General features: G+C 53.5%; 57 protein-coding genes (1 of these 57 only partly in view). 27 read left to right on the forward strand and 30 right to left on the reverse strand.

The window, feature by feature from the left end; translation table 11 throughout:
- Both paaG and paaF read right to left on the reverse strand, forming a co-directional pair.
- Positions 1-414: the 5' portion of a 2-(1,2-epoxy-1,2-dihydrophenyl)acetyl-CoA isomerase PaaG gene (gene paaG / locus Q8W22_RS08655; RefSeq protein WP_305452132.1), read on the reverse strand. Its footprint begins 378 nt before the window's first position; the window shows 414 of its 792 coding nt (coding positions 1-414); it begins with the start codon at positions 412-414; its stop codon lies beyond the left edge, outside the window.
- A 39-nt stretch (positions 415-453) separates the two neighbouring features.
- Positions 454-1,236, reverse strand: a complete 783-nt coding sequence (paaF, locus tag Q8W22_RS08660; RefSeq protein ID WP_305452096.1) for a 2,3-dehydroadipyl-CoA hydratase PaaF — start codon at positions 1,234-1,236, stop codon at positions 454-456.
- 446 nt (positions 1,237-1,682) lie between these two features.
- On the opposite strand from paaF, the gene paaN reads away from it, so the two are divergent.
- From paaN to Q8W22_RS08680, 4 genes are all read left to right on the forward strand, one after another.
- Positions 1,683-3,395: a phenylacetic acid degradation protein PaaN gene (gene paaN / locus Q8W22_RS08665; protein ID WP_305452097.1), complete on the forward strand. Its 1,713-nt coding sequence runs from the start codon at positions 1,683-1,685 to the stop codon at positions 3,393-3,395.
- A 15-nt stretch (positions 3,396-3,410) separates the two neighbouring features.
- On the forward strand, positions 3,411-3,998 hold the full coding sequence (locus Q8W22_RS08670; protein WP_305452098.1) for a phenylacetic acid degradation protein PaaY: 588 nt from the start codon (positions 3,411-3,413) through the stop codon (positions 3,996-3,998).
- A gap of 283 nt (positions 3,999-4,281) precedes the next feature.
- Positions 4,282-5,235, forward strand: coding sequence for a phenylacetic acid degradation operon negative regulatory protein PaaX (paaX, locus tag Q8W22_RS08675; RefSeq protein ID WP_305452100.1), 954 nt, complete (start codon positions 4,282-4,284; stop codon positions 5,233-5,235).
- Between the two features lie 126 nt (positions 5,236-5,361).
- A complete protein-coding gene (locus Q8W22_RS08680) occupies positions 5,362-6,870 on the forward strand; it encodes an aldehyde dehydrogenase (protein ID WP_305452101.1) in 1,509 nt (502 codons plus the stop codon).
- A gap of 122 nt (positions 6,871-6,992) precedes the next feature.
- Here the strand turns inward: Q8W22_RS08680 and Q8W22_RS08685 are convergent, their stop codons facing one another.
- From Q8W22_RS08685 to Q8W22_RS08695, 3 genes are all read right to left on the reverse strand, one after another.
- On the reverse strand, positions 6,993-7,874 hold the full coding sequence (locus tag Q8W22_RS08685; protein WP_303433613.1) for an amidohydrolase family protein: 882 nt from the start codon (positions 7,872-7,874) through the stop codon (positions 6,993-6,995).
- Between the two features lie 235 nt (positions 7,875-8,109).
- Entirely contained in the window at positions 8,110-8,574 is a 465-nt protein-coding gene (locus tag Q8W22_RS08690) for a hypothetical protein (RefSeq protein ID WP_305452102.1), read from the reverse strand.
- A gap of 7 nt (positions 8,575-8,581) precedes the next feature.
- The gene (locus tag Q8W22_RS08695) at positions 8,582-8,995 is read right to left on the reverse strand and encodes a cytochrome c (protein WP_305415661.1); all 414 of its coding nucleotides are present in this window, start codon (positions 8,993-8,995) and stop codon (positions 8,582-8,584) included.
- Positions 8,996-9,101: 106 nt separating this feature from the next.
- Here Q8W22_RS08695 and Q8W22_RS08700 point away from each other — a divergent pair, with 106 nt between their 5' ends.
- Complete coding sequence (locus Q8W22_RS08700; RefSeq protein WP_305452103.1) at positions 9,102-9,725, forward strand: cytochrome b/b6 domain-containing protein; 624 nt, start codon at positions 9,102-9,104, stop codon at positions 9,723-9,725.
- Positions 9,722-10,165, forward strand: coding sequence for a MarR family winged helix-turn-helix transcriptional regulator (locus Q8W22_RS08705; RefSeq protein WP_305452105.1), 444 nt, complete (start codon positions 9,722-9,724; stop codon positions 10,163-10,165). The genes Q8W22_RS08700 and Q8W22_RS08705 overlap by 4 nt, the downstream gene beginning before the upstream one ends.
- A gap of 141 nt (positions 10,166-10,306) precedes the next feature.
- Here Q8W22_RS08705 and Q8W22_RS08710 read toward each other — a convergent pair whose 3' ends face one another.
- From Q8W22_RS08710 to Q8W22_RS08750, 9 genes are all read right to left on the reverse strand, one after another.
- Positions 10,307-12,481 (reverse strand): glutamine synthetase III, encoded by a 2,175-nt coding sequence (locus Q8W22_RS08710; RefSeq protein ID WP_303433604.1) that lies wholly within the window; start codon positions 12,479-12,481, stop codon positions 10,307-10,309.
- Between the two features lie 626 nt (positions 12,482-13,107).
- Positions 13,108-13,656, reverse strand: coding sequence for a glutathione peroxidase (locus tag Q8W22_RS08715; RefSeq protein WP_305414554.1), 549 nt, complete (start codon positions 13,654-13,656; stop codon positions 13,108-13,110).
- A gap of 526 nt (positions 13,657-14,182) precedes the next feature.
- Entirely contained in the window at positions 14,183-14,941 is a 759-nt protein-coding gene (locus Q8W22_RS08720; RefSeq protein WP_303433601.1) for a type 1 glutamine amidotransferase, read from the reverse strand.
- A gap of 55 nt (positions 14,942-14,996) precedes the next feature.
- On the reverse strand, positions 14,997-15,803 hold the full coding sequence (locus Q8W22_RS08725) for an ABC transporter permease subunit (protein WP_303433599.1): 807 nt from the start codon (positions 15,801-15,803) through the stop codon (positions 14,997-14,999).
- Positions 15,803-16,744 carry an ABC transporter permease subunit gene (locus Q8W22_RS08730; RefSeq protein ID WP_303433597.1) on the reverse strand — a complete coding sequence of 314 codons (942 nt, stop codon included), beginning with the start codon at positions 16,742-16,744 and terminating at the stop codon, positions 15,803-15,805. Before Q8W22_RS08730 ends, Q8W22_RS08725 begins: the two co-directional genes overlap by 1 nt.
- Before the next feature lie 15 nt (positions 16,745-16,759).
- On the reverse strand, positions 16,760-17,926 hold the full coding sequence (locus Q8W22_RS08735; protein ID WP_303433595.1) for an ABC transporter ATP-binding protein: 1,167 nt from the start codon (positions 17,924-17,926) through the stop codon (positions 16,760-16,762).
- An 88-nt stretch (positions 17,927-18,014) separates the two neighbouring features.
- Positions 18,015-19,109, reverse strand: a complete 1,095-nt coding sequence (locus Q8W22_RS08740; RefSeq protein WP_305414572.1) for a polyamine ABC transporter substrate-binding protein — start codon at positions 19,107-19,109, stop codon at positions 18,015-18,017.
- A gap of 454 nt (positions 19,110-19,563) precedes the next feature.
- Positions 19,564-20,646, reverse strand: a complete 1,083-nt coding sequence (locus Q8W22_RS08745; RefSeq protein WP_303433591.1) for a polyamine ABC transporter substrate-binding protein — start codon at positions 20,644-20,646, stop codon at positions 19,564-19,566.
- Between the two features lie 315 nt (positions 20,647-20,961).
- The gene (locus Q8W22_RS08750; protein ID WP_303433589.1) at positions 20,962-22,287 is read right to left on the reverse strand and encodes a glutamine synthetase family protein; all 1,326 of its coding nucleotides are present in this window, start codon (positions 22,285-22,287) and stop codon (positions 20,962-20,964) included.
- A 157-nt stretch (positions 22,288-22,444) separates the two neighbouring features.
- Between Q8W22_RS08750 and Q8W22_RS08755 the strand changes: the two genes are divergently transcribed.
- The 3 genes from Q8W22_RS08755 (at position 22,445) to Q8W22_RS08765 (ending at position 25,544) form a co-directional block, all read left to right on the forward strand.
- Positions 22,445-23,140 (forward strand): GntR family transcriptional regulator, encoded by a 696-nt coding sequence (locus Q8W22_RS08755; protein ID WP_303433587.1) that lies wholly within the window; start codon positions 22,445-22,447, stop codon positions 23,138-23,140.
- A gap of 203 nt (positions 23,141-23,343) precedes the next feature.
- The gene (locus tag Q8W22_RS08760) at positions 23,344-24,741 is read left to right on the forward strand and encodes an aspartate aminotransferase family protein (RefSeq protein WP_305452106.1); all 1,398 of its coding nucleotides are present in this window, start codon (positions 23,344-23,346) and stop codon (positions 24,739-24,741) included.
- Positions 24,741-25,544, forward strand: a complete 804-nt coding sequence (locus Q8W22_RS08765; protein ID WP_303433583.1) for a helix-turn-helix transcriptional regulator — start codon at positions 24,741-24,743, stop codon at positions 25,542-25,544. The genes Q8W22_RS08760 and Q8W22_RS08765 overlap by 1 nt, the downstream gene beginning before the upstream one ends.
- 117 nt (positions 25,545-25,661) lie before the next feature.
- On the opposite strand, the gene Q8W22_RS08770 is transcribed toward Q8W22_RS08765, so the two are convergent.
- Positions 25,662-26,195, reverse strand: a complete 534-nt coding sequence (locus Q8W22_RS08770; RefSeq protein ID WP_303433582.1) for an NADPH-dependent FMN reductase — start codon at positions 26,193-26,195, stop codon at positions 25,662-25,664.
- A 180-nt stretch (positions 26,196-26,375) separates the two neighbouring features.
- On the opposite strand from Q8W22_RS08770, the gene Q8W22_RS08775 reads away from it, so the two are divergent.
- The 9 genes from Q8W22_RS08775 to Q8W22_RS08815 all read left to right on the forward strand — a co-directional run bounded on the left by Q8W22_RS08775 (position 26,376) and on the right by Q8W22_RS08815 (position 33,708).
- Complete coding sequence (locus Q8W22_RS08775) at positions 26,376-27,290, forward strand: LysR family transcriptional regulator (RefSeq protein WP_305452107.1); 915 nt, start codon at positions 26,376-26,378, stop codon at positions 27,288-27,290.
- 160 nt (positions 27,291-27,450) lie between these two features.
- Positions 27,451-27,867, forward strand: a complete 417-nt coding sequence (locus Q8W22_RS08780) for a hypothetical protein (RefSeq protein WP_305452108.1) — start codon at positions 27,451-27,453, stop codon at positions 27,865-27,867.
- Positions 27,864-29,159, forward strand: a complete 1,296-nt coding sequence (locus tag Q8W22_RS08785) for a KGGVGR-motif variant AAA ATPase (protein ID WP_305452109.1) — start codon at positions 27,864-27,866, stop codon at positions 29,157-29,159. Before Q8W22_RS08780 ends, Q8W22_RS08785 begins: the two co-directional genes overlap by 4 nt.
- The gene (locus Q8W22_RS08790; RefSeq protein WP_305452110.1) at positions 29,152-30,555 is read left to right on the forward strand and encodes a hypothetical protein; all 1,404 of its coding nucleotides are present in this window, start codon (positions 29,152-29,154) and stop codon (positions 30,553-30,555) included. Before Q8W22_RS08785 ends, Q8W22_RS08790 begins: the two co-directional genes overlap by 8 nt.
- Positions 30,556-30,887: 332 nt before the next feature.
- Positions 30,888-31,151 carry a hypothetical protein gene (locus Q8W22_RS08795; RefSeq protein WP_305452111.1) on the forward strand — a complete coding sequence of 88 codons (264 nt, stop codon included), beginning with the start codon at positions 30,888-30,890 and terminating at the stop codon, positions 31,149-31,151.
- Between the two features lie 129 nt (positions 31,152-31,280).
- The gene (locus tag Q8W22_RS08800; RefSeq protein ID WP_303605914.1) at positions 31,281-31,406 is read left to right on the forward strand and encodes a hypothetical protein; all 126 of its coding nucleotides are present in this window, start codon (positions 31,281-31,283) and stop codon (positions 31,404-31,406) included.
- A 112-nt stretch (positions 31,407-31,518) separates the two neighbouring features.
- The gene (locus tag Q8W22_RS08805; RefSeq protein WP_305452113.1) at positions 31,519-32,703 is read left to right on the forward strand and encodes an AAA family ATPase; all 1,185 of its coding nucleotides are present in this window, start codon (positions 31,519-31,521) and stop codon (positions 32,701-32,703) included.
- 1 nt (position 32,704) lies between these two features.
- A complete protein-coding gene (locus Q8W22_RS08810; protein WP_305452114.1) occupies positions 32,705-33,298 on the forward strand; it encodes a DUF4276 family protein in 594 nt (197 codons plus the stop codon).
- Entirely contained in the window at positions 33,295-33,708 is a 414-nt protein-coding gene (locus tag Q8W22_RS08815) for a nucleotidyltransferase domain-containing protein (RefSeq protein ID WP_305452115.1), read from the forward strand. Before Q8W22_RS08810 ends, Q8W22_RS08815 begins: the two co-directional genes overlap by 4 nt.
- A gap of 141 nt (positions 33,709-33,849) precedes the next feature.
- Here the strand turns inward: Q8W22_RS08815 and Q8W22_RS08820 are convergent, their stop codons facing one another.
- Positions 33,850-34,788: a LysR family transcriptional regulator gene (locus Q8W22_RS08820; protein ID WP_305452116.1), complete on the reverse strand. Its 939-nt coding sequence runs from the start codon at positions 34,786-34,788 to the stop codon at positions 33,850-33,852.
- A 160-nt stretch (positions 34,789-34,948) separates the two neighbouring features.
- Here Q8W22_RS08820 and Q8W22_RS08825 point away from each other — a divergent pair, with 160 nt between their 5' ends.
- Entirely contained in the window at positions 34,949-36,883 is a 1,935-nt protein-coding gene (locus Q8W22_RS08825) for an FAD-dependent monooxygenase (RefSeq protein ID WP_305452117.1), read from the forward strand.
- 54 nt (positions 36,884-36,937) lie between these two features.
- Here the strand turns inward: Q8W22_RS08825 and Q8W22_RS08830 are convergent, their stop codons facing one another.
- The 5 genes from Q8W22_RS08830 to Q8W22_RS08850 form a co-directional block, all read right to left on the reverse strand.
- The gene (locus tag Q8W22_RS08830) at positions 36,938-38,107 is read right to left on the reverse strand and encodes a benzoate/H(+) symporter BenE family transporter (protein WP_303433575.1); all 1,170 of its coding nucleotides are present in this window, start codon (positions 38,105-38,107) and stop codon (positions 36,938-36,940) included.
- Between the two features lie 19 nt (positions 38,108-38,126).
- Complete coding sequence (locus tag Q8W22_RS08835; protein ID WP_305452118.1) at positions 38,127-38,525, reverse strand: RidA family protein; 399 nt, start codon at positions 38,523-38,525, stop codon at positions 38,127-38,129.
- 167 nt (positions 38,526-38,692) lie between these two features.
- A complete protein-coding gene (locus Q8W22_RS08840; protein WP_305414588.1) occupies positions 38,693-40,327 on the reverse strand; it encodes an amino acid ABC transporter ATP-binding/permease protein in 1,635 nt (544 codons plus the stop codon).
- Entirely contained in the window at positions 40,324-42,081 is a 1,758-nt protein-coding gene (cydD, locus tag Q8W22_RS08845) for a thiol reductant ABC exporter subunit CydD (protein WP_305414589.1), read from the reverse strand. The genes Q8W22_RS08840 and cydD overlap by 4 nt, the downstream gene beginning before the upstream one ends.
- A 160-nt stretch (positions 42,082-42,241) precedes the next feature.
- On the reverse strand, positions 42,242-43,165 hold the full coding sequence (locus Q8W22_RS08850) for a LysR family transcriptional regulator (RefSeq protein ID WP_303433568.1): 924 nt from the start codon (positions 43,163-43,165) through the stop codon (positions 42,242-42,244).
- Positions 43,166-43,327: 162 nt separating this feature from the next.
- Between Q8W22_RS08850 and speB the strand changes: the two genes are divergently transcribed.
- Positions 43,328-44,302, forward strand: coding sequence for an agmatinase (speB, locus tag Q8W22_RS08855; protein ID WP_305452119.1), 975 nt, complete (start codon positions 43,328-43,330; stop codon positions 44,300-44,302).
- 572 nt (positions 44,303-44,874) lie between these two features.
- Here the strand turns inward: speB and Q8W22_RS08860 are convergent.
- The 6 genes from Q8W22_RS08860 to Q8W22_RS16675 form a co-directional block, all read right to left on the reverse strand.
- Entirely contained in the window at positions 44,875-45,594 is a 720-nt protein-coding gene (locus tag Q8W22_RS08860; RefSeq protein ID WP_305452120.1) for a hypothetical protein, read from the reverse strand.
- Positions 45,595-45,699: 105 nt separating this feature from the next.
- On the reverse strand, positions 45,700-46,053 hold the full coding sequence (locus Q8W22_RS08865; protein ID WP_305452121.1) for a hypothetical protein: 354 nt from the start codon (positions 46,051-46,053) through the stop codon (positions 45,700-45,702).
- Between the two features lie 83 nt (positions 46,054-46,136).
- The gene (locus Q8W22_RS08870) at positions 46,137-46,295 is read right to left on the reverse strand and encodes a hypothetical protein (RefSeq protein ID WP_305452122.1); all 159 of its coding nucleotides are present in this window, start codon (positions 46,293-46,295) and stop codon (positions 46,137-46,139) included.
- Positions 46,296-46,385: 90 nt separating this feature from the next.
- Positions 46,386-47,273 carry a Kiwa anti-phage protein KwaB-like domain-containing protein gene (locus Q8W22_RS08875; protein ID WP_305452123.1) on the reverse strand — a complete coding sequence of 296 codons (888 nt, stop codon included), beginning with the start codon at positions 47,271-47,273 and terminating at the stop codon, positions 46,386-46,388.
- 1 nt (position 47,274) lies between these two features.
- Positions 47,275-47,793, reverse strand: coding sequence for a hypothetical protein (locus Q8W22_RS08880; RefSeq protein WP_305452126.1), 519 nt, complete (start codon positions 47,791-47,793; stop codon positions 47,275-47,277).
- 336 nt (positions 47,794-48,129) lie between these two features.
- Positions 48,130-48,357, reverse strand: coding sequence for a transposase (locus Q8W22_RS16675; protein ID WP_370694168.1), 228 nt, complete (start codon positions 48,355-48,357; stop codon positions 48,130-48,132).
- A gap of 300 nt (positions 48,358-48,657) precedes the next feature.
- Between Q8W22_RS16675 and benA the strand changes: the two genes are divergently transcribed.
- From benA to Q8W22_RS08915, 7 genes are all read left to right on the forward strand, one after another.
- Positions 48,658-50,013, forward strand: coding sequence for a benzoate 1,2-dioxygenase large subunit (gene benA / locus Q8W22_RS08885; protein ID WP_303433559.1), 1,356 nt, complete (start codon positions 48,658-48,660; stop codon positions 50,011-50,013).
- Positions 50,014-50,024: 11 nt separating this feature from the next.
- Positions 50,025-50,516 carry a benzoate 1,2-dioxygenase small subunit gene (gene benB / locus Q8W22_RS08890; RefSeq protein ID WP_303433558.1) on the forward strand — a complete coding sequence of 164 codons (492 nt, stop codon included), beginning with the start codon at positions 50,025-50,027 and terminating at the stop codon, positions 50,514-50,516.
- 63 nt (positions 50,517-50,579) lie between these two features.
- Positions 50,580-51,590 carry a benzoate 1,2-dioxygenase electron transfer component BenC gene (gene benC / locus Q8W22_RS08895; protein ID WP_305452127.1) on the forward strand — a complete coding sequence of 337 codons (1,011 nt, stop codon included), beginning with the start codon at positions 50,580-50,582 and terminating at the stop codon, positions 51,588-51,590.
- 60 nt (positions 51,591-51,650) lie between these two features.
- The gene (locus tag Q8W22_RS08900) at positions 51,651-52,436 is read left to right on the forward strand and encodes a 1,6-dihydroxycyclohexa-2,4-diene-1-carboxylate dehydrogenase (protein ID WP_303433555.1); all 786 of its coding nucleotides are present in this window, start codon (positions 51,651-51,653) and stop codon (positions 52,434-52,436) included.
- 154 nt (positions 52,437-52,590) lie between these two features.
- A complete protein-coding gene (locus tag Q8W22_RS08905; RefSeq protein ID WP_303433553.1) occupies positions 52,591-52,890 on the forward strand; it encodes a hypothetical protein in 300 nt (99 codons plus the stop codon).
- 115 nt (positions 52,891-53,005) lie between these two features.
- Positions 53,006-53,569, forward strand: a complete 564-nt coding sequence (locus Q8W22_RS08910; RefSeq protein WP_305414601.1) for a CBS domain-containing protein — start codon at positions 53,006-53,008, stop codon at positions 53,567-53,569.
- A gap of 617 nt (positions 53,570-54,186) precedes the next feature.
- Positions 54,187-55,377, forward strand: a complete 1,191-nt coding sequence (locus Q8W22_RS08915; protein WP_303433550.1) for a multidrug effflux MFS transporter — start codon at positions 54,187-54,189, stop codon at positions 55,375-55,377.
- A 76-nt stretch (positions 55,378-55,453) separates the two neighbouring features.
- Here Q8W22_RS08915 and Q8W22_RS08920 read toward each other — a convergent pair whose 3' ends face one another.
- The 3 genes from Q8W22_RS08920 to Q8W22_RS08930 form a co-directional block, all read right to left on the reverse strand.
- Positions 55,454-56,377 carry a carbon-nitrogen hydrolase family protein gene (locus Q8W22_RS08920; RefSeq protein WP_303433548.1) on the reverse strand — a complete coding sequence of 308 codons (924 nt, stop codon included), beginning with the start codon at positions 56,375-56,377 and terminating at the stop codon, positions 55,454-55,456.
- Positions 56,374-56,979 carry a GNAT family N-acetyltransferase gene (locus tag Q8W22_RS08925; protein ID WP_305452129.1) on the reverse strand — a complete coding sequence of 202 codons (606 nt, stop codon included), beginning with the start codon at positions 56,977-56,979 and terminating at the stop codon, positions 56,374-56,376. Before Q8W22_RS08925 ends, Q8W22_RS08920 begins: the two co-directional genes overlap by 4 nt.
- Positions 56,980-57,168: 189 nt before the next feature.
- Positions 57,169-57,639, reverse strand: coding sequence for a MarR family winged helix-turn-helix transcriptional regulator (locus Q8W22_RS08930; RefSeq protein WP_303433545.1), 471 nt, complete (start codon positions 57,637-57,639; stop codon positions 57,169-57,171).
- Positions 57,640-57,671 lie beyond the last annotated feature (32 nt).

Here is a 57,671-nt window from a genome sequence, read left to right on the forward strand (position 1 = left end):
GCAGAACGCCTGAATAAACTTGGCGGAGCGGGCCGCCAGTACCAGGTCACACGCCAAAGGAATATTCGCACCAGCACCGGCTGCGACGCCGTTGACAGCACAGATCACAGGCATCGGCAAGTCTTGCAGGGTCTTGATCAATGGGTTGTAAAAGCGTTCGATCGACAACCCCAGATCCGGTGAATCAGCATTAGGGTCAACATTGCGGTCAGATAAATCCTGGCCGGCACAAAAACCGCGGCCCTCTGCCGTCAACAGCAAGGCGCGGACCTCCGGATTGCCGACAGTCGCTTTCAGGGCCTCTTTGACTTCAAGGTGCATGGCTTCGTTAAAGCTATTCAACGCTTTGGGACGGTTCAAACTGAGGATGGCAACGCCGTCCTCAACGGAATACAGAATATGCTCGAAATTCATAGGCATATTGCTCCTGGAGATCAGAATGGGTTGCCAGCACTACTGGCCGTTAAATTCCGGTTTGCGCTTTTCCTGGAAGGCGGCAATACCCTCATTGCGGTCGGCGGTGCCAGCCAGCACAGTAAAAGCATGGCGCTCGAAACGGAGGCCTGAGGCGAGATCGGTATCCATACCTTTGAGCACCGACTCTTTGGCCAGGCGCACTGCCAGTGGTGCCTTACAGGCAATACTGGCAGCAACAGCCAATGCCCGCTCAACCGTCAATTCAGGTTGGGTAATCTCACTGACCAGACCGGATTGCTGGGCTTGTCGGGCGGTGATCGGCGAACCAGTCAGTATCATCTGCATCGCCATCGACTTGCCCACCGCCCGCAACAATCGCTGCGTACCCCCGGCACCAGGCATAATGCCAAGGTTGATTTCCGGTTGTCCGAAGCGCGCGTCTGTGCCGGCAAGAATAATATCGGCGTGCATCGCCAACTCGCAGCCACCGCCCAAACAAAAGCCATTCACGGCGGCAACCAGCGGCTTGGGGAAACGGCTAATCCGCTGCCAGTGCTGCTGGCGAGGGTCATTCAGAATACCGACCAAATCCCGCTCGGCCATTTCCTTGATATCGGCTCCGGCCGCAAAGGCCTTGCGGTTACCGGTGAGAACCAGCACTCGAATGTCGTCCGTGATTTCTGCCAGATCCATGACCGCTGACAACTCACCCAGCATGGCGGTGGTCAGGGAATTGAGTGCCTCAGGGCGATTCAGCTCAATCAGCTGAACTCCTGCACTGACCTTATGCACGACCAGTGTCGCGTAGCGTTTTGTCATCTGAGTAACCTGTCCGATTTTGTTTTTATAGCGTTTCGGCAATGACTTAAGGAGCAGACGTTTTCGTTCCAATTCGCTCCAGAACCCTGACAGCGTCAGCCTTGAAGCAAGGAGCGGATTTGTTTGGCCTGCATCAATACCTATCAATGCTGCCCAAAATTAAGATACAAAACAATTTTTTATTTTTTATTTTATGTATCGAATTTAGATTTTACATGGAAAAACCCTCTGAAAAATCAATAGACGCGAGCATTTTTCGATTAAAAACCAATATTTTTCAAATAGATAGAAAATAAAATGGATTCAAATACATCATTTCAAGACAATCCAAACAACACCAACAGATGCCGTTTCAATCAACAACGACCTATGATTTGATACAGTAAATAACAAATAATAGATATTTTAGTGTCTTTAAAACAAAAATACTCATTAATGGAGTTGTTATGTCGCCTGATGCCATGACGAACTGCCAGACCACGCTCTGGTTTTCCCGCTACTCGCCCCTGCTGGATCAGGCCATCAAGGCGATTCATCAGCGCGGTTACTGGGCTCCTTTCCCGGAACATCCCAAAGCGTACCCGGCGGAATCACTGGCCAGCGCGGCAGCAGAATTCCAGACCTTGCTCGGACAGCCGTTCAAGCTGCAAGGAGTAGAGGAGATTGGACGAGCGGGCCAGGAGCAATCCCCCTACGGCTTCGCCCTTGGTATCCACTATCCGCAGTACGACCCAGATACGTTACTGGCAACCCAGCAATCACTGATTGGTGGCTGGCGCGATGCCGGGCCACACGCCAGGGTGGCGGTCGCTATGGAAGCCATTCACCGGTTAAATACACTCAGTCCGCTAATGGCTCAGGCGGTACAACACACCACTGGACAATCCGCCAATATGGCATTCCAGGCCGGTGGCCCCCACGCCCAGGACAGGGCTGTAGAAGCCGTTGCCTATAGCTGGGATGCCATGATGGAGATACCACAATCCGTCTTATGGCAAAAACCCATGGGCAAACGTGGTCAACTCTCATTGACTAAACATTGGCATATCGTGCCTCGGGGAATATCACTCAGCATCGCCTGTTGCACCTTCCCGACCTGGAATACCTACCCCGGATTGTTTGCCAGTCTGGTGACGGGCAATCCGGTAGTCATAAAACCCCACCCGGATTCGATTCTGCCGCTGGCACTGACCGTCAGAGTACTGCAAGAGGTGCTTACCGAAGCCGGATACGATCCGCGCCTGGTAATGCTCGCGGTCGACACTCGAGCAGCCCCACTGGCGGCCCGACTGGCAACCGATCCACGGGTGCGGCTGATTGATTTCACCGGCTCAAGCCACTTTGGCAACTGGCTGGAACAGCATGCTCACCAGGCGGAAGTGTTTACCGAAAAAGCCGGGCTCAACACCGTGATTATTGACAGCATGACGGACATCACTGCAGTTGCTGGCAATCTCGGTTTCTCACTCAGTCTCTACTCTGGGCAAATGTGCACCTCTCCCCAAGTCATTTATATTCCTGCCAGCGGCGTGACGGCAGAAGACGAATGCTGGTCATTTGAGCAGGTAGCGGATGCATTGGTCAGCAGTATTACCCAATGGATCGCCGATCCGGCACAGGCGTGCGGCTTCCTCGGCGCAATTCAAAGTGAAGACACCTTGGTCAGAATTCAGCAATGCCGGGAAGCGATCACAGGACGGGGCAGCGTATTACTCGATAGCAAAAGCCTGATTCATCCAGATTTTCCCGCAGCTCGCGTACAAACGCCACTGCTGCTCGCTCTGGCAAGCCAGGATCAGGACCTGTATGGCAAAGAACAGTTTGGCCCGATTGCGTATCTGGTTCGTACCCGCGACACCGCAGAATCCCTGTCACTGGCACGCCAGACCTTGTCAGCTCAAGGCGCGATTGCACTGGCTATCTACACCACCCGCGACGATGTGCTGGCGCAGGCAGAAAATCTGGCTCAGGACGTCGCAGTCTCGTTATCCATCAACCTGGATGGCAGTTTTTATATGAACCAGTCCGCCACATTCAGTGATTTTCATGGCTCTGGTGGCAACCCGGCAGCCAACACTTCTCTCACCGACAGAGGGTTTGTCAGTCGTCGCTTTGTCGTGATACAAAGCCGTCGTCCAGCGACCGCCGCCACTGACTGATCAGGAGAACTTTATATGCCTTGTTACAAAATCGATGGCGTGACACCAGTGGTTCATCCCAGTGCCTATGTCCACCCAACTGCCGTACTGATTGGCGATGTGATCATCGGAGCACAATGCTACATTGGCCCGGCCGCCAGTCTGCGTGGTGATTTCGGCCGCATCGTTATGGAAGACGGTGCCAACATCCAGGATACCTGTGTGGTACATGGTTTCCCGCAAAGCAGCACGATTATTCGCCGCCATGGCCATATCGGTCACGGCGCAGTGCTTCACGGTTGCATTATCGGTGAAGATACCCTGATTGGCATGAATGCCGTCGTGATGGATGGTGCCGATATCGGTGCCGAATCAATCGTCTCAGCCTCCTCCTTCATCAAAAACCGTTTTACCTGCCCTCCGCGTTCCATGGTGATGGGCACGCCTGGGGTTATCAAACGTCAAGTCACGGATGATGAATTACACTGGAAACAGCTCGGCACGCAACAATATATCGAGCTGTCACGCCGCTGTTTGGAAAGCCTGGTAGAGTGCTCGCCACTCAATGCCGAAGAGCCAGGTCGCCAAGGGGTCGTTGATACCGGCCACCGGCCAAAAATATAACCCTGCCCATTCGCTACTGTTCAGTTGGATAATAGATGCCAACCTTCCGGGCTGGTAATCTTGACTGCTGTCGCGCTACTACCATGAAGTCAGTCACTGCAAAACCCAGACAGGCTATGTAGAATTTTCCAGATGCCAAGCTGTAAACATGACTCCAGGATACCAGCTCATAGACCGTTCTCAATTATTGTCTCCTCATACCCGCTGCTACTCGGAAACACCTTTTCAGACCCTGTTAAACTGCCAATTGGTGCCCTCGATCTTCGACCGGAATTTCTTGAATATGAAGTCATTGAACACACTGGATGCGGTGATAAAGCGCTTCCAGAGCCAAACACCTATGCGTGCAACCTCACTGGTAATCACGATTTATGGCGATGCGATTGAACCACACGGAGGGACGGTCTGGCTGGGTAGCCTGATCAAACTGCTAGAGCCTATCGGGATCAACGAACGCCTGATGCGTACCACTATTTTTCGTCTAACCCAGGACGGCTGGCTAATGAGTGACAAGGTGGGCCGGCGTAGCTACTACAGCCTGACTGATCCAGGCCGACGCAAGTTCAAAAAAGCGTTTCGCCGCGTATACAGTTCAAAGTCCGCCGCCTGGGACGGCTCTTGGTCACTGATTCTCACTCAGCAGCTCAGCCCTGAGCAGCGCAAGCAATTGCTGGATGAACTTGAATGGCAAGGATTTGGTGTGTTGTCACCTGGTTTGCTAGGCAGCCCCAGAGCTAACTCTGCGGAAGTCAACTCCGCGCTTTCGCTGCTGGAACTCAGCGACAAGGTCGTGCTGTTTGAAACCTCTGCCAAGGAAGAGCTGCTAACAGGGAAACCAATCCGGATGCTGGTACGCGACAGCTGGGGCCTGCCTGAGCTAGGAGCCCGCTATCAAGACTTTATCGATCTGTTCAGGCCAATGTGGCAGGAGTTGAACGACAATAAGGAACGAGATCAACAGGCCTGTTTTTTGGCGCGCATACTGCTGATTCATGAATACCGCAAACTGGTATTGCGAGACCCTCTGTTACCAGAAGAACTGCTGCCCGGCGACTGGGAAGGCCGCGCCGCCAGACAGCTGTGCCGCAACATTTACCGCAGCCTGACTCCCCATGCAGAGCAATGGATCGCTGAACAACTGGAAACCGCTGAAGGGCCATTGCCAGCAGCATCGGCTTCTTTTTATCAGCGTTTTGATGGCCTGAAGCCGCAGACACCAAGGCTGATGACCACCTAGTTGGCCCTGCCAAAGAATAAATACAGCAGCCAACTTGAACACCTAAAACTACCCATCAGGATATATACCTCTGGCATGCTGTAGCCCGCACAATAGGGTCTGTTTTTATGATCCGGAGACTGTGCCATGAGCGAGAACCTGACAAGCCCGACCTGCTGTGCCGACTGGACCGCCAAAGCCAGCGAGATCACAATCCCGGCGTACGCCTGGGTCAATGGCAAACCAGCGGCCGCGCTCAGCGGCGCGACTCAGCCCTGTTTCAACCCGGCGACCGGTACCATACTGGCCGAGCTGCCGGATAACGCCCCGGAAGATGCCGATGCCGCCGTTCGCATCGCTCGCCAAGCCTTTAACAGTGGCACCTGGTCTGCCATGGCTCCCAGCGATCGCAAACGCATCATGGTGCGTTGGGCGGACTTGATTGAACAGCACCGGGAAGAAATCGCGCTGCTGGAAACCCTCGATGTCGGCAAACCCATCAGCGACACCCTGAACATAGATGTACCCGGCGCGGTAAATACCATCCGCTGGACAGCAGAAGCCATCGACAAGGTATACGGAGAAATCGCCCCTACCGCGCCTGGCACTCTGGCGCTGGTACAGCGTTTACCTCTGGGAGTAGTGCTGGCGATTGTGCCGTGGAATTTCCCGCTCTCGACCACCGCCTGGAAACTGGCCCCGGCATTGGCTGCCGGCAACTCGGTGATTCTCAAACCCGACCCCAAAACCCCGCTGACAGCCCTGAAACTGGCGCAACTGGCGACGGAAGCCGGTTTGCCCGACGGCGTACTCAATGTATTGCCCGGCGATGGCATCAACCTTGGCAAACACCTGTCCTTGCATCCGGATATCGATGGCCAGACATTCACCGGCAGCACCGCCGTTGGCAAACTACTGATGCAGTACGCTGGCCAAAGCAACCTGAAACGCACCTTTCTGGAATTGGGCGGCAAAAGCGCCAACATCGTCTTTGCCGATGCCGACCTCGACAAAGCCGCGTTATGGGCTGCCGTCGCCGGATTTTACAACTGCGGCCAGACCTGCACCGCCGGGACACGCTTGCTGATTCAGCAATCGATCTACGATGACTTTATCGAACGGATGATGGCACACAGCCAGTGCTGGACTCCGGGCAACCCCCTCGACCCCGACACCCGCATGGGTGCCGTCATCGACCAGAACCAGATCAACACCATCCAGCAATACATTCAGATTGGCCAGCAAGAAGGCGCACGGCTGGTACTGGGAGGCGAGTCCGCCACCAACACCGGCCTGGGTGGCTGCTTCCATCAAGCGACCCTGTTTGCCGATGTCGACAACCGCATGACCATTGCCCAGGAAGAAATCTTTGGCCCAGTGGTATCGGCTATCCCCTTTAGCGATGCCGCTGACGCCATCCGTATAGCCAACGACTCCCGCTATGGTCTGGCCGGTGCCGTCTGGAGTCAGAACATCAGCACCGCGCTCACGGTTGCCAACGGTGTCCGTACCGGCACCATGGGAGTGAACAACTACTTTGGTGGCGATATTACCGTGCCCTTCGGTGGCTTTGGTGAATCCGGCAATGGCCGCGATAAATCCCTGCACGCCCTGAATGACTACAGCGAACTAAAAACCACCTGGATCGAGTATTGATGCTTATCGCGATCACGTTTGGCTGAGCGCCGATAACCGTACTCTCGATAATCGTACTCTCCATAACATCCCTCCTGTGGCATACAGAGCCTGTATGACATGCGAGGGGCCATCCAGGCTCGCTACTTCATATAACCCAGCAGCCTGGCGGCATTTTCTTTCATGATCAGCGGCCGCACTTCTTCCTTGATATCAAGCTTCTCAAAATCCCGAATCCAGCGATCAGGCGTAATAACCGGCCAATCGGAGCCAAACAGCATCTTGTGCTTCAGGATACTGTTGGCGTATTGAACAAAGATGGGCTGAAAATACTTCGGCGACCAACCCGACATATCAATGTACACATTCGGCTTATGAGTCGCGACAGATAACTGCTCGTCCAGCCAGGGGAATGCCGGATGCGCTGCCACAATGGGCATATCCGGAAAATCCGCCGCCACATCATCCAGCAACATCGGGTTGGAGTACTTCAGCCGCATATTCATACCACCACGAGCACCGGCTCCGACCCCGGTCTGACCGGTGTGAAACAGCGCTACGGCACCTTCTTCCGCAATGGCTTCATACAGCACATAGGCCGAACGGTCGTTAGGGTAAAAACCCTGCATCGTGGGATGAAATTTAAACCCCTTCACACCAAACTCACGCACCAGTCGGCGAGCCTCCCGTGCTCCCATACGGCCCTTGGCCGGGTCGATTGATGCAAAAGGTATCAGGATATCGCTGTTTTCCGCACAAATCGCCGCGACTTCTTCATTGTCGTAACGCTTGAAGCCAGTCTCACGCTCAGCATCCACCGGAAAAATCACCGCTGCGATTTTTTTATCACGGTAATAATCAGCCGTATCCTGCACCGTTGGCATCATATTGTGGCCAGCCGGATTCTTGAAATACTTGGCGAAGTCTTCCTGAAACTGATAGTAGCCATCATCCCGGTCACAGCTGCAGGGCTCTTCTGCATGGGTATGGAAGTCGATAGCAATAATGTCGTCGATGTTCATCATGGTGTCCCCTGTTATCCAATCTCGGGTGATATTGTTGTTATATGCACCGGTAGCGCGGTTACAGCGAAGCCAGGTTCGGCTTCGCTGTAACCTGCCAGATACTCTACACACTCAACAACAGAAGAACCACAACTGTTTAACACACAAACAATTATTTTCTACTACGAAAAAAGCCGTCAGCAACGGTATGGTCACTTTCAATACGCCGGAAAACCCTGCTCCTGCACAGCCCAAGTCAGCCTGAACCCTCGGCCGCCATCGGCTTTTTGGTGGCTGTCGAGAGCCTTAGACCATCGCGGATATTGAACCCCATCAAGGTCAGGTTCACGGCTCCGGCCAACAGCTCCAGCGCCTGTACGGTATAGAAAGTGCTACCAAAATCCCCTGCCGCAGCCAGTGAGCGCAAGTAAATCGCTGCTGGGATCAGGATAAAAACACCATTCAGTGCCACAAACCGCATGCGCTTTTTCTTGCGGCCAATCAGTCCACTGCTGCGGGTTCCAGCCAGTTTGGCCCCACTGATACCAGTCACAGCCATCGCCAGTACCAGTAACCAGATCGCATAAAAAATGGCATTTTTAACCTGATAAATAAGATCCGGATCGCCGATCAGCTCGACCACAATCGTGCTGCCCCAAAAAGTAACGATCAGAGCCATGGCCAGTCTGGCAAACCAGATATGTGCTTGTTGAAGTTTCATAATCACCTCACCATAAAGAACGATATTTGCGATGGCAGGAACGACAGGCCGATGATATCTGGTCCAGCGCATCCTCATTGGATACCTCTGCCACTGCCGCAGCAGCGATGTCTCGATACGCCATTTGCCAGCTCATCATATCCCGCTCGAATGCATCCCAATGCCGCCACACCGCTTTCCGGCTTCTACCCTCTCCCGAGGACTCTGGCGGGAACAGCGTCAGTAACCGCTGTATCTGTTGATCCAGCTTCAGCGCCGTGGTTTCGACCTCAGACCAGTGCTCGTCATCCACTGATTGCTCCAGATAATCCGTCTGCTCTTCAATCTCTTCAAACAGTTGCTGGCGCTGCTCCACCGCAGGGTGCTCGGCATAAGTAGCAGCAGATGCAGCCAGCAATAACAATACGATCAGGTGTTTCATAAGTGAGTCCTCGTGGTTTGCCTATGACGTGACTTATGGTATTTTGCAAATGCAACTATTGCAATAGCAACTGTTAGAACAGGAACTACCAGGGAGGTCATCCTTTATGCGAATCTGGGATTTGCCCGTGCGTCTCTATCATTGGTTACAGGCGGGCCTGGTCATCACCTTGCTGATCACCGGCTGGACTGGCAGAGGCTCAGCCGGGCTGCACCAACTGGCTGGCTACGCCTTATTGATCTTGTGGCTCTGGCGAGTCCAATGGGGTTTATGGGGTAGCAGCAACACACGTTTCGGCCAGTTAATCAGCACCATTCAACGCTTGCCTGGCTACCTGCAAGGACGAGCCAGCAGCATACCGGGGCACAACCCTCTGGGTGCCATCATGGTGCTGGCCTTACTGCTGTTACTGGCTGGCCAGATAATTTCTGGGCTGGTCGGCTCAGAGCTATTCAACGCCGACGCCAGCAGAACCGCCGCTCGCTGGGCGATATTCATCCACACACAATTGGCGATACTGATCACCATTGCCGTGAGTTTGCATGTGCTGGCTGTGTGCTGGCATGAATACAAAGGTGAACGCCTGACTCAGGCAATGATCACCGGCATCCGCGATATCCGTGGACAACCACCGCGTTTGCAGAGCAAGCGCCTTGCCGCCGGGTTACTATTCATCAGTATCAGTATGTCCGTTGGCTACCTGGCCATTTCGATGAGAGTGTTTATATGACAAGTTATGCAGAAGACCTGATCCTGCCCAGACACAACAGCCTGGGCTGGCTAATCGCCGTTTTGGGCAAACAACTGGCCGAGGATCTGGATCAACGGTTAAAAACCATGGGACTCAATATTGGTGTATGGCCCACTCTGTTTGCCCTGTGGGAAGAAGAAGGCCTGACCCAGACTGAACTGGCCGAACGTTGCATGACCGCGCACTACACCACCACCCGCACCCTCGATACCCTGGAAAAAATGGCATTGGTTGAACGTCGCCCGCACCCGACCAGCCGCCGGGCCTTGCAAATTTACCTCACCCAACAAGGCAAGGAACTCCGCCACTCGGTACTGCAACAGGCCATTGCCTGCAACAAACAGTATCTGGACCGGCTCAGCCAGGAAGAAGCACAAACACTGATCCAATTGCTCAACAAAGCCGCAGGCATGCGATAGCCCACAGTCGATCTCCCCAGCGGCCAATACACAACCACCGGCCACAAAAAAGCCCCTGGTGAGTGATCACCAGAGGCCTGGGTTTGCTTTATGTTTCCGGCGCTACATCTGGATACCGCCGTTTAAAGCAACTGACTGCGATTAACGCATAAACAGCATTTCGCTGTATTTCGGTAATGGCCAAATGTCGTCGGCAACCAGAGTTTCCAACGTATCCGCAAAGCCACGGACTTCCAGCATCAGGCCACAAATCGTATCAGCACAGAACTTCATGTGCGCTTCGGTAGAGTCGAAGTCATGAGTTGCCATGGCGGTTTCCAGCTTGGCCACGGCAGCCATCATGCCATTAAGGTTTTCGCCGACAGTCGTCGCCAAAGAAGCATCCAGTGCAATCGACAGCTCAGCGGCCCCGGCAATCGCATCCGTCAGGCTCGACAGGTAGCTGACTGCGGCTGGATAAATAATGGTAGTCGCCATATTGACCACCAGTTTGGCTTCCACCTCAATCGACAGCACGTACTGCTCGGCATACACCTCATAGCGGCTTTCCAGCTCGACAGGGGTCAGCACACCGGTTGAATCAAACAGATCGATCACCGTCTGATCCAGGAAGGCAGGCAAGGCGTCAGCCGTGGTCGGGATGTTTTTCAGACCACGCTCTTCAACCGCCATGGTATGCCATTCGCTGGAATAACCATCACCACCGAAGATGACATTGCTGTGCAGCTCCATCAGCTCTTTCAGCACAATAATAACGGCTTCGGTCTTGTCACTGGTGGTTTCCAGTGCCGTTTCCAGTTTGGTCGCAATCCAGCCCAAGGAATCCGCCAGCATGGTGTTCATCGCCACCAGAGGTCCGGAGACCGACTGTGAAGAACCCACCGCACGGAATTCAAAACGGTTACCGGTAAAGGCAAACGGTGAGGTACGGTTACGGTCACCGGGATCACGCTCAAACTTGAGGATTTGATCCAGACCCAAATCCATCAAACCGCCATCGGCGGTTTCATTGATCGCGCCGTCCTTGATATCCATGAACAGTTTTTCCAACTGATCACCCAGATAAACCGACAGGATCGCCGGAGGCGCTTCGTTCGCACCCAGACGATGGTCGTTGGCTGCCGACGCAATCGCAGCACGCAGCAACGGGCCATAAACGTGAACACCACGAATCACCGCACCACAGAACAGCAGGAAGTTGAGATTTTTGTCCGGCGTATCACCCGGGTCCAGCAGGTTACCCTGCGTGGCGTTACCCACCGACCAGTTAACGTGCTTACCGGAACCATTCACCCCGGCAAACGGTTTTTCATGCAGCAAACACATAAAGCCATGTTGCTTGGCAGTCAGTTTCATCAACGTCATCAGCAGTTGCTGGTGATCGGATGCGACGTTAGCCGCTTCAAAATACGGTGCAATCTCGAACTGGCCAGGAGCCACTTCGTTATGGTGCGTTTTGGCCGGAATACCAAGGCGATACAGCTTGTCCTCAAAATCCTGCATAAACACCTGAACACGCTCAGGAATGGCACCAAAATAATGGTCATCAAACTCCTGACCCTTGGCCGATGGCGCACCAAACAGGGTACGACCCGCCAACAGCAAATCCGGACGAGCCGCCGCCAGTGCAGAGTCCACCAGGAAGTATTCTTGCTCCGCACCACAGCTGGAGTTCAGCGTCGCGATTTCGGCTTCGCCCATCAGCGCCAGAACTTTTTGTCCGGCCTTGTTCATGGCAGCGTTGGAGCGTAACAGCGGAATTTTTTTATCCAGCGCTTCACCGGTCCACGACATAAAGACACTCGGGATCATCAGCGTCGCGCCGTTGTCCGTGTGCATGATGTAAGCAGGGCTGGTCGGATCCCAGGCGGTATAACCACGGGCCGCATTGGTCATCCGCAAGCTGCCGTTAGGGAATGAGGAGCCATCCGGCTCACCCTTGATCAGCAGGCTACCGGTAAACTCGGTGATCGCCCCGCCATCAGAATTGGTAACAATAAAGCCATCGTGCTTCTCAGCCGTGGCATTGGTCATTGGGTAGAAAATATGGGAGAAAAACTTCACCCCTTTACCAATGGCCCAGTCTTTCATCGCAGCCGCGACAACATCAGCGGTGGCAGGATCGAGTGCCGCACCGGTCTGCACGGTTTTTTTCATCGCCTTGAAGGCATTTTTGGACAGGACTTCTTCCATCGTCGCCATATTAAAGACGTCGGTTGCCCAGATACGGCTCAACGGCTCAGGCTTTTCCACAGCAGCAGGCTGACGATTCACAATGTCACTGATCGCCATCAGACGCGTCTGGTTTCCACTCATATTATTCTCCTGGGTTCCAATTATCATTAGGGGACATCTATTTAATCCGGTGCTCACTCTGGGCTACCGGATGGTTTCGAATCACGAAGCCGACTTGCAGGCCTGACGGGTCAAGTCAAACGTCGGCGACACCGAGTCGAGATCATCCGGCAGCCCCCGAAGGGCGCGGGTTGCCGCCGTCCAGTGCGGTGTTGACGAATTTGAAAAGGACTCGTCATTTCGCTGCATTCGTCGCCTTGCCCTGAACAACGGCACCACTCGCGCAGAGCCGTGCAGGATTAAATAGATGTCCCCATTAGTGCTTCGCTAGCACGTTGATAGTCAAAAAATCACCAGGTAGTGGGCTTCCAACACATCAAGGAGCGTAACGACTCAAACTCGGCATTAAAAAAGCGGGCCTGCAATATCACTGCAATAATTGATCCAGACAAACCAGAAACGCCAACCGCCACAAAACAAAGCATGGCCAGACAGTCCGCGCCCGGTTATAGGGAGAAGTGTGAACTAATACATAGAAAACGAGCTAAAAGAGTGCAAAGAAAGGTCACGAAAATGAGCCACACCCCCGGATGGATGGCCAGCCCCAGCCAATAACCGTCGCCCGGCAGCACCGGGCGACCCGCAGATCAGAGCGCCAGCGCGGCATCGATTGCCGCTTGCAGAACCGGCGAATTCACCGTCATATCCGGAGCAAAACGACCGATCACCGTACCGTCTTTACCGATCAGGAATTTTTCAAAATTCCACATCACATCGCTGTCATCGTCCGACAACAGATTCATACCGGCCAGCTTGTCCCTGAAGCCACTCCCCTCTTCGGTCGTACGCTGTGGCTGGGCAGCAATCAACTGCTGATACAAGGGATGACGGCCCTCACCGTTCACCTCAACCTTGCTGAACATCGGAAACGACACGCCATAAGTCAGCGAACAGAACGACTTCACCTCTGCTTCGCTACCCGGCTCCTGACCCAGAAACTGGTTACACGGAAACCCCAGAATCTCCAGACCACTGGCGTGCTTCGCCTGATACAAGGCCTCCAGCTGCTCGTACTGCGGCGTCAGACCACACTTGGACGCGACATTCACCACCAACAATACCTTACCGGCATAGTCAGACAGCGATTGAGAAACACCATCAATGGTGTTTACCGTGGTGTCGTAAATCGTACTCATAATCTATCTCCAGAAGCAGTGCGTTTCAGCCATCCATCAAGACAGCCAGACTCTCACCGTCAGCATAGCAGCCTCAAGGATAAACAGACGCTCCGTTCGTGACCGGTTTCGTCCGTGGCCGTTTTGCAGCAAACAGCCCCCGGCACAGACGGCACAGACAACAAAAGCTTTTAACCATCATCAGGCTGACTTTGCTGCGGCAACGGGGCAAAGTACTCAGGTAAGAAATAACAGGTGCTTTGGCAACCATATGCTGTTTAAAAATCAGTCAACTTTTGCAAATGCGGTGGTTTTTGCAACCACCTTGGCAAGCCATTGTTTTATAATAATTTTTTACAAGGAGGGGTAGAAAACCAACCCTGAATTAAAAGGGATTAAGAGCACCCACACCGCCGTTGCGGACAGCCATAGCGAGCGTCTCTACGGTCGTGCGGAGGATTCCGGGGCAAGCCCGGAATGACGCGGATCGCCGCTACGGGGACAACCCCGGACGGCGTCCCTGCGGCTGTTTATTGTTGCAGCTGTTTTATTGTTGCTGCAACACAGCCACCAGCCAGCCTGCGATCACTGGGGAATCCAGGCAAGCGTCGGGTTGACGAACGCTGATCAGTCCTTGTTCGGTGTCTTGCAGCGGGATGCCTTTGCCTCCCCGGTCGGTGAGCAGGGCGTCTTCAAAGTCGAGGGTGAATTCCGGGTGCGGTTGCAGGCTGACGATGCGGTTGTTGAAGTAGCCCAGAACGGCATAGCGGCAGAAGTCGGAATGCGCCAGTACGGTGGCACTGGCGGGCAGAATGGTCACCTGGTCCTGATGCACGGCGTTGATGCTGAGTGTTTGTGGTGCGTGCCCGGTGGCTTGTTCGAGCTGTTGGGCAAAGCCGTTGTCGAGCTGGTAGGTGTTGACTCCGAGACCCCAGCCGCCGTGGTATCTTTCGACCTTGCCGCCAAGTGCTTCGGCAATCAGTTGGTGACCAAAACAAATCCCGACTAACGGTCGTTCGGAATCAGCAATCTGGCGGACAAAATCCTTGAGCTGGACAATCCAGTCCAGTTCTTCGTAAACGCTGTGTCTGGAGCCGGTAATTACCCAGCCGTCGCAGTCGTTTGCCGCCGCCGGGAAGTCGCCCCGGCTGACGCTGTAAACGGTGTATTCAAAGCCGGGGTTATGGGGTTGGAACAGGCGCTGAAACATATCGGCGTAGCTGCCGTATTGGTCGATGAGGGTATCCGGGGTGAGCCCGGTGACCAGAATACCGATTTTCATAAAGTGCTCGTTGTTAACGGTCATAGGGTACGCATAACGCACCGTGATGCGTTATGCGGCTGCCGGTTGGCGGCAGGTATTACGGCTTGGGCCGCTTTCGCATTTGTAACATGGCCACGACAACGCCCACGGCAACAATCAGGATCATCAGGGTGGCCAGGGCGTTGACTTCCGGGGTCACACCCAGGCGTACCTTGGAGAAGATGACCATCGGCAAGGTGCTGTCCCCAGGCCCGGAGACAAAGCTGGCGATCACCAGGTCGTCGAGCGACAGGGTAAACGACAGCAGCCAGCCTGATAAGATCGCCGGTGCAATTAATGGCAGGGTCACCAGAAAAAACAGCGAGGAGGGTTTGGCGCCCAGGTCCATTGCGGCTTCTTCCAGCGAGGTATCAAAGTCTGCCATGCGGGCTTGCACCACCACCGCCACATAGGCCATGCAGAAGGTGGTATGGGCCAGAATAATGGTCAGGGTGCCCCGTCCGGCAGGCCAGCCAAACAGGTCTTCCATGGCGACAAACAGCAGCAGTAACGATAGGCCGGTAATCACTTCGGGCATGATCAGTGGCGCCGAGATCCAGCCCGACAGCAGCATTTTGCCGCGAAAGCGCCCCATCCGGCTGAGAGCAAAACCAGCCATGGTGCCGAATACCACTGCCAGCGAGGCGGAGATAAACGCAATTTTGATACTGAGCCAGGCGGCGCTGAGAATCTGCTCGTTCTGGAACAGTTCGCCATACCACTTGAACGACCAGCCGCCCCAAACGGTCACCAGTTTGGATTTGTTAAAGCTGTAGATGATCAGTGAAATTATCGGCACGTAGAGAAACAGGAACCCCAGTGCCGAGGAGGTATATAAAAACCAGGAACGACGTTGCACGGCCATTATTCAGCCTCCTTGCGGTTGCGCAGCAGCATAATGGGTAGCACCAGTACCACCAGCATCACGGTGGCAACGGCGGAGGCCATGGGCCAGTCGCGGTTGAGTGAGAATTCATCCCACAGTACCCGGCCAATCATCAGGGTATCGGAGCCACCCAGCAATGCGGGGATCACGTATTCCCCCACCGCGGGAATAAATACCAGGGTGCAGCCTGCCAGAATGCCCGGCATGGCCAGCGGAATGGTCACCAGAAAGAAACTCTGGAACGGCCGACAGCCCAGGTCTTCAGCGGCTTCCAGTAATGACATGTCCATTTTTTCCAGCGCGGTATACAGCGGCAAGATCATAAACGGCAGGTAGGTGTAAACGATGCCAATGTAGACGGCAAAATCGGTTTGCAGCATCTGGATCGGTTCGCTGACGATGCCGAGGTTAATCAGGATATCGTTAACCAGGCCGTTTTTTTTCAGCAATCCGACCCAGGCGTAAACCCGCAGCAGGAATGATGTCCAGAAAGGCAAAATAACCAGCGCCAGCAAGATGGTGCGGGTGCGGGATTCGCTACGGGCAATCAGGTAAGCCATCGGGAAGCCGATGATCAGTGCCAGCAAGGTCGAGACGCCAGCAATGCGGATCGAACTCAGGTACGCCTCCAGATAAAAGGAGTCTTCCCACAAAAACAGGTAGTTGCCGAGGTTCAGCTTGATATTGAGCAGCGCGTCTTCCAGCTCGATCAGGGCGGTATACGGCGGAATGGCAATGGCGGTTTCAGACAGTGAGATCTTGAACACCACCAGAAACGGCACAAAAAAGAACACCGCCAGCCATACAAACGGCATCGAGATCACCAGCTGGCGACCCCAGTTAATCCGTTTTAGTGGCAGCTTGTGCAACACCCGTTGCAACCGCGAGTGGGCAGCGGTATAGCCGTTGGCTTGACTCATAAAAGGTATCCTCTCTCAGCTGGTCAGTACGACGGCGCTGTCCACATCCCAGTACAGATGCACCCGTTCATTCCAGGTAAAGCGGGCACCACTGTCGCGGGAGATATTGGGCTGGGTAACGCGGAGTTCTTTACCGCTGTCGAGGCGCACACGGAAGACCGACAGGCTGCCCATATAGGCGATGTCTTCGATCACCCCGGAGCAGGTGTTGTCGGTCTGTGCTGGCGGCTCATGGCTGATCAGCATTTTTTCGGGCCGAATGGCAACACACACTTCCTGGTTGGGGGCGCAGCTGATGCCGTGGTTGAGGTAGACCGGTGGTTCAAAATCATTGCAGCGGATACGCACCCGGTCTGGCTCGTCTTCGGTCACGCGTCCATCCAGCAGGTTGACCGAGCCAATAAAGCGGGCCACAAACCGGCTGTTGGGGTATTCATAAATATCGTGGGGTTCGCCCACCTGAACGATATTGCCCTGGTTCATCACGCCGATGCGGGTTGCCAGGGTCATGGCTTCTTCCTGGTCGTGGGTCACCACCACAAAGGTGACGCCCAGTTCTTCCTGGATGTTGATCAGTTCAAACTGGGTTTCTTCGCGCAGTTTTTTATCCAGCGCTCCCAGCGGTTCATCCAGCAGCAGCAGCTTGGGGCGTTTGACCAGCGAGCGCGCCAGCGCTACCCGTTGACGCTGACCACCAGACAGTTGATGCGGTTTGCGCTTGCCCAGATGGCCCAGCTGTACCATGTCGAGCATATCGGCAACACGACGTTTGATGTCGACATCGGCCAGCCGCTGGCGCTTGAGGCCAAAGGCAATGTTCTTTTCTACTGTCAGGTGCGGAAACAGTGCATACGACTGGAACATCATATTAACCGGACGGTTCCAGGGCTGAATGCCGGCCATATCCACATCGTCTATCAGGATGCGGCCCTGGGTCGGCTGTTCAAATCCGGCCAGCATCCGCAGCAGGGTGCTTTTGCCGGAGCCAGAACCACCCAGTAAACAAAACAGCTCGCGCTTGTAGATTTTCAGGCTGATGTTATCCACAGCGGTAAAGTCATCAAATGTTTTGGTGACTCCATCAAAAAACACAAACGGTCGGGCATCCGGATCACGCCATAAATCGGGAGCTGGCGCGGTAAGCGGATTCTTATTCGAAACGGGAGATTTTGCGCTTGTCATAACCTGGCTACCAGTGAGATGGGGGGACAGTCCCCCCTCAGGAATGGTAACACCGCCGGGCGTTCTGCCCGACTGATGCGACGATCAATTAACGGCCGGTTTTTACATTTGACCAGGCGCGGTTCAGTATGCGATCAAATTTGGCGCTGTGGGCTTGCTGGGTAAACAGCTTGGCTTTTACTTCGGCACTGGGGTAGATCCCCGGGTTGCCGATCACGTCTTCGTTCAACAATGGCTCGGCGGCGGTGTTGGGTACGGCGTAATACACATAGTTGGAGATACCAGCGGCTGTTTTTGGCTCCAGAACGAAGTTGATAAACTGGTAAGCCGCGTCTTTATGGGGTGCATCGGCAGGAATGGCCATCAGGTCAAACCATACCAGCGTGCCTTCTTTTGGAATCGCATAGGTCACTTCTACGCCCTGCCCGGCTTCTTCAGCACGGCTCTGGGATTGCAGAATATCGCCGTTGTAACCCAGGGCTACGCAGATTTCACCATTGGCCAGATCAGAAATGTACTGGCTGGAGTGGAAGTAGCGGTAGTTGTCACGGTTGGCTTTCATCAGGGCTTCGGCTTTGCCGAGGTCGCTTTTGCTTTCTGAGTTAGGATCAAGACCGGCGTAGTTGAGGGCAATCGACATCACTTCTGCCGGGGAGTCCAGAATGCCAATACCACAGTCTTGCAGTTTGGCAGAGATTTTGGGGTCAAAGATCAGGTCGAGGGTATCGGCGGGCATATCACCCAGTCGCGCCTTGATCATTTCCACGTTGTAACCCAGTCCAATGGTGCCCCAGGCCCATGGCACGCTGTGGGCATTGTTGGCGTCGTGACGGGCGACTTTTTCCAGCAAAGTGCTGTCGAGGTTGCCGTAGTTACTCAGTTTGCTGCTGTCGATGGTGGTGTAGATACCAGCCTGGATCTGACGCTCCAGAAACGCTCCGGTTGGAATCACCAAATCATAACCGCTGCTGCCGGTCATCAACTTGGCCTCCAGTACTTCGTTGGAGTCGTAAACGTCGTAGTTCACCTTGATGCCGGTTTTCTGTTCAAACTCAGACACCGCTTCCGGGTAAATGTAGTCCGACCAGTTATAGATATTCAATTCCTTGTTATCAGCGGCCAATACGCTGGATGCGGCCGTCAGCGCACATACAGAGGCCATCAGAGCAGACAGTTTGAGCATACGTTTCTCCAGAAATAAGACGTTATCGATCAAGCTTGATCGTCACGCTACGGATGCCGCTCAGGCATTCCCATACCCCCCAGGGGCTATATCCCCCAGATGCCGGGCGCAGGCCAGTAAAATCAAGCGTTGCAGCCACATGAATGGCTCACCACAGGTACAAGCCGACCGACAATGTTCACATTATGGACAACGTGTCCGCAGCCCGGCTGGTTGGCAGGTTATCGCGCTTGGGCAATCTTGATAGCGACCGTCAATCGATCAGGGAAAACAGGCTGGCGGCGACCGGCAAGTCGCGGCAGTGAAATGGAGGAAAACAGGTGTAAAAAACGGCGCTGCAAACAGCTACAAGAACAAGAACAAGAACAAGAACAAGAACAAGAACAGAAAAACAAAGCCGCCTTGCAGCGGCCGCACAACAGCAGCGCATAAAACAAAGCCGGCTACCGGCGAGTTAAATGCCGCTCTTGATGTTTGTCCAGGTGCTCTCCAGCACACGATTGAACTTGTCACTATGGGCTCTCAGAGAAAACAGGTTGGATTTCAAGCTCGAGACCGGATACACCCCTTCGTTACTGCTCACGTCCTTATCCAGAAAAGGGGCTGCCGCTCGATTGGGGACCGCGTAATAAACATGGTTGGAAATGCGCGCAGCCGTTTCTGGCTGCAGAATAAAGTCGATAAACTGGTAAGCCGCTTCCTTGTTTGCGGCATCCGCCGGAATAGCCATCAGATCAAACCAGATCGCGGTGCCTTCCTGAGGAATTTCATACGCCACGTTAACCCCGTTACCCGCTTCTTCGGCATTGATTTGGGATTGCAGAATATCGCCGTTGTAACCCAGTGCCAGACAGATATCGCCGTTAGCGAGATCTTCTGTGTATTGGGAAGCATGGATATAACGGTAGTTGTCCCGATTGGCCAGTAGCATCTGTTCTACTTTTTTCAGGTGCCGGGTACTTTCGGAGTCCGGCATAATGCCTTTGTAGTTCAGGGCGATGGCGATCACGTCGGAGGGCGAGTCCAGTACACCAATGCCACAGTCTTTCAGCTTGGCGGTGATGGCGGGGTTGAAGATCAGATCCAGGGTATTGGTGGGCATATCCCCCAGCCGCTCGCGGATCATATCGACGTTGTAGCCTAACCCGATGGTGCCCCAGGCCCAGGGGACTCCGTGGGTATTACCTTCATCGTAGGATGAGACCTTGGCCAATAGCACCCGATCGAGGTTGTTGTAATTATCCAGCTTGCTCCGGTCGATTGGCGCATGTAGCCCGGCCTGGATTTGCCGCTCCAGAAAGAGACCAGACGGTACCACAAGGTCATAACCGCTGTTGCCTGCCTTGAGCACGTCATCCAGAGTCTGGTCGGTTTCGTAAACGTCGTAATTCACTTTGATACCGGTTTGCTGCTCGAATTCAGCAACCGCTTCCGGGTAGATATAATCATCCCAGTTATAGATATTCAGCTCCTTGTCTGCGCCCCAGGCGCTGGATGCTATGGTCAGTGCACATATGGATGCTGCCAACTTTCGCATACGTTCCTCCTTGATACGTCGATTAAGCGGCGGACTGTATATCAGGCTGGCGGCACAAACAGGCTGCTATAAATCAAGAAAAGCCCAATCGGTGGGCAGAATAAATCCTTCCCTGATGGGCAAAACGGGGCAAAACGGGGCAAAACGGGGCAAAACGGGGCAATGGACGTGGTGTTATGGTAATCGGTGTTGTGGGAATAGGTGTTATGGGAGTCGCCCCGTCAATCACGCAATGGTGACTGACGAGAACGACTGACCCAAAACGGCGGGGGCGACAGCGGAAAGCCGGCAGAGCCGGTCGGGAATACGCCGCCCCTACAACAGGCCCAGGTAAGACTCATATTCAATATCAGAAATACGGCTGTTCAGTTCCGTAATTTCCTGACGCTTGATGGCACAAAACACATCTACAAATTCGTCTCCCAGGTACTCCCGTATCACCGCACTCTTGTCCAGTGCCTTGATGGCGTCATCCCAGCGATACGGCAAGCGGGTGGACTCATCAGAATCGGCATAGGCATCACCTTCCATGGGTTCCGGCGGGGTCAGCTTGTTGTTCAAGCCATACAAAGCGCCGGCCAAAACAGCCGCCAGCACCAGATACGGGTTGGCATCCGCACCGGATACCCGATGCTCCAGACGCCGTGCTTCCGGGTCGCCTTCCGGTACTCGAACTGCGGTGGTGCGGTTTTCATAACCCCAGCACGCAAAAACCGGCGCATGCGAGCCATCCTGAAAGCGGCGATAGGAGTTCAGGTGCGGCGCGAACATCAGCATTGAGCTGGGCATCAATTGCAGCAGACCGGCAATCGCCTGGGTCAGCATCTCGGTGCCTTCTTCGCCACCGTTGTCGAACAGGTTATTGCCGTCTTTATCGAGCAGGCTGAAATGCACATGGAAGCCGTTGCCTGAGTGTTCCGCGTATGGCTTGGCCATAAAGGTCGAGGTGTAACCGTGCTTGCGGGCAATCCCCTTGACCAGGCGTTTGAACCAGATCGACTGATCCCCGGCGTTAAGCGGGTCGGACACGTGTTTGAGGTTGATCTCAAACTGGCCCGGCCCCAGCTCGGAAATAATGGTATCGGCCAGTACGCCCTGCACATCACAGGCGGCACGGACTTCGGCAAAAAACGATTCCAGACCATCCACATCTTCGATCGAATAGGCATCGGTGGTATTTAGGCGACGGCCATGACCCCGGTCCAGCACCGGCGGCCGCGGACGCTGTACTTCTTCCGAGTCACCATCCATCAGATAAAATTCCAGCTCCGTTGCCATCACCGGATACCAGCCCTGCTCATGGAAACGGTCGACGATATTTTTTAATACCTGACGCGGATCGACATTAAACGGCGAGTAATCCGGGTTCATCATCATCGCTTGTAGTTGATGACGCTCCTGACCGGCCCAGGGCACCGGAGTCGGTTTTTCTTGCACCGGCACACAGATGCCATCGTTATCACCGGTTTCAAAAACCAGTCCGTTATCTGGCACATCGCCGCCCCAGAAATCGACACCGATAACAGAGCGTGGCAGCTTGACGCCCTCTTCATAAACTTTTTCCAGCGAGCTGCCTAACAGGCGTTTGCCTCGCAGGTTGCCGTTCAGATCGACGATAAAAAGATCAAAATCATTTTGCATGGAACACCTGGTCATGAAGGAGCACAAGAAAAGGAGGGGCCATAAACACTCTGGCTGACACGCCCGTGTTGTGCTTGAATGTCTGAATTGTGATCACATATTCGATGACAGGCAAGTAAAAAACACCGGTATAACCAGCAGAAAGAGCGCTATCAGCATGGATAAACACACCCCGATTGATCTCACCCTAACTGAGCGCCACAGCGCTGTAACTATCACCCAGTGGGTATACAGCACTCTGCGGCAAGCGGTATTACTGGGCAAAATACCACCAGGACGGGCACTGACAATTCGGGAACTGGCCACATTGCTGGATGTTTCGCCGATGCCAATCCGGGAGGCCCTGCGGCAATTGTCTGCCGAAGGCGCACTGGAGATTCAGGGAAACCGGCGCGTGATGGTGCCCAAAATGACGGCGATGAAATTTGCCGAACTGGTCGAAGCCCGCATCTGCCTTGAAACCCACAGTGCCGTCCGCGCCATGCCCTATATCGACGAAGCACGCTTGGCACAACTCGAAGACCTCGATCACCGCATCGACATCGCCACCGAGCACGGCAACGGCCACGATGTGACCCGTTACAACCAGGAGTTTCACCGCCTGCTGTACACCGCCAACCCGCATCAGGTGACCCAGTCGCTGATCGAAAGCCTGTGGCTGCAACTTGCGCCCTTTATGCAGGTAGCCATCGAAAACCTCGACGATTATTACCAGGTCGATCGCCACAAGGAAGCCATCAGCGCCATTCGTGAGCGCGACTCCCTGGCCCTGCAAATGGCCATCAGCGCCGATATTCGTGACGGCTGCGCCTTTGCTTCATCGCCGGAGCAGCTGCAACAACTGCTGGGTTAGGGGCCGCCGACGGACACTTGTTACGGCTTGTTTGCCCGGTAATGTTAATTCCCTCACAGATCATGGCCAGCCCGGTATCACCCGGCACGCTGACAGACAATCTGGACGATTGGTCATTTCAGGCCAGTGCTTTTGTGCAGCCCTTGACCAAATCATTTTGTGATCACAAAATTGTGATCACATTTTAAAACACGGTCAGCGCCATGAAACACGATTCCACTACTGCTTCCGCCAGCCACTCATCCTTGCAGCAAACCGATGCCCGCTTCCATCTGCATCCGTTCAGCAACGCCACCCGCCTCAATAACAAGGGCGCACGGGTGATCACACACGCCGATGGTGTGTACATCTGGGATGATCAGGGCAACAAGATTCTGGATGGAATGGCAGGTCTGTGGTGTGTGAACCTGGGCTATGGCCGTGAAGAACTGGCCGCGGTCGCCGAACAACAAATGCGCACGCTGCCGTATTACAACACCTTCTTCCAGACCACACATGGCCCGGTGGCCCAGCTGGCAGAAGCCATCGCCAGTGTGACGCCCGGCGACCTCAACCGGATCTTTTTTGCCAGTTCAGGCTCGGAAGCCATTGATACCCTAATGCGGCTGACCCGCCACTACTGGGCCATCAAGGGCAAACCATGGCGTAATATTCTGATCAGCCGTGACAACGCTTACCACGGCAGCACCATCGGCGGCACCAGCCTCGGCGGCATGAGCGGCATGCACCAACAGGGTGGCCCGCTGGTACCGAACATCGAGCGCATCCGACAGCCTTACTGGTATGGCGAAGGCGGTGATCAAAGCGAAGAGGCATTTGGTCTGACGGCTGCACGAGCGCTGGAAGAAAAAATCCTCGCCGTTGGCCCCGACAACGTTGCCGCGTTTGTAGCGGAACCAATCCAGGGAGCCGGTGGCGTGATCGTGCCACCCGCCAGCTACTGGCCAGAAATCCAGCGTATTTGCCGCCAGTACGACATTCTGCTGGCAGTGGATGAAGTCATTTGTGGTTTTGGACGTACCGGCAACTGGTTCGGCAGCGATACCTTCAATATCCAGCCCGACATTATTTCGATGGCCAAGGGTTTGTCCTCGGGCTATCTGCCCATCGCCGCCGTGGCGGTCGGGGATCGCATCAGCAACGCCCTGATGGAGCACGATAACGACTTTAACCACGGCTTTACCTATTCCGGTCATCCGGTGGCCGCCGCCGTGGCGCTGAAAACCATCGAAATAATGAAAACCGAAGGCATTGTTGAGCAGGTACGCGACAGCACCGGCCCCTACTTCCAGAAAGCCCTGCGTGAAAGCCTCGCCGACCACCCGTTAGTGGGCCAGATTGATGGCGTTGGTCTGGTAGCCGGTATCGCTCTGGTGCAGGACAAAGCCACAAAAACCCTGTTCCCGTCCAGCCTCGACATCGGCATGATCTGCCGCGACCACTGTTTTGCCAATGGCTTGATCATGCGCGCCGTCGGCAGCCGTATGGTGTTGTCACCGCCGCTGATCATCAGCAAAACCGAGATCAACGAGCTGTGCCAGAAAATCCGTACCTGCCTCGACCTGACCCTCACCAGCGCCCAACAAGCCGGAGCACTCTGATGGCCGATATCATCGCAACCAAAGCCTTGGCCAGTCTGGTCGACCATATTCGCCTGACCAGTTTTCCGAAAGAACTGGCCGATTACCTGGCGACGCTGGCGCATTTCGACACCTGCCTGATGCTGGTGTTTGTTCCCGGTGCCAAGCCAACGCTGGTATACACCGAGACCAGCGAACCCAGCCCGGCGCTGGAAACCTACCTGCATCACAGTTACCTGCTCGACCCGCTCTACAGTGCCTTGCAGAACAACGCCAGCAGCAGCCAGATTACCGGTCTGAGCCGCCTCAGCAGCATCGCACCGGACTCCTTCACCCAGACGGAATACTTCCACAACTGCTATCAGGAATTTGATCTGGTCGACGAGATCAACCTGGTGATCGAGCTGGCAGAAAGCAGCTACTTCACCCTGTCTCTTGGTCGCAAATCCAGCCTCGGCAGCATCACCCGCGCAGAAATGAACCGGCTACAGGAACACTGCGCCATGATCAGCGCGCTGATTCGCCAGTTCTGGCTTTCCAACGCCGACGAATACTTGCCCAACGGCAAAAGTCGCAGCACCCTGACCCAGGCCCTGCGCACCTTCGGCCAGGGCGTACTGACCCGCCGCGAACAAGAGATTACCGCGCTGATTCTGCAAGGCCACAGCTCCCAATCCATCGCCGACCTGCTTAATATCTGTGTCGGTACCGTCAAGGTGCATCGCAAAAATATCCACGGCCGCCTGAATACCTCACAACAAAGCGAGATTTTCACGCTGTTCCTTAATCACCTCAGTGAGATGGATATGCGCATCGTCGCCTGAGAGGATAGGCCTTGCCCGTAGGAACCGCCTCCGTCCGTATCCGCAAACCTATTTCAGGCACAAAAAAACCGGCAGAGCCGGTTTTTTAAATTTACAGCAATCAGGCCATACAGGGCCTCAAGCCAGCGTCGCCAACGCCTCAGTCAGCGCCGCAGACAATTCCGCATTGCTCAGCTCACCTTTCTCAACATCAAAGTTATCGTAGAACGACGGTACCGACAATTGCGCTTTCACGTCCATGGCGAAATACGGCGCAGACCCCACCGCTGCCGCCAATACACTCTGCGCACCCCCGGGGCCTGGGGACGTTGCCATCACACACACTGGCTTGTTCTGATAAACCTTTTGGTCGATGCGGGAAGCCCAATCAAACACGTTTTTATACGCCACACTGAATGAACCATTAAACTCACCAAACGAGATCAGCACGGCATCGGCTTCGCCGACTTTCTTGAAAAACGTCTGAGCCGGTTCAGGAATGCCAGACTCCTGTTCACGGTCAACACTGTAAATCGGCATCTCGAAGTCATTCAGATCGAGGATTTCCAACTCAGCACCAGTGGTCTGTTGCAGCTGCTTGGCCGCATGAGTGACCAGCTGCTTGTTAATGGACTGACGGCTGTTAGTAGCGGCAAACGCTAATATTTTCATGCGGTGGCTCCTTTAAGGTGAAGATTGATTGAGAAGGTTGATTGATGAGGTATACCTTACATTAGCCACACAGATTGATTAATAGAGCTTTTGTGGAGTTATTGTTTCCATATGACTATCAATAAGCCATTATTCACGCCGTCAAAAGCCAACACGTCGTGAGCGAGAAAAGGAGACAGCATGACCTACAACGCCCATCTGCTGGACGGCATCATCATCTTCGCCGAAGTAGTCAGTGCTGGCAGCTTCACCCGCGCCGCCGACAACACCGGGCACTCCACCTCCTATATCAGCAAAGAAATCGCCCGGCTTGAAGAACGTCTCGGCACCCGCCTGCTCAACCGCACCACCCGCTCACAGCACTTGACCGCCGAAGGCCGACTCTACTACCAGCAATGCCAGCAAATCATCGCAGACGTCAGCAATGCTCAAAATGCCCTGATGGGTCAGCAACAACAACCGGCCGGCACCCTCAAGGTCAGCTGCCCGGTCAGCTTTGGCATGGCCCAGATGCGCGGCATATTCTCCGACTTTTTGCAGCATTACCCGCAGGTCGGCCTCGAAATCGACTTCAACAACCTCAAGGTCGACATCGTCGCAGACGGCTTCGACGTTGTGATACGAGCCACCCCGCAACTGGAAGACTCCAGCCTCATCAGCCGTCGCGTCATGCGCTCACGGGCCGTGACACTCGCCGCCCCGTCCTATTTGCAACAATACGGAACCCCGCAACGGCCGGAAGAACTCGCCGAACATCACTGCATCACCTACAGCGGTTTGAAAACACCGCGCCTCTGGCACTATCGCAACCAATACGGCAAAGATATCCAAGTCGAAGTGAATAGCCGGGTCAGCAGCAACAGCTCGGAAATGGAAATTTCCCTCTGCCTTGCTGGCCACGGCATCGTCTGTATGCCCTCATTCCTATTTACCAACGAAATCAGCAGTGGCCGACTCATCGAACTGTTTACCGACTACCAACCGATGGTGATTGATATCTACCTGATCTATCCCAGCCGCAAACACATGTCCGCCAAAGTACGCTGCTTTATCGATTTTGTTGCCGGGCGACTGGCACAACGCACCGGGATATAAACCTGGCGCTGCGTCCAACCTTTCCTCTCCAGTCTCAAACCAGTCTTGATTACTCGTTTTGATAGCTTGTTTTGAAGGTCCTACTTAGTCGCTTCCTGCCCCTGGAATTCAGGTATCATCGGAATGTCGGTCAGGATGTACAGCAACAGGGAGACTACCCGTGGCAACAGATTTTTTGGATGCTCATCGGCGCCATTGGCAAGATGCAGAACTGTTATTCCAGCATCAACGCTGGGCCAATGCCGATCATCTTTACGGGTTTTCAGCAGAGTGTGGGCTGAAAAAACTAATGCAGGCGTTTGGTATGGATTGGGATAGCACTAGAGACCAACCTCAAAAACCAAAAGACAGAAAACATGCCGACGGTATATGGAATCGATACAATACCTATCAGAGTGGGCATGTGTATGGCTTAGGATTCGAGCTCCCTGACGGTAACCCATTCGATAACTGGCACGCTTCTCAGCGTTATTCACACAGAGACGATATTAAACAAAGCCAGATTATCAGCCACAAATCTGGCGCAAACAACGTTTGCCAACTGATCAAAAAAGCGCAACTGGATGGACTTCTATGATCACCTTTGATCAGATCAATTATATCCTCTCCGATATTTTTACCCGTTATCAATCATTAGTGACAGCACTTGGCACCGTGCTGATTAACCGGGATCTGAACGGTCGTGTGCGCCTGATTCTGTCAGCAACCGTCGAAGCCAATACCGAACTGACGGACCAGCTGCAATCATTGCTTGAAGATGTGAATGAACAACTGGCGCCACATGCATGGCCAGCATCACGACTGGTGCTGTTCGAAGACGATCTGGAGGCTATCAAACAGGGATCTCCAGCTTTCGCACTGCCAGACTATCCAAACGTATTTGTTGTGGATCGACTCGCCACCGAAACCGACTGGCAAACCATCGAAGCCGAATCCGCCACACCTCGGGTTGTGTTCTTCTCCATCAAAGGTGGCGTTGGACGTTCTTCGGCTCTGGCTGCTACGGCTTGGTCTCTGGCGCAGAGCGGCAAACGGGTATTGGTGCTCGACCTTGACCTGGAATCCCCTGGATTATCAACGGCTATTTTGCCGGAAGAGAAACAACCCAAGTACGGCATTACCGACTGGTTGGTTGAAGACCTGGTCGATAACGGCGATAACGTTATGCAAGACATGATCGCCAGCAGTGATTTATCCCATGATGGGGAGATTCTGGTCGTGCCAGCCCATGGCACAAATCCCGGTGAATATATTTCCAAGCTGGGCCGGGTCTGGATGCCCAAACTGCAGGCCGACGGCAGCCGCGAAAGCTGGTCGCAACGTCTGCAGCGGCTGATCCTACAACTCGAAAACAAGTATCAGCCCGATATTGTGTTGATCGACTCCCGCGCCGGTATCGACGAAGTCGCTTCCAGCTGTATTACCGATCTGGGCGCCAGATTGATCCTGCTGTTTGCGATTGACGGCAGTCAGACCTGGAGCGGTTATAACATTCTGTTCAAACACTGGCAGCGAGCTGGGGTTATCCAGAAAATTCGCGAACGCCTGCAAATAGTTTCGGGGCTAACCCCGGATACCGATACCGCCCACTATCTGGAACAGCTGCGAGAGAATGCCTGGAATATATTCACTGACACCCAATACGACGCGATCACCGCGGGAGAAATCATCGGTGATCGATGGAATTTTGAAGAGTCCGATGACACCGCTCCGCACTCCCCCTGGGCAGTACACTGGCACCGCAGTTTTACCGGATTACAATCGTTGCATGGACGACTCTTCGAAATTGATACAAAACAGGTCGATATGATTTTTGGACAGGTGATCAACGGGATTGCCGATTTATCGGAGCAAGATCTACGTGACTGATTCTTCACAACTGCGGCAAGCCATCCTCTCTGCAGCACTGGAAACCAGTAATGATGGTCGAGAACCCTCCTTTGGCACCTTGTATATTCCATTGTCTCATCAGAAGGCCTTACGACTGGAAGCCAGTGTTGTGGTCGGAGGACGAGGTGTTGGCAAATCCTTCTGGACCGCAGCTCTGCGCGATCCGAAATTACGCACCACCATTGGTGCGGTCTTGCCCGAACTGGACATTGAACTGTTTATTGGCCATTCCGAAAAGCAGGATGATCCGGCTTACCCGACCGAAGATGAATTTACCCAGCTTCTACATCTTGGTTATCCAACACTGGATATTTGGAAAGCGGTTATCCATCGCTGGATTGCAGTTCAAAACCAGACCCAAATTCCAGATCAAACCTGGCCCGATACGCTGGAATGGCAAAAAAACAGCCCGCACGAATCGGCGGCTTTGATGCGTCAGCCGCGGACATGGAAAGGACTGATTCTGTTTGATGCGCTGGACCGAACCAGCCGTGACTGGCAAAAAATGGACGCTATTGTACGTGGCCTGCTACAAGCTATTCTTTGGTTAAAATCGTTCAACGGACTTTATGGCAAGGTATTCCTGCGCGAAGACCAAGCCGAACGTACCGTCTTCAACTTCCCGGACGCCTCCAAACTGAAAGCCACCAAAGCCGACCTCAACTGGGCCCGTCATGATTTACATGGCCTGTTATGGCAGCGCCTGATTAACGCACCCGAAAATTCAGGCCAACTGTTACGCGACCAGCTTTCACTGTCATCGTATAAACAAGTGGATGGCCTCTACGTTTTAAACGAAAAGATGAAACGTGATACCGAGCAACAACGCGATGCTTTTATATCTCTGGCAGGCCCCTGGATGGGTAGAGATTCAAGACGCGGCGTTCCGTACACCTGGTCCGTCAGCCATTTGGCCGACGGCCGTGGCCAGACATCGCCGCGCTCCTTTTTGGCGGCCATCAAAGAAGCAACCGACAAGACTCAAGAGCGCTATCCGTCTCATCCTCTGGCACTGCACTACGAAAGCATCAAGCTTGGTATCCAAAAAGCATCGGGGATTCGGGTGTCTGAACTGGAAGAAGACTACCCATGGATATCCGATGTGATGGCGCCCCTGCGAGGCCTTACCCTACCTTGTGAATTCAGCGTTTTTGAACCACGCTGGCAAGACCATTTTCCACAAGGGCCATCGTCAATCTCTTCAGAACGTTTACCTGCGCAACACTCCGAAAAAGGCTGGCAAGGCATCGTCGAAGACCTCAAAAGGTTAGGTGTTATGGAAATCAAAAAAGACGGCCGTATCGATATGCCCGACCTTTACCGGGTTGGTTTTGGCCTGGGTCGCCGGGGTGGAGTCAAACCGCAAAATAAATAGTACTGGTCCACAGGCGGTAAACGGATGCTCGAAAACCCGGACCTCGTCAGCTACCGGTTTTTTTACATTATGAACGTCCGGCCATCCGCTGCTATTTTCCCATACACTTTCGCGGCACCAGCAAGGACCTGGCTAAACCGCTTGCTGTTTCTCTTTGCGAATTTCACACTCCCGATATTCATATACCAATCCGGTAGCCGTACCAAACCGGCCAATCAGGAGGCTGTCCGCCCAATACCTGCCTCGTAACCGTGCCATCCGGCATCAGCTGGTCGAAAGATCGTATCAGGGAAGCTGATTTCCACAGACAACAACGAAAGGAGACTCAAATCATGGATAACCGCATTATCCGCTCCCGCAAACCGCGTAAATGCCCAACGTGTGGCTTTACTCCGGTCGGGGCTATTCTCTACGGTTTTCCAATGTACGACGAACAAATGCAGGCTGACATACATGCAGGGAAGGTGATTATCGGCGGTTGCGAAATGCCGACAATCAATCAAGCTGGAGAATGGGACAGCCCGTACTGGCAATGCAGCCAGTGTGGCTGCGAGATATACAAACGGGAACATTTGCCACCGTTACCCGACAAGTAACCCAGGCACATTGACCAAGCACATTGACCACACATACTGACATCAAACATTGATGACAGCACCCAATGCACTGCCACTCACCGCCGCCAGGCACTGCGCTGTGATCCGCTTTATTGACGGGATAAAGTCATGAATCGCGAACAAACACTCACCACTTTACGTAACCGCAAACACGAACTTCAGGATTACGTTGGGGTACGGGAACTGTCTCGGTTTGGTTCAACCGCTCGCGTCACCAACACCGACAATAGATAATGAGACTGTCTGGATTAATTATTCTTGGGGGTAATCCTTCGGCAACTATTCCAAAGAAACCCACGGTTAAAACTGCTAACGTACGCCATTGAACGCATAACAGGAGCACAGGGTGAAAATCGAGTCTCTGTCGATCAAAAACTTCCGCGTATTCCAGTCAGTGAAAATCACGAAGATGCCGGGCCTCTGTGTCTTTGTCGGAGCGAACGGCACAGGCAAAAGCACCCTGTTCGATGTATTTGGCTTTCTCAAGGATGCTCTGGCTGGCAACGTCCGTACTGCCTTGCAAAAACGGGGTGGTTTTCATGAAGTGGTTACCCGTGGTCATGACCATGAAGCCATCGAAATCTCGGTACAGTTTCGACTACTGATCAACGACGTAGAACGTCTGGTGACCTACCGGCTGGAAATTTGTCTCGACAATAATCGCCCTGTCATTACCAGCGAAATACTCAGATACAAACGTGGCAAATATGGCTCTCCCTACCACTTTATCGACTTCCAGAAGGGTAAGGGTTACGCCATTGTTAACGAGGACGATTTTAATAAAGAAGACTCAGAACTGGAGCGAGAAGAACAAACCCTGGACAGCCCGGATATTCTGGCCATCAAGGGGCTGGGCCAATTCCAGCGTTTCAAGGCAGCCAGTGCCTTCCGGCAGCTGATCGAACATTGGCATGTGTCTGACTTTCACATCAGTGAGGCGCGCCCGTCGCAGGATGCCGGTTATGCCGAACATCTGTCGGTCAGAGGCGATAACACCGCGCTGGTAGCCCAGTATCTGTACGAACAACACCCGGATATCTTTAGCCAGGTACTGGCAAAGATGAAACAACGGGTTCCTGGTATCAAAGACGTCAGGGCGATCGAAACGGATGATGGCCGTATTCTGCTCAAATTTCAGGATGGCTCATTCAAAGACCCGTTTATTTCTCGTTATGTCTCTGATGGCACTATCAAGATGTTCGCGTACCTTCTGTTGCTTCATGACCCGGCCCCTCATCCACTACTCTGTGTCGAAGAACCCGAGAACCAACTGTATCCCAGCTTGATGCCCGAACTGGCGGAAGAATTCCGTCTTTATGCCGAACGCGGAGGACAGGTTCTGGTGTCCAGCCACTCCCCCGATATGCTCAACAGTATTCAGTTATCAGAAATTTTCTGGCTGAAAAAAGAGCAAGGACTGACGATCATTCAACGCGCCTCTGACAATCCGTTGCTGGTCAGCCTGGCGGCTGCCGGAGACCTGCCCGGTGCACTCTGGAAACAAGGACTGTTTGATGGAGTAGACCCTTGATATGACCATGCTGGTGTTTCTGCTGGAAGAGCCTTCGGCCAAAAAAGTACTTGATGAAATACTGCCCAAGCTCCTTCCCACAGAGGTGACTTTTATCTGTATACCTCATGAAGGGAAGACCGATCTGGAGCAATCCATTCCCAATAAACTACGAGGCTGGAACGTCCCGAATAGCTGGTTCATTGTCGTAAGAGACAAGGACCAAGGGGACTGCATTACGCTCAAACAACGACTGAAACAACTCTGCACCGACAATGGACGACCTGAAACCTTGGTACGTATCGTGGTTCACGAACTGGAAAGCTGGTTTCTGGGAGACCTTGCAGCAGTCGCCCATGCTTTTAACCAACCGACACTGGCCAAAAAACAAAACAGCAAGAAGTTTCGCAACCCGGATGCTCTTGCAAACGCCCAGCAGGAACTGAAAAAGCTGATCAAGGGTTACCAGAAAAACTCCGGTGCTCGGGACATCGCTCCCCACTTATCCCTGACCGATAACCAGTCCGAAAGCTATCGGCAATTTCTGAGCGGTGTCACTCGTTATCTGTATGAATGCCGCGCAGCAGACCACCAAGCGGACAGGAAGAAGCCATGAGCTTTCCTGAACAAAAGATCATTGCTCTGGCGCAACAGCACCCCGAAGTACAGGTTGTGTGGCTCTACGGATCACACGCCAAAGGCAATGCAGGTACATACTCGGACATTGATCTGGCAGTCGCATTCGACCCTGTGCACTTGGCCAACAAGCTGGAAACCCGTTTGCGACCGGAGCTGTTAGCGGACGACTGGCGGCAGCAATTGGGGTTGTCAGAAAACGGACTGTCGATATTGGACATTAATCAATCGCCCATTCCTCTTGCTTATTCGGTGATATCTGCGAATCGGGTACTCTGGAGCGCCGACAAAGGGCGGCAATTACAAGAAGAAGCCCGGATCATGTCGATGATGGAGCTGGACTACCAAAGTTTCTCCACGACCCACAACAGAGGCATCCATGACAGATAGCGCTTACCTGTATGCCATGAAACAGCGTCTTGTGTCTGATACAAACAGGTGATGCCCTGCCTCCAACTGCTCTATTTCTTCCACCAATCCACCGCTGAAACTGGAACACCTCACAACACCTCACAACACCTCACAACACCATCACAACGCCAGCCCGAACTCTCCCACGGTTTGATCCAGCCCGGTCACCCAATCCCGAATAAAGCTGCGTACTTTCTGGCTGTCGGGCCGTTCGCTGTCTTGCTGTCGAGACCAGAGGGCGATATCCCGTCGGGCGCTGGTTTGATCTTCTATCTGGATCAGTTGCTGCGGGGCGATTTCTCCGGTCATCAGTGCCAGCCGGGCGGGTAGCCGCACCAGCATATCGGTGGTGTTGAGCAGGTGTATCACCGAGCGAATCCCACCGGTAAAGGCAATACGAGCAGCTTGTTGTGCTGCCGGGTCTTCGACCCCGGACAGGAATCCGGCGCTGGCACCCGCAATCAGCCAGCGCTGCTGCGCCACCATATCGAGGGAAACCGGTTGCTGTGAACCCAGCAAGGGCGACTGCTTGCCAACAAAGACGCCGGAGCGGTCGCGGAACACCACTTGCCGTTGCAGCGCCTCCTGACGATCACAAGCGTGTGCCACCGACAAGTGTGCCGGGGCCAGCAGAAAGTCCAGCTCACCGTTTTGCAGCCATTCAATCTGGGTAGCAGCAGACCCCACCCGGCAATGGAATACATAACGGCTCTGGCTTAAAAAGCTGCTGGTCATCTCGGCGACGGTGGCGTATTCCCACAGAGGATCAATGCCGATGGTGAACTGGTTGTCGTAACCGCTGTGCCACTGGCGAATGATTTCATCGCCCTGTTCGGTGTCGGCCAGTATCCGTTCACCAAGGTGTGCCAGCCGGGCACCGATGTCAGTCGGCACCATGCCGTAGCGGGTGCGCGTCAGCACCGGTGCGCCGACGCGCATTTCCAATTGCTGCAGCGCACGGCTCAGGGTTGGCTGGGTAATAAACAATTGTTCAGCAGCTGCACTGATCGACCCTTGTTTTACAACCATTGCCAGTTGTTTCAGCAGGTTAGGATTCATATATGTATTTTCTTTGTATCTGAATATAAAAACCAATTTTTCCTGATAACTGGCCACAGGTACAGTGTGATGGCTGATTTATAAAAATAATTCATCACACCTCATCACACCATCCACGACCTGGCTGGGCAACGGCTCAGCCCTGCTGTAGGAGTACCTTATGCAATTTCACCTTAACGGCTTTAACCCTGGCGATCCTCGTTTTGCTGATCCCATGGATGCTGTCGTCGCGCCGCCGCTCAAGCGCCCATTGCCGGAATATGTCGATGTGCTGATTGTCGGTTGTGGCCCTGCGGGTCTGAATCTGGCGGCGCAGCTGTCGCAGTTTGGCGATATTTCGGTCGCCATCGTTGAGCAGAAAGACGACCGTCTGCTGGTCGGTCAGGCCGATGGCATTGCCTGTCGTACTCTGGAAATGTTCCAGGCCTACGGCTTTGCTGATCAGGTTATTCAGGAAGCCTGCCAGATCAGCGAAGCGGCATTCTGGAAGCCGGATGCCAATCACCCCGAGCAGATTATCCGCAGTGGCAAGGTGCAGGATGTGGCTGACGATCTGTCCGAGATGCCGCACCTGATCATTAACCAGGCCCGTATTCACGATATGTTTCTGGAGGTAATGCGCCAAGGCCCGGGCAAGGTGGAGCCGCACTACCAGCGTAAATTGCTGGGACTGGAGGTCGACCCGGAAGGCGGCGAGTATCCGGTTACGGTCAAGCTGGAGCGCGGTGTTAACTACTCCCAGTACAGCCAGGAAATCGAGACCGTTAAAGCCAGGTATGTCGTCGGTTGTGATGGTGCCCGTTCCAGCGTGCGCAATGCGATTGGTCAGGAGCTGGTCGGTGATGCTCTCAACCAGGCCTGGGGCGTGATGGATGTGCTGTTGAATACCGATTTCCCGGATATTCGCCTGAAATCGCTGATCCACTCCAACAACGAAGGCAATATGCTGATCATCCCGCGTGAGGGTGGTTACATGGCCCGCTTGTACATCGAGCTGGACAAACTCAAGGAGAATGAGCGTGTCGCTCGTAACGAGATGACTGCCGACGTACTGATTGCCGGTGCCAATCGCATCATGCAACCGTACACCATTGATGTGAAAGAAGTGGCCTGGTGGAGTGTGTATGAGATTGGTCAGCGCATCACCACCGCCTTTGATGATTCAACTCCCGAGCGTCCGGCACGGGTTTTTCTGGCCGGTGATGCCTGCCACACCCACAGCCCGAAAGCCGGTCAGGGATTGAATACATCGGTTATGGATACCTGGAACCTGGGCTGGAAACTGGCTCACGTACTGACCGGGCTGGCCGAAGAGGATCTGCTAAAAACCTATTCTGCCGAACGACGTGAGTACGGTCAGGCGCTGATCGATTTCGACCGCGAGTTCTCACGCATGTTCAGTGCCAGACCGAAGTCGGCCGAGTACCCGGAGGGGGTCGATCCCGCCGGATTCCAGCGCTATTTCCAGCTCTTTGGCCAATACACGGCCGGGGTTTCCATTCAGTACAAGCCATCCGTCCTGGTGTCTGACGACCGCTATCAGTACCTCGCCAGTGGCCTCACGGTAGGGAAACGTTTTCACTCTGCGCCGGTTATCCGTCAGGGCGACGCCAAACCGGTACAGCTGGGCCACTGTCATACCGCCAATGGCGCTTATCGGATTTATGCCTTTGGCGGCAGTGCAGACGCCATGTCGGATCAGTGTGGCGTCAACGCCTTGTGTGACTTTCTCGCCAACGATCCCCGTTCACCGTTATTGCGTCATACCCCGGCAGGAGCTGATAGGGATACGGTCATTGATGTCCGTGCGGTGTTTAACCAGCCACATCAGACTCTGGAAACCGGCAGCATACACCCGGTGCTGGCACCACAAAAAGGCAAGTACGGCCTGCGTGACTACGAGAAAGTTTTCTGTGCCGATCACCGCCCGGAGTCGTCTGGTGGTGGCCAGAATATCTACGACCTGCGCGGTATTCATAAAGCACAGGGTTGCCTTGTGATCGTGCGGCCAGATCAGTACGTTGCCGATGTGCTGCCACTGGATGACTATACCCGCCTGACAGCCTTGTTTGAGGGCCTGTTGAAGTTGCAGTAAACCAGCACGACTCACCGGAGCTGATACCGGTGAGTTTATCGACGCCGTCGTGTTTCAGCGCGCCACCCGTCGCAGCTGGTTGGTCATCACAAACACCGCGGTTCCCAGTACCACGCCCCAGAATGCCGAGCCGATACCATAAATACTGATACCGGATGCGGTGGTCATAAAGGCCACCATAGAGGCTTCCAGGTGCTCTTTGTCATCCAGCATCCCCGCGAGGCTGCCACTGATGGCTCCCAGCAAGGCCAGTCCGGCAATAATGGCAATCATCTCCGTTGGAAAGCTGGTAAAAAACAGCACCACACTGCCAGCAAACAAACCCGCCAACAGATAAAAAAAGCCGCTGGCAATACCAGCAATATAACGCTTGTCCGATTCCGGGTGAGCATCCGCACTGGTACACATGGAAGCGGTAATGGCCGCCACAACGGTCGTAATGCCGCCAAACAGGGCAATAGGAATCGAGGTCAACGACAAGACGGTAATGACCGGTCGGGTCGAGACCGTATAACCGGCCGATTTGAGAATGGTAAACCCCGGTAAGAACTGCCCGGTCAGGCTGACGATCATCAGCGGTAACGCCAGGCTCAAAGTCGAGCTGATCGTCCACTCCGGCATAATCAGGGTCGGGGTCGCCATTTCCCAGCGCAGCGAACTGAGATCGGCATCCAGCACGGTAAACGACAAACCAAAGCCAAGCACAACCAGCAGCACCAGAAAATAGCTGCGGCTAAAAAACTTGAACATCACAAACGCCAGCACCATCACCACCGCCACAACCGGTGTCGACTCCAGCGTACGGAATGCCCCCAAACCAAAATCAAACAGAATACCCGCCATCATGGCGCTCGCCACTCCGCGCGGAATCAGATGCACCACCCGGTCAAACAAACCACTGATGCCAATCAGCAGCAGGATCACCGCCGCCGTGATATAGGCACCAATCGCTTCGTTTAACGACAACTCAGGGAACAGCGTCACCAGTAATACCGCCCCCGGTGACGACCAGGCCGTGATCACAGGTACCCGCAGCCAGGCGCTCAGACAGATCCCGGTGATGCCAGCGCCAAACGACAAGGCCCACACCCAGGAAGTCATCATCGCATGAGAAACACCGGCCTGTTCAGCCGCCTGAAATACAATCGCCAGTGGCCCGGAGAACGACACCAGCACCACCATAAATCCCGCAATCAACGCGGACGCAGAGACATCTTTGATCATCGAGCCTGTTCCTGATAAATCATTCAAATTGGGCGACACCCTTCACTTCCAGAAAATACCCGGGCGCACCACATAAAGAGGCCGCACCAATTGCCGTCCAGGCAACCAGGATACCGTCCAGATAGCGGTCACGTACTTGCATAAATAACGGCAGGTCACGCATATCGGTGTGAAAGCTGGTCATTTCGACCAGGTCGCCAAACGAACCACCCGCCGATTCTAACACCCGCTTCATATTCTCGAACACCATAACAAACTGGGCTTCTTTATCTACCACCAGCTGGCGTTGGGAATCCCGGCCAATCTGGCCGGAGATATACAGTGTCTTGCCGACCAGAACACCCGGTGCATAACCGATGTCATCGCGAATAAATTCCATGCCTGCTGGCACAATGGCTTGTGATTGAAGAGTCGTCATAGCAGTACCTGTATACATCATGGTGATGGATGGTCAGTCGAATGGTTACCGGTAAAAAGCAACCAGAGAACAGGCTAGCCGGGCGAGATGCCCGGCCACTATCCATATCACTTCAATTTGTATCCAGTCACTGCAGAGCGGCAGGAAAACAGCAGGCGGGGAGCCTGCTAGCCCAGCTCCAGTACTTGCTGGCCCGGCAAAATCAGATCCCGATCATGGCTGTTGGCAATCACCAGCTGGTGTTGCCAGTGATCGGCCAGGTTGGCAAAGACCTGCTGGGCCAGATCAACGTCCATTCCGGCTCCCGGCTCATCCAGCAGAATAATCCGCGGCTGCTGCAACACCAGTCGTGCCAGCCCCAGCCGTTTGCATTCACCGCCCGATGCTTGCCACTCACCGTCGCCAAGCCAGGTATCCAGCCCCTGCGGCAGCTGCATGGCCCACTCGTCCAACTGCACCAGAGCCAATGCCGCCAGAATATCGTCATCGCTGTGCGGGTGGTTCAGACACACGTTGTCACGCAGACTGGCACGCAAGATATCGATACGCTGTGGCATCAAGCCTATCCCTTCAGGGCTGTCCAGCGACAGCCGAATGGCACCGGCCGAAGCCTGCAACTGACCAGCCAGCAAGGCAATCAGCGTGCTTTTGCCACAGCCACTGGGGCCATAAATCCAATGCCAGCGAGTGCGCCCCGCCTGCGTTTCAAAACGATGGCTGAAACCATCAAACACCGCCGCTGGCTGGCCAGGGTAGCGATAGTGCAACTGCTCCAGCACCACGGCCAGATCCTCCCGGTCGCCGACGAACTCACGGCCATCGACAGCAACATGATCACTGGCGGCCAGTTGATCAAGCCGTTGTAATGCTTTCATACCCAGCTGCCAGGCTGCCACCACCGGGCCAGCCGTCAACAACACTTCGCCGCTCCCCAGCGTCAGCAACAGCAACATAAACAGGTTGGCTCCGGCCAGTTCACCCGCTTGATAGGCAACAAATCCTTGCCAGAAAATCACCACCACCAGCGCCACCAGTCCAGCCTCAGCCAGCAGCAGCAGTGTATGCTGGCGAGACACCGCCCGTACTTCCTGACGATCGGCGTCACCGGCCTGTTCGACCAGTTGCTCCCCGGCCGCCTGTAAACGGCCATGCAGCGTCAGCGTGCGCATATTACTGAGCAAGGCACTGGAGCGTCGCCATTGCTCTGACCGCAGCTGATGGCTGCCATCCTGCGCCTGCAACACTGCCCGGCTGTACAGTAACGGCATCACCAGTACCACCAGTACCAACAGAGGGATGGCCCAGGGCACCACGGCAGGCAATACCAGCGCCAGGGTCAACAGATAGCCCAATACCGTCGCCACATTCACCACCGCCGGTAATACCGCCGACAGATAGATGGACTCGATATGCTGCACGTCTTGTAGCAAGCGGCTGGTTGATTCATGCCGGTCCAGCTGGATTTCCTGCCACTGCCGCCGACCAATCAGCCGGAACAGATCCCCTCGCAAGCGGGATATAATCCGGAAGGTCGCTTCATGACTGGCCAGCCGTTCACCATAACGCCCCAGAGTTCGTGAGATCGACAGGCCGCGAACCATGGCCGCCGGGGTAAAATAATTAAACTGATGCGCCGCCACAGCATTCAGCCCTGCCATGGCCGCGGCACTGATAAACCAACCCGAGACGGCCAGCAAGGCAACCCCGGAAAATGCCGTCAGCACCGCCAGAAAAATCCCCAGCAGAGCCAGCTTTTGCTCAGCCGCCAGCTGGCGAAAATAATGTTGTGACAAGGACTTCATAACAAGGCCTCCGCTGCTGCCGCTTTGGTCAGCGAGATCTCCAGATCAAACAACTCACGCTCCCCCGGGCGATGACTGGCCATTACCAGCATGCCGCCATCCGCCGCAAAAACCGCCAGCTGCTGCATAAATTCAGCCGCGGTATCCTGATCGAGGTTGGCTGTTGGTTCATCCAGCAACAACAAGGCAGGCCGATGCAGAAACACCCGCGCCAAGGCAATCCGCTGGGCCTGGCCACCCGACAGATAACCGCCGCTGTCGCTGATAAGGTAATCCAGCTGACCCGGCAAGGCCGCTACCAGCACATCGACACGCGCATTGCTCAAGGCTGCCCACAGCGCCTCATCGCTGAACGTGCGCCCCAGGGTCAGGTTCTCGCGAATGGTGGCAAAGAGCAGTTCCGGCTTTTGCGACAGATAACCAATCTGCTGAAACCAATCCGCCTGACGATACACAGAGGCCGGTTGGCCATTGATACACAACGCCCCGGCCAGCACTGGCCGCAAGCCCGCCAGCGTATCCAGCAAGGTGGTTTTACCCGACCCGGAAGGGCCGTTTAACAAGACTTTCTGGCCTGGGTGCAGCTCCAGATCAACCGGCCCATGCACCGGTTTGTCGAGCTCACCACTTTGCACACCACGCAGCTGCAACGACGTCAGTGCCGCCACCTCATGGGGTTGGCTGTCTACCGCCAGTTGGCGATGCCAGCTATCCAGTTGCAGCAGGTGTTCGGCAACACTGACCGCATCCGAACGGTCGTGATACAAGGCTCCCATACGCCGTAATGGCTGGTAGAACTCCGGTGCCAGCATCAATAAAAAGATACCGTCAAACAGACCATACCCGGCCGCGTAACTGCCAACATCGTATTTATCGAGAAAGAACAGCCCCAGATACAGCGCCACAATCGCCACACTGATGGCACTGAAAAACTCCAGTACCGTGCCCGACAAAAATGCCAGCTTCAGCACCTGCATGGTCGATTTGCGATAATCTTCCGACTGTTCAAACAGCCGATCGCCTTCCTGCTCTACCGCACCTGCCAGTTGTAATGCCTGCAGATTCTTCAGGCGGTCGGCCAACAAGTCCCCGAGGCGGTTGAGCTGCTGCAAATTGGCGCGGCTGACATCGGCAGCTTTGGAACCCACCAGCACCATAAACAAGGGCACCAGAGGAGCGGTCAGTAACAGAATCACAGGCACCAGCCAGCTGACAAACGCCGACGCCAGCAGAATCACCAGCGGCATCAGACCGGCCAGCCGCTGCTGCGGTATAAAATCGGCAAAATAACCCCGTTGTTTGTCGATTTCGGTGGTCAGCAAATTGCTGACTTCCGCAGCGTTAAAGTGAGGAAACAAACGAATATTGAGGCCAAAACAGCGTTGTAAGGCAAATTGTCGCAGCGCCGCCCGAATCCGCAAACTGGCGCGATTACCCAGCAACCCTTGACCCCAGACCGCCAGTGCCCGCAATAACAGAATCGCCGCCAACTGCAGCCAGTCCTGTAATGACGGCAATACCGATGAAGGCTGGTACACCGCCCGATCCAGCAAGGTCGCCACCTGCCAGGCCAAGGCAATGGTCATCGCCACCTGTAACAACCCCAGCAGGGTTGAAAAAGCGTTATAAAAGCGGGCTTTGCGGCCAAAATATTTAAGTAACGCCGCCGCAGTGGCAAATTCCGGCGTCTGGTCTGGCGATTTCATCATGGCGGGGCCTGTGCAGAAGTCGAGGCTATATAAACGGCGAGACATACTATCAGAACCCATGGCAGGAAACTGTAAGCACGGACTGAAGAATACTGTTTCAGATTCGCCGTTAGCACTCTGACCAATACCGCCACCCGGCTCCTCTCACTACCCGCTCACTACCCGCTGCGGATATCCATGGTTCTAACCGGGCTGATGTCTGGGCTTATATCCGCGCACCAACCACTTGCTCGATCAACCACTGCAAGGCCGGGTCCTGTACGTGCAGCGGATGTTGGATCAGGGTCATGTCCCAATGCGGCATATCCGCTGGCCCATCCACCGTACGTACCGGCAACCAGTCACTAAACAGTTCGGCCATACGACGCGGCAGGGTTAATAAGGCCCGGCGTTCGGCAACCAGACGGGCGGCGGCAAGATAATTGATCATTTGAGCCAGGCGCTGACGCTGACGTTGCTGGCCAGCCAGCCAGCGGTCGATGCCATTGGTGCTGGTATCGGTCTGGTCCAGCATCACCACATGAGGAAAATCCAGGTACTGATCAAGGGTGAGCTGGTCGGGAATATCATCGAAGCGTGTGCCCGCCAGGCAGACCAGTTGTTCGGTCAGCCAGGGCTGCCGTAACAGGTGCGGGGGAATGCTGAGATTTTCATCCAGACCAATGACCAGATCCACCGAGCCATTTTCCAGCCGCTCCAGCGAGGCGTGCGGGCCAATCATTTCCAGGTCAAAGATAACCCCGGGGGCTTGCTGTTGCAGCGTCGGCATCATGTCTGGCAATACCACCGCTTCAAAGTAGTCCGTGGCAGCAATGGTAAATACCCGCTGGCTATGGGCCGGTTCAAATTGTTTCGGCGGTGCCAGCGTCAGCTCCAGTTGCTTCAGAATGGCTTTGACTTCGGGCAGCATCGCCAGCGCCCGAGGCGTGGCCTGCAAGCCACTGCCACAACGTACCAGCAAGGGATCGTTGAGTTGCTGACGCAGCCGATTGAGGGCATGACTGGTGGCCGACTGACTCAAAAACAGCCGTTCCGATGCCCGCGAGACATGGCATTCGCTGATCAGGGCATCAAATACCTGCAACAGGTTAAGGTCAAAATGTCTTAGTGGTGACGTGGTATCCGACATATTCAGAGTCTCCGCCAATTATGCACAGCGTGCATTATGTCAGGAATATTATTCATTTCTCTAATAATTTGGCGACGCTTATTCTGCGCTTCATACCGTATCGAGACACAGGTAACACCCTGATCTCAGCTTCTGACAACCCAATGAATGACTGGAATATTCATGTACCCGACGTCTGCTTCCCATAATCCGCTGGCTACCTCCTCTGCCAATGCCGACCTGCCGCTCTACGGGGCGTTAGGTATGACCTTTATGCAGTGCCCGTTGATGACAGATATCCGCACCTCCCTCGCCGATGTCATTGTCGCGGGAGTGCCATTTGATATGGCTACGTCTGGTCGTCCCGGTGCCCGTTTCGGGCCTCAGGGAGTGCGTCAGGCATCGGCCAATCTGATTTGGGAAGGCAAGCGTTGGCCATGGACTTTTGCGCTGGATGACGTGTTAAAACTGGAGGATGCCGGGAACCTTGCGTTCCGCCATGGTGAACCACAGACGCTGGTCGACAACCTCGAAGCCTTTGCTGCTGCTTTGGTACAAGCCGGGAAAAAGACACTGTTTTTGGGTGGCGATCACTTTGTCACCCTGCCGATCCTGCGGGCCCAGGCAAAGCAACACGGGCCGCTGGCACTGATTCATTTTGATGCTCATACCGACACCTATGACGGCGGCAGCCAATACGATCACGGCACCCTGTTTCACCATGCCGTCGTGGAGGGACTGGTGGATACAGAACACTCGATCCAGCTGGGAATTCGTACCGCGTATGAATCAGACGGACACCCGTTCGAAGTTATTGACGCCGCAGAACTGAATGACCTTGGCCCGGCCGCGACACTGATGCGTATTCGTCAGCGAGTGGCAGGACGGCCGGTTTATATCAGTTTTGATATCGATGCCCTCGACCCGGCATTTGCCCCAGGTACCGGCACACCAGTATCCGCGGGTCTGACAATGGATGGGGCACTAAAAATCATCCGGGGCCTGGCTGGAATGGATATACGTGGCATGGATGTGGTGGAAGTAGCACCTGCTTACGACCATGCAGAAATCACCTCGCTGGCAGGAGCAACCCTGGCGCTGGACATGCTGTACGCCGTTGCCGCAGGAAAAATGCAAGCCGGGTTACCGGCAGCATAGACGGCAGAACCGTCCAGGGACGATGCAATCACAACCCGGTCAGCGTTGAATCCCAATGCCCTTGCTGATCCGGGTTGCTGCTCACGGGATTCCTTCCTTCTTGCATAGAACCCGGAAGGTGTTGGATAACCTCCCAAAAGCCTGAAAACAGATACTCGTGGATAAATAACCCTGGCATTTTGTTATGTTCAATACAAATGAACGTTCATTTATATTGAACACCTGTGAGTAAAGCGAACGAAACGGGATTTACTGCAACTCTGCGCGGATCAACTGCCCAGGCAAGCCCGAATAGCGGCGGAATTGCGGGCAGTCAATTCTGATGAGCTCTGTAATACCGGAATGGCTCTTTGCTTACCCCGGCAAGCAGTCCTGCCTATTTATTGGGAAAAGGAGCTCAATACCGATCGGATAGCCAACCTGATCAATAAGATTGGTGCTGAACGGATTCTGGCTGCGGAATATATCCCTGCAGGAATCGCCACTCAGCTGGGGCACCGTAAACACTAAATTTGACCCAAACCAAAAAGGCCAAGCGTGGGGAATCACTCTTAAATTGTTTGTTAGGTAAATTATTTCGACCAAAACTCATTAGCCACAAACTCATGATGCTTCAAAGCACTCTGACTATCAAAATGAGCTTTAGTAAACAAAGAGTATAACGAAAATATGATGTCATGTGACTGCTCAACAATGTCAGCAGCATCAGAATAGACCAAACCAAAATCTGCAGCGTCAAATACTCTTCTACCCGTGGTTTCCGTTGATTGAAACTGTTTATGGGAAATCATTTTGTTACGAGCATTATTTACTCGAATGCCAAGTTCTGAACTAGTGAGAGTTTGATATTTTCCAATCGCGACTTCAATTAATTCATCAAAGGCACGCATTTTTCTAGTTGCTTCTTCCACTCGAAAATACTCAACAGACTCATCTGAAACTGAGCCGTTTACAGAGTAGACTTGCAAATCCTTTGAATCTGAAAACCATTTTTTAAGTTGGCTTTTAAAATTGGTGTCTTCTAGGGCTTTCATAACATTATGTACACTAGCCACTTTGGGCTGTGTATCAAACATAATTGCACGCATCTCTGACAGAACATGCATGTACAGTGAAAAACGAAGAGTATTTGCACCACTGGCAGCGTAAGACCCATCCCATCTTTTTAGGTGCTCTGAATCACCGATAAGGTGAGAAAGTAAATTTTGATTCTGGTCTGCTAAAAAGTAGGCATTCACAACACTCGAAAGCATCATTGCATTCTTACCAATTCTTTTAATTATTACACTCATACTTCCCCAATTTATCTGACGCCTCATTCAGAGGCAAAAATTAGTTGGCTATAATGTTGAGGAACGAAAACAGCCAACTGTATTTTTTTCCTTTGCAATGACTTGTTAGGCATTTGTATCTCGGTTAGCCACAGAATCCATTTTTTGTTTGAATTTCTTTCTTAACTCAAGTGACTCGGAAGACTTGAGTTTTTCAATATAATCAGCAAAGTCTTTCTTTAATGCTTCGTGAACAGCATTTCTATTTAGCACTTCCATACCTTCAATTCGTTCATACATATCACCGAAAGACCACACTAAGGCAGAACTTTGAATTTCTGCTTGATGTAGGATTCCACAGCGAAACTCTTTATAAAAATTTTCACGTTGTTCTTTCGTATGGAAATATTCACAAAAGTAAGGACTTGTTTTAAGAAACCTCACGAAAACTTTTTTTGATTTTCCATCAGTTGATTCCAATCCTTCTTTAAAAGCCTGGAGAGTTTCGATTAATAATAAATCTATTGCTAAAACAGTAAAACCAAAGCGCTTTTCGGAATTTTTTAATTTTTTTCAAATTCAATAAGTTTATCTACAGGTTCTAAATACCTAGATGATAATCTCGAATAAAGAACACCAATAGCTTTCTGCCAATCATCTTCGTTACTTTCTAAATCAAGTGACTTCCACTGCTTTGCAGTAAAATTAGGTGCAATATCCAAGTACGACTCCTTGAATGCCTAACGCCTCACTCACCAGAATTTTGGGAGCGAAGCGAGTAAAATTTCCGAGTGCAGTGACTTGTTAGCATGCTACCGAACACGTTTAGAGTTAGTTAAGTAATCGCTACCAGACAACGGCCCTTTATATATATCTTCTAATAAAAAGTGCAGCACTTCTTTGAGTTCTTTCTTGTCACTTGGCAATGTTATTTTGCCATTATTTACAATGACTGAAATGTCAGGAAAATTGGCAGAAGCTGTGGATATTTGCGTAACAGTATAGCTGTCTAATACCCCCGAACTCTTAATAGAGTGCGCCATCTTTCTTACTTGCGTATCGGCTTCTGAGATAAAACTTTCAAGATCAGCAATTTCCAATGAAGCATGTTGCGACATCTGAGTTAAGTCTTCGTCAGTTGCTTCTCGATAAAACCCTGATAGATCGAAAACCATTCGAGCATTGTGAAAGCTTTTAAATTTTGTTCTATTGCCTTCAATAATTGCTACCAACTTATTATCAATAGTAAAGATATCATCAGTAGTTTTTACAAACGTATTGCCAGTTTGCATCTTTATTAGAGGGAGTTGATTTAGCGAAAGAGCCTGTCTTGAGGAAAACTTTTGAACAAACACTTTGGTTTGACCGTTTGTAGTTATGCCTGTAAATATTGCCTTTATCGGCTCATTTGAAAAGTTGGAAATATTCACATCAGTAAAAGATAATGCATTTGCATTGATTGCATTTTTCATCAACGTTGATTCACTAATATCATCAATGATGAGGACTTCATTCTCGCCTGGCTTCCAGTCACCATTAAAATCCACTTCAGTATCTACTCCCTGCTCAAATAATACTCGCTGATCTTCAAATATTTGAATTAGCTCTGACTGAAGTGGACTATTTACCCTAATTCGTTTAATTTGACAGCTGCCGCTATCGTCCTTAATAAACGCGAAAAAATTCTGTTGTGCTGTCATTTTATTCCTCTACATCGATAACTATATATTCTGTTAACTGAGCCACTGTTAAAGGTTGGCTAGCATGCCTAAGTTCTTTTTTTGTGATAAGTACGTAAGTTACACCCTCCGGTGTGCCTACTTTATAAAAGTGCCATTTCATGATGCCTAGAAGAGGATTGAAGTGATAGCTATATCCAGTGCTGGTTATCATGGCAAATATTAATAATGTTGGAACCCAGACTATCCAGTTTAGCGCAGTGAAACTTGCAGTAAAAAGCGGAAGTAAATATAAAAGAAGAAAGCCCATATTTTCACGATCAGCAGCTTCAACAGTCGCTACAGAAAAATTGAAGCGCTCTAAGTTCTTCTTGGCATAGCGAAGCATCCAGATGCAAACCAGTACTAGAAATAATGAAGCTGCAATAGCCAAGCCAGCAAATGTTTTTTCTCCATCAAACCAAGCCACCCACGCATAAGTAAAGCCTACAGGGGCTATTGCTGTGCTAGTAAGTGAAATTTTGGAAAGTGTGCTTAACACATTATTTCCTTTGCTCGAAATTATGATTGAATTCGATTTGCATGCTAACAGTTTCTTTGTGCGCATGCGCGGTTTCTGGGCAAGCCGGTTCCTGGGAAATCACCGTAACTACTTGAATGATAGGAAGTAAAATCCATTTCCAGATCAGTCCATTCTGTGAAAGCGAGCATGCGCATTAACTCATTGGTGCCTTGTGCATTAATCTGTCAACCTGCGCAACAACTTTCCGTATATCAATGCCTTGACGATAACAACGTCCGGGAAAGCGCGCAAGGCTTCTGAAAAAGCGCGCATTGATTTGGGCAATCTTTCAATTATACTGGATATACATACATATCAGATCAAGGAGTGATGAATCTGCTCGACCAGCTGCCGTTCGCTGCGAATACTGAAGAGGATTTGCAGCAGCAAGGCTCTCAATAAAGGCTCCGGAGGAATGGATTCCTGCCCACGCTCGGAATAGGTCAGGCTGAGTTTCCAGTCGATGTGGGTGAGTGCCTGATCGAATAGGGTTTTGATGGATCGTAAAGGGTGATCGTGTGGAACCCGTTCATCCAGTTTGATGGTGGTTTACCGAAGCCAGTAGGCATCAGGGATAAAATCAACAGCCTGCCAGAGCCCCTTTCCCCCCTTTCCCCCCTTTCCGCCCTTTCCCCTCTTTTTACTCCTTCACTCCCTCATCCATCACTTGCCAGCTTCCCTCTGTCTTTAACTGCTCCATTTCCCTGCTCCATTTCCCTGCGCCAGCCACCAGCCATTGGCTTAAATCATCTCTGTGCACAAAACGGATAAACCTTATCCGGCTCTGGATAGTTCGTTTTTCGTCAGGCTTTTAACCTGATCATAAATACGGAGGGTCCATTGATGAACGAGCAACTGATAACAAAAATCCAGGGCATGATGGAAGAAGACAAGGAGCAAGGTCTGTTCCGCTGTCGCCGTGACATGTTTACCGATCCGGAGCTGTTTGAGCTGGAGATGAAGCATATCTTCGAAGGCAACTGGATCTATCTGGCCCACGAAAGCCAGATTGCTGAAAATAACGATTTTTTCACCACTTATATGGGCCGCCAGCCGGTATTTATTGCCCGTAACAAGGAAGGTGAGCTGAACTGTTTTATCAATGCCTGCTCCCACCGGGGCGCGGTGTTGTGCCGTACCAAAAAGGGCAACAAGTCGGTATTGACCTGTCCTTTCCATGGCTGGAGCTTTAATAACTCCGGCAAGCTGCTGAAAGTAAAAGATCCGAAAGAAGCCGGTTACCCGGATTCTTTCAACTGCGATGGTTCCCACGATCTGGCCAAGGTCGCCCGTTTCGAATCCTATCGTGGCTTTCTGTTTGGCTCGCTGCGAGACGACGTCAAACCACTGACCGAACACCTGGGCGAAGCAGCCAAGATTATCGATATGATCGTCGATCAGTCACCGCAAGGTCTGGAAGTGGTCAAGGGTGCCTCCAGCTATATCTACGATGGCAACTGGAAGGTTCAGGCTGAAAACGGTGCCGATGGTTACCATGTCTCGTCCGTGCACTGGAACTATGTAGCCACCACCGCCCGCCGCAAAAACGGCATGTCGGATGACGACGTCAAAGCCATGGATGCGTCGACCTGGAACAAGCAGAAAGGCGGCTTCTACGCCTTTGAACAAGGCCATATCCTGCTGTGGATGCAATGGCCGAATCCGCAAGACCGCCCACTCTATGAACGCCGCGACGAGCTGGTTTCTCAATATGGTGAAGCCAAGGCCGACTGGATGATCGGCAACCTGCGTAACCTGTGTTTGTACCCGAACGTGTTCCTGATGGATCAGTTCAGTTCGCAGATTCGTCATTTCCGGCCGATCTCGGTCGACAAGACCGAAGTCACCATCTATTGCATCGCCCCTAAAGGCGAGAGCGCCGACGCCCGTACCCATCGCATTCGCCAGTATGAAGATTTCTTCAACGCATCAGGCATGGCAACGCCGGATGACCTGGAAGAATTCCGCGCCTGTCAGGAAGGCTTCAAGGCCGGTGGCCTGCCCTGGAACGATATGTGCCGGGGTGCCACTCACTGGATTGACGGCCCGGACGACGCTGCCAAGGCCATCGACCTCAAACCAGTGATGAGTGGTGCCAAATCGGAAGATGAAGGCCTGTATACCATTCAGCACCGTTACTGGGTGGATTACCTGTCTGCCTGTGTCGATAAAACCGGTTCTGATAAAGCCAACGGCTAAGGAGCAAGACCATGAGCTTTGATTACCAACAGATTCTGAATTTTCTCTACTCCGAAGCCCGGGCGCTGGATGACAAACAGTGGGACCAGTGGCTGGAACACTACGACCCGGAAGCCGAATTCTGGATTCCCAGCTGGGATGACGATGGCGAGCTGGTGACCGATCCCCAGGCCCACGTCTCGCTGATGTATTACCGCCGTCGCGATGGCCTTGAAGACCGGGTGTTCCGTATCAAGACCGAACGCTCCAGCGCCTCCAGTTTGCCGGAGCCGCGCACCAGCCATAACACCAGCAATGTTGAAATTGTTGCCGACCATGGTGACCGCTGCGAGATCCGCTACAACTGGTGCACCCACAGCATGCGTTACCACACCGTGGATTCTTATTTCGGCAACGCCTTTGTCACGCTGATCAAGACCGAAGCCGGCCTGAAGATCCTGCAGAAAACCGTTGTGATCAAGAATGACTACATTCATCACGTCGTCGACATCTATCACGTGTAAGACGCTGGCCGGTGCGCTGCCACATAACAACAAAAGCCCTCAACAAAGGCTGGAGATACCGCTATGCCCAAAGTAGCCCTCAATTTTGAAGACGGAGTTACCCGTTTTATCGACGCCATGGCGGGCGAAACCGTGGCCGATGCCGCCTACCGCTCGCAAATCAATATTCCGATGGACTGCCGAGACGGTGCCTGCGGTACCTGCAAATGCCAATGGGAATCCGGCCAGTTCGAGATGGACGATTACATAGACGACGCCCTGTCCGAGCAGGAAGCAGAAGCAGGCAAGGTGCTTACCTGTTGCATGGTGGCAGAAACGGATTGCGTGATTAACGTCCCGGCGCTGTCATCCCTGTGTGTACAGACTCAGATGGCGGATATTCATGCCGAGGTGGTCGAGCTTGACCGGCTGTCACCTTCTACCCTCAGCTTTACCCTGGCCAGTGATCAGGTTCGTGCCCTGCATTTTTTGCCGGGGCAATACGTCAATCTGCAAGTACCTGGCACCGATCAGAGCCGGGCTTATTCGTTCAGCTCACTGGTGCAGGCAGACAGCGGCGCAGTGTCGTTTCTGGTGCGGGTGGTACCGGACGGTTTGATGAGCCACTGGCTGACCCACGATGCCAAGCCGGGCGATAACATGACCTTGCGCGGCCCGTTCGGCAGCTTCTACCTGCGGGATGTCAAACGTCCGCTGTTGATGCTGGCGGGCGGTACCGGTCTGGCGCCGTTTCTGGCGATGCTGGAAAAACTCGAACGCGATGGCTGCCCGCAACCCGTACATCTGATTTACGGCGTTACCAACGACAGCGATCTGGTTGAACTGGACACTCTGGAAGGCTTGGCAGCCCGCATCGACAATTTCAGTTTTACCGCCTGTGCCGCCAACCCGGAGGCAGAGTACCCGGTAAAAGGGTTTGTAACCCATCATATGAACGACGCCGTATTACACCACGGCGACCTCGATATTTACCTCTGCGGGCCACCCCCCATGGTCGACGCCGTCAACGGTTTTATCACCGACAAAGGCATCCAGCCGGTGAATTTCTATTACGAGAAATTTGCTTCCAGTTGATCCGCGCCCGTTTGTGGCGGTGTGTCTGGCACATCGCCCCGCTTCAGGAGAACACCTTTTATGCGTCCCTCTCGTTTTGAAAATAAAGTTGTTATTGTCACCGGTGCCGCTCAGGGTATTGGCCGGACGGTGGCGGAATCCCTGGCGGCGGAAGGCGCAATACTGGCGCTGATCGATCTGTCGCCCATCGTCGAAGAAGTGGTTGCAGCCTGTCTTGCCGCAGGCTCACCCAACACCATTCACCGGCTCGCCAATCTGGAGCAGTTCAAAAGTGCCAACGACGCCATTCGTTCGGTCATTGCGGAGCTGGGCCGGGTCGATGTGCTGGTGAATAACGTTGGTGGCACCATCTGGGCCAAACCCTATGAAGCCTACAAGCCGACCCAGATTGAAAAAGAAATCCGCCGCTCGTTATTCCCGACCTTGTGGGGCTGTCATGCGGTGCTCGATACCATGCAGGCGCAACGCAGCGGCACCATTGTGAATGTGTCGTCCATTGCCACCCGAAGCCGTAATCGCGTGCCGTATGCGGCTGCCAAGGGCGGCGTCAATGCCATCACGGCCTGCCTGGCATTCGAGAACGCCGAATATGGCATCCGCGTCAACGCCACCGCACCGGGCGGTACTGATGCAGCCCCACGCCGGATTCCCCGCAACACCAACAAGCAAAGCAAACAGGAAGCTATCTGGTATCAGCAGATTGTCGACCAGACCGTCGACTCGACCCTGATGAAACGTTATTCCACCTTGCAGGAGCAAGCCGATGCGATTCTGTTTCTGGCGTCGGATGAGTCGTCTTACCTGACCGGTTCGGTGATTCCGGTTGGTGGTGGTGATTTGGGCTAGGCCGGTGGCCAGCTTGTGCCCGCCAGGGCTGTGACGGTGCGGTGGATACACGCGGAAAGGTTGTCCTGTTTTAATGCGTCTCGTACTGAACCTGATGCCAGTTATCTGTCTATACTGGAGCAGTACACCATCACGTATTCAACAGGGGGAGCACATGATCAATCGTCGCATAATGCTGCGCCTCTGTGTCTGTATTGCTCTGCTCGGTACGTTAGGGGCACTCAATCTGCTGGATACCCGGGGCGAGCACAACGTCCTCTGGAGTAACCAGCTCACCTTCAGCGATCTGCCAGCCCTGCTGGATCATGATAACGATCGCCACTATTTCAGCGTCGCTTCCCCTTTTCAACTGCTCACTCTGGTCCTGACTGCCGTCTTGTTCTTTGCCCCGCTCTCGGGTTATCGGACACGTCAGCGCGACAGCCTCCGGGCGCGCGGCCCTCCTTCATTCTGATTCCCAGGCTCCCGTACGGGTTGGCCTGGACAACGCCTGACGTTTTTGTACCCAACAATCAGAATTTGGCCTGACTGGGACGCCGCTGTGCGCCACAGGCCGTGGAGTATTTCTTATGAGCAAATTGACCCTGCATTCCGTCCAGAGCATTGATGATCTGGCCTTCCCGGAAAAACCGGTGTGTATCTCCATGAATAGCCCTGCCAAGACGGTTTTTACCGATTTTATCGACCATGAGCCCATGGTGGTTGATGCCTCGATGACTGCCCTTGAAGCCCGCAACATGATGATCAAAACCCATGTACGCCTGAAGCTGGTGGTGGATGAACACAATCAGTTTCTGGGCGTTATTGGAGCAGAGCATCTATCCGATCAGTACGTTCTGTTGCAAGCAGCCAATACCGGCTTGCGCAGCTTGAAAGAAGTGCTGGTGGCGGAGCTGATGGTGCGCAAAAAAGATCTGGTGGCGCTGGATTATGCCGAGCTGGATAAGTCGACGATTGGGAATGTGGTGAATTTCCTGCAAGACAATCACCAGCAACATTGTTTGGTGATTGATCAAGACAATCACACTATTCGTGGGTTGTTTTCCGCCAGCGATATCTCTCGCAAGCTGCGACTGCCGATTGATATTCATGAGCAGTCCAGCTTTGCCCGGGTATTTTCAGCGGTATCGTGATATTACGCCCCAGGGATGGGGCTGATCAGATCGCCAGCGTTCTCTCTGTTACTGAATCCCCCTTCTATACTCCGGCTCCTATACTCCGGCTACTTGCACTGGCGCACTGGCTGATTACTATGCCAGCCATATCGAGACCACCAACCACCAACCACCAACCACCAACCGCAAGCCACCAGCCACCAGCCACCAGCCATCAACCATCAACCATCAGCCATCAGCCACCAGCCATCAGGGCCATTGACGCCAATTCTCCCTGGCTAAACAGGCTTGTTGAACAGAATGGTTATTGTTGTCGATTACGGATCAATTCATACCGGGAACATCTATTGATAGCATTAAGCTTCATACTGTATGGTCGCGTCTCTGTTTCTCCAGCCGGTTGATAACAACCATCGGTGGGAACAGCGTGTTTTCGCCAGCTACTTGATCCGGCACCCTTCTTCCTGAATCCAGCCTGCGTTTTTTATGCTGCACGAGCGGTCGGTGACGAGGTCGCCCTATAACACCGGCCATCGTCCGGATGTCGAGCAGCTCTCGGCGTTCTATCTGAATTTATTGCCAACGCTCGTGGTTATCCAACCGGCGTGGTACGTTTTTTGTCTTTCCGGAGAATTATGTCTGCTATGACGGCTCGCCTGACCCCTGGCTTCTTGTTAATGCTTTCAGCGTTAACAGCGCTGGCGCCTTTGGGCACTGATATCTATTTATCCGCAGTACCGGTGATCGCCAGTGAGTTCAGTAAATCACTGCACGAGGTTGAACTGTCGGTCAGTGTTTTTCTGATGGGTTTCAGCCTTGGGCAACTGCTGGGTGGGCCGTTGTCGGATCGTTATGGTCGTCGCACCATGGTGATTACCGGGCTGGCCATTTTTGCTGTCGGTGCCGGCGGTATCCTGCTGTCGCAATCGCTGGATGAAATGTTGGTCTTCCGGGCCGTGCAGGCCCTCGGCGGTGGACTCGCCGTCGTCAACAGCACCGCGATTATTCGCGACCTTGCCAGTGGCCGTGAAGGTGCTTCGGCCATGATCCGGGTCATTCAGGTCATGATGGTTGCGCCGCTGATTGCGCCGCTGCTGGGTATGTTTATTCTGAAACTGCTGGGCTGGCATGCCATTTTCGGCTTTTTGCTGGTGTATGCCCTGCTGTTGATTGCGCTGTTTTATTACCGCTTGCCGGAAACCCGCAAAGTCCGTACCGGAGGTAATCCGCTGCGTAACTACTGGCAGGTGCTGGGTGATCCGCGGGTCTGGGGGTTTATCGCCTCAACCTGTGGCGCATACGCTGGCATGCTGTCGTTTGTCACCTCATCCCCGGGTATTTTTATGGGCTATTTTGGTTTGACTGAAACCGTTTATCCCCTCGTATTTGGCTGTGTGGTGTTCACCATGCTGTCGATGAGCAAGGTCAATCTGCACTTGTTGAAGCGGCTTGATCCACCGGTGCTGATTGGTATCGGACAGAAAATCCAGATCACCATGGCGCTGCTGATGATCGGCTATGTGTTCCTGTTCGACCAACTGTCGGTCTGGCTGTTAACCCTGATGCTGATGCTGTATGTCGGCAGTCATGGCTTTGTGGTCGCCAATGCAACCTCGTCCATCACCGAATTTTTCCCTCACCTTGCCGGTACCGCCACAGCGCTGGTGGGTGCCATGGGTTTTGCCAGTGGGGGGATTGCCGGGTCGGTGGTCAGCAGCTTCTCGGACGGCTCACCCAAGGCGATGATTTGCATGATGCTGGCGGCGGCGTTGTTCGGCTTTACCGTGCGTACCCTGGCGTCACCCAAAACATCGGTTGCCGGATAATCACCGCATCAAGCCCCAGACGAGACCCTGAAGCGGACTACGCACCAGGGTCGCAGCCGTTATCTGTCTTGCCGGCTTATTCCGTTGGCTTATCGGCAAGAGGCGGAGTTACAAACGGGTATTGCCCATCCCAGTCGCGATAGTTGAACACCTGGCCCGCCTTGCGCACATGGGCCAGTTCAGCCAGATCCAGGTCGGCATAACACCAGCCCGGCTGGTTGGTGGCTAAGCGGGTGATGATGCCGTCATCCGGAAAACCATAATCCACCGGTGAGTAAATACCGGCAGCACCGTAGTTCACATCAATTGCCGGAGACCAGGCCGCCTCACCCACCGTGGGGGACTGCAACACAAAGCACTGGTTTTCCAACGCCCGTGCCCGACAGCTCAACTGTACCCGGTGGTACCCTGCCAGTGTATCGGTGCAGGAAGGCACCAGAATCAGATCGGCCCCCTGGGCCACTTGCTGATGGGCAAACAGCGGGAATTCACTGTCGTAACAGATATTGATCGCCAGTCGGCCAAAGGGTGTATCAAAAACACGCAACTCATCCCCTGCCGAGATGCCCCATTGCTCGCGTTCAAAACGGGTCATTTGCAGCTTGTCCTGCCAGTGCACTTCACCCGAGGGGTAACACAGATAACAGCGGTTAACGTATTGTTCCCAGCCCGCCACCGTTGCCAGCCCGACCGGGAAGGTGCCAGCAGCGATCACCACCTGGTGTTGCTTTGCCAGCCGCACAAATTCGGCCACAAATGGCACTCGTAGCCCTTGCAGCTCGATCAGTTGCTGCTTCAGTGACTGGTACACCGCCGGAGGAAACAGCGAGGTCAGTTCCAGCGATACATATTCTGGCAGCAGCAGTACTTTCGCACCGTCCTCGGCGGCTTCTGCCACCAAAGCCGATATTTTTTTTTGCCAGTCGGCAAAACTGGCCAGAAAGCCAACCTCGTAGGCGGCGGTTGCAACGCGCAAGGTAGTCGCAGTGTTTGTAGTCACAGTGATTTCATCCAGAACATCATGGGGTGGGCACTGGCGGCATCCTGATCAATATCCTGCCAGTCGTAATGCGTTATCAGATCCGGGCATGGCCGGTAGCCAAAGTGCTGCCAGACCTTATCCAGCGGCCGATAGTCGGCCGGTTTCAGCGGATGCTGCGGTGGTCGTACCACGGCGCAAAAACACAGGGCATCAAAGCAGCCCTGACTCCGTGCGTGCTTTTCCCGTCCGGCAAAAAACCCGCGATAGATTCCTTGACCACGGTAAGCGGGTAACAACACCGATTCAGCACAATAAAACAGCCGGGAGGTATTCATACCGGCCCGTTCAAACGGCTGTCGGAAGGCAGCGTCTTCATAACCCATGGGGATGCCGGTTGAAGCACCAACAACCTGTTGACCCGGCGGCAAGCAATCATCAATGGCCAGGATCGCCATCGCCGCACCAGAACCGGTATAGGTCTGCAGATACTGCCGCTCGTATGCAGCAGACCCTTGGTACAGATAGGGATATTCCCGAAATACTTGTATGCGTAATCGTGCCAGATCGTCAATCCAGGCTTGCAGCTCAACGCCGCTGACGTACAACAGGGAAACGGACATGCCACCCTCTTCGTCTGTTTTGTGAGTCTGTTCAGTATCGATAACGAGAGCGCTACCCGGCTTTACAGCCATCGCCCTTCGCGGTGATGTCCAGACTGACAAAGCCGTTGGTGCATATCAATTAAAAGGTCTTTTTCATCCGCGTGCCATGACGCAAGTCCGTTCCTTTCCGCAACGATGGGATGAACATCAGGTATTGTCGTGAGAGTCCGGCTGACACAGACGGGCGAGCATATCGATCAGCAGGTCTTTTTCACCGGCTTCCAGTCGCGCTTCCAGCGCACGTTCCTGTTCTTTCACCCGGTTTTCAATGGTCTGATAAAAACGTTCGCCGTGTTCGGTCAGATAAAGTGCATAGGAACGGCGATCATTCAGGGATGGACGGCGCTCGACCAGATCCATTTTTTCCAGTTTGTCGACCGCTGCTACCATGGCCGAACGATCATTACCCAATGCCTGGGCAATGGCAGTCTGGGTGCGGCCAGGATTACGCGTTACCAGCACCAGTACCCCAAACAGGCCGGGGCTGATACCCAGATCGGTGCAGGCTTCCGCAAAGCGGTTAAAAAAAACCAGCTGGGTGCGACGCAGGCGATAGCCAATCAGATCGTGCAAAATACCAAAATCGAGAGAATCAGAAGATGAGCCAGAAGTTGCCATAAGATGCCTGGTGTCGGAACAGCCCAAAGGCT

This window comes from Oceanobacter sp. 1_MG-2023, assembly GCF_030689025.1.
Taxonomy (GTDB): Bacteria; Pseudomonadota; Gammaproteobacteria; order Pseudomonadales; family Oceanobacteraceae; genus Oceanobacter.

Excerpts from the sequence above, each read along its gene's own strand:
- paaF (WP_305452096.1), bottom strand. The coding sequence starts at position 1,236 with ATGACAAAACGCTACGCGACACTGGTCGTGCATAAGGTCAGTGCAGGA.
- paaN (WP_305452097.1), top strand. The coding sequence starts at position 1,683 with ATGTCGCCTGATGCCATGACGAACTGCCAGACCACGCTCTGGTTTTCC.
- Q8W22_RS08670 (WP_305452098.1), top strand. The coding sequence starts at position 3,411 with ATGCCTTGTTACAAAATCGATGGCGTGACACCAGTGGTTCATCCCAGT.
- paaX (WP_305452100.1), top strand. The coding sequence starts at position 4,282 with ATGAAGTCATTGAACACACTGGATGCGGTGATAAAGCGCTTCCAGAGC.
- Q8W22_RS08680 (WP_305452101.1), top strand. The coding sequence starts at position 5,362 with ATGAGCGAGAACCTGACAAGCCCGACCTGCTGTGCCGACTGGACCGCC.
- Q8W22_RS08685 (WP_303433613.1), bottom strand. The coding sequence starts at position 7,874 with ATGATGAACATCGACGACATTATTGCTATCGACTTCCATACCCATGCA.
- Q8W22_RS08690 (WP_305452102.1), bottom strand. The coding sequence starts at position 8,574 with ATGAAACTTCAACAAGCACATATCTGGTTTGCCAGACTGGCCATGGCT.
- Q8W22_RS08695 (WP_305415661.1), bottom strand. The coding sequence starts at position 8,995 with ATGAAACACCTGATCGTATTGTTATTGCTGGCTGCATCTGCTGCTACT.
- Q8W22_RS08700 (WP_305452103.1), top strand. The coding sequence starts at position 9,102 with ATGCGAATCTGGGATTTGCCCGTGCGTCTCTATCATTGGTTACAGGCG.
- Q8W22_RS08705 (WP_305452105.1), top strand. The coding sequence starts at position 9,722 with ATGACAAGTTATGCAGAAGACCTGATCCTGCCCAGACACAACAGCCTG.
- Q8W22_RS08710 (WP_303433604.1), bottom strand. The coding sequence starts at position 12,481 with ATGAGTGGAAACCAGACGCGTCTGATGGCGATCAGTGACATTGTGAAT.
- Q8W22_RS08715 (WP_305414554.1), bottom strand. The coding sequence starts at position 13,656 with ATGAGTACGATTTACGACACCACGGTAAACACCATTGATGGTGTTTCT.
- Q8W22_RS08720 (WP_303433601.1), bottom strand. The coding sequence starts at position 14,941 with ATGACCGTTAACAACGAGCACTTTATGAAAATCGGTATTCTGGTCACC.
- Q8W22_RS08725 (WP_303433599.1), bottom strand. The coding sequence starts at position 15,803 with ATGGCCGTGCAACGTCGTTCCTGGTTTTTATATACCTCCTCGGCACTG.
- Q8W22_RS08730 (WP_303433597.1), bottom strand. The coding sequence starts at position 16,744 with ATGAGTCAAGCCAACGGCTATACCGCTGCCCACTCGCGGTTGCAACGG.
- Q8W22_RS08735 (WP_303433595.1), bottom strand. The coding sequence starts at position 17,926 with ATGACAAGCGCAAAATCTCCCGTTTCGAATAAGAATCCGCTTACCGCG.
- Q8W22_RS08740 (WP_305414572.1), bottom strand. The coding sequence starts at position 19,109 with ATGCTCAAACTGTCTGCTCTGATGGCCTCTGTATGTGCGCTGACGGCC.
- Q8W22_RS08745 (WP_303433591.1), bottom strand. The coding sequence starts at position 20,646 with ATGCGAAAGTTGGCAGCATCCATATGTGCACTGACCATAGCATCCAGC.
- Q8W22_RS08750 (WP_303433589.1), bottom strand. The coding sequence starts at position 22,287 with ATGCAAAATGATTTTGATCTTTTTATCGTCGATCTGAACGGCAACCTG.
- Q8W22_RS08755 (WP_303433587.1), top strand. The coding sequence starts at position 22,445 with ATGGATAAACACACCCCGATTGATCTCACCCTAACTGAGCGCCACAGC.
- Q8W22_RS08760 (WP_305452106.1), top strand. The coding sequence starts at position 23,344 with ATGAAACACGATTCCACTACTGCTTCCGCCAGCCACTCATCCTTGCAG.
- Q8W22_RS08765 (WP_303433583.1), top strand. The coding sequence starts at position 24,741 with ATGGCCGATATCATCGCAACCAAAGCCTTGGCCAGTCTGGTCGACCAT.
- Q8W22_RS08770 (WP_303433582.1), bottom strand. The coding sequence starts at position 26,195 with ATGAAAATATTAGCGTTTGCCGCTACTAACAGCCGTCAGTCCATTAAC.
- Q8W22_RS08775 (WP_305452107.1), top strand. The coding sequence starts at position 26,376 with ATGACCTACAACGCCCATCTGCTGGACGGCATCATCATCTTCGCCGAA.
- Q8W22_RS08785 (WP_305452109.1), top strand. The coding sequence starts at position 27,864 with ATGATCACCTTTGATCAGATCAATTATATCCTCTCCGATATTTTTACC.
- Q8W22_RS08795 (WP_305452111.1), top strand. The coding sequence starts at position 30,888 with ATGGATAACCGCATTATCCGCTCCCGCAAACCGCGTAAATGCCCAACG.
- Q8W22_RS08800 (WP_303605914.1), top strand. The coding sequence starts at position 31,281 with ATGAATCGCGAACAAACACTCACCACTTTACGTAACCGCAAACACGAA.
- Q8W22_RS08810 (WP_305452114.1), top strand. The coding sequence starts at position 32,705 with ATGACCATGCTGGTGTTTCTGCTGGAAGAGCCTTCGGCCAAAAAAGTA.
- Q8W22_RS08815 (WP_305452115.1), top strand. The coding sequence starts at position 33,295 with ATGAGCTTTCCTGAACAAAAGATCATTGCTCTGGCGCAACAGCACCCC.
- Q8W22_RS08820 (WP_305452116.1), bottom strand. The coding sequence starts at position 34,788 with ATGAATCCTAACCTGCTGAAACAACTGGCAATGGTTGTAAAACAAGGG.
- Q8W22_RS08825 (WP_305452117.1), top strand. The coding sequence starts at position 34,949 with ATGCAATTTCACCTTAACGGCTTTAACCCTGGCGATCCTCGTTTTGCT.
- Q8W22_RS08830 (WP_303433575.1), bottom strand. The coding sequence starts at position 38,107 with ATGATCAAAGATGTCTCTGCGTCCGCGTTGATTGCGGGATTTATGGTG.
- Q8W22_RS08835 (WP_305452118.1), bottom strand. The coding sequence starts at position 38,525 with ATGACGACTCTTCAATCACAAGCCATTGTGCCAGCAGGCATGGAATTT.
- Q8W22_RS08840 (WP_305414588.1), bottom strand. The coding sequence starts at position 40,327 with ATGAAGTCCTTGTCACAACATTATTTTCGCCAGCTGGCGGCTGAGCAA.
- cydD (WP_305414589.1), bottom strand. The coding sequence starts at position 42,081 with ATGTCTCGCCGTTTATATAGCCTCGACTTCTGCACAGGCCCCGCCATG.
- Q8W22_RS08850 (WP_303433568.1), bottom strand. The coding sequence starts at position 43,165 with ATGTCGGATACCACGTCACCACTAAGACATTTTGACCTTAACCTGTTG.
- speB (WP_305452119.1), top strand. The coding sequence starts at position 43,328 with ATGTACCCGACGTCTGCTTCCCATAATCCGCTGGCTACCTCCTCTGCC.
- Q8W22_RS08860 (WP_305452120.1), bottom strand. The coding sequence starts at position 45,594 with ATGAGTGTAATAATTAAAAGAATTGGTAAGAATGCAATGATGCTTTCG.
- Q8W22_RS08875 (WP_305452123.1), bottom strand. The coding sequence starts at position 47,273 with ATGACAGCACAACAGAATTTTTTCGCGTTTATTAAGGACGATAGCGGC.
- benA (WP_303433559.1), top strand. The coding sequence starts at position 48,658 with ATGAACGAGCAACTGATAACAAAAATCCAGGGCATGATGGAAGAAGAC.
- benB (WP_303433558.1), top strand. The coding sequence starts at position 50,025 with ATGAGCTTTGATTACCAACAGATTCTGAATTTTCTCTACTCCGAAGCC.
- benC (WP_305452127.1), top strand. The coding sequence starts at position 50,580 with ATGCCCAAAGTAGCCCTCAATTTTGAAGACGGAGTTACCCGTTTTATC.
- Q8W22_RS08900 (WP_303433555.1), top strand. The coding sequence starts at position 51,651 with ATGCGTCCCTCTCGTTTTGAAAATAAAGTTGTTATTGTCACCGGTGCC.
- Q8W22_RS08905 (WP_303433553.1), top strand. The coding sequence starts at position 52,591 with ATGATCAATCGTCGCATAATGCTGCGCCTCTGTGTCTGTATTGCTCTG.
- Q8W22_RS08910 (WP_305414601.1), top strand. The coding sequence starts at position 53,006 with ATGAGCAAATTGACCCTGCATTCCGTCCAGAGCATTGATGATCTGGCC.
- Q8W22_RS08915 (WP_303433550.1), top strand. The coding sequence starts at position 54,187 with ATGTCTGCTATGACGGCTCGCCTGACCCCTGGCTTCTTGTTAATGCTT.
- Q8W22_RS08925 (WP_305452129.1), bottom strand. The coding sequence starts at position 56,979 with ATGTCCGTTTCCCTGTTGTACGTCAGCGGCGTTGAGCTGCAAGCCTGG.
- Q8W22_RS08930 (WP_303433545.1), bottom strand. The coding sequence starts at position 57,639 with ATGGCAACTTCTGGCTCATCTTCTGATTCTCTCGATTTTGGTATTTTG.